Origin of the sequence: Aeromonas encheleia, from assembly GCF_900637545.1 — a bacterium.
In the GTDB taxonomy this organism is placed as follows: domain Bacteria; phylum Pseudomonadota; class Gammaproteobacteria; order Enterobacterales; family Aeromonadaceae; genus Aeromonas; species Aeromonas encheleia.
Window position 1 is genome coordinate 4,415,001 of sequence record NZ_LR134376.1, and the last position, 55,372, is coordinate 4,470,372.

At 61.6% G+C, this 55,372-nt stretch carries 54 protein-coding genes and 3 pseudogenes (1 of these 57 running past the window's edge); 28 read left to right on the top strand and 29 right to left on the bottom strand.

What is annotated here, in order from left to right; all coding sequences use genetic code 11:
• Positions 1 to 284: 284 nt before the first annotated feature.
• Genes hemG through pepQ form a run of 4 tightly spaced genes read right to left on the bottom strand, consistent with a single transcriptional unit; the run spans position 285 to position 4,250 of the window.
• Positions 285 to 809: a menaquinone-dependent protoporphyrinogen IX dehydrogenase gene (gene hemG, locus EL255_RS20635; protein ID WP_042651613.1), complete on the bottom strand. Its 525-nt coding sequence runs from the start codon at positions 807 to 809 to the stop codon at positions 285 to 287.
• Positions 810 to 816: 7 nt separating this feature from the next.
• Positions 817 to 2,274 carry a TrkH family potassium uptake protein gene (locus EL255_RS20640; RefSeq protein ID WP_042651614.1) on the bottom strand — a complete coding sequence of 486 codons (1,458 nt, stop codon included), beginning with the start codon at positions 2,272 to 2,274 and terminating at the stop codon, positions 817 to 819.
• A 36-nt stretch (positions 2,275 to 2,310) separates the two neighbouring features.
• The gene (locus EL255_RS20645; protein WP_042651615.1) at positions 2,311 to 2,928 is read right to left on the bottom strand and encodes a YigZ family protein; all 618 of its coding nucleotides are present in this window, start codon (positions 2,926 to 2,928) and stop codon (positions 2,311 to 2,313) included.
• Positions 2,928 to 4,250 carry a Xaa-Pro dipeptidase gene (gene pepQ / locus EL255_RS20650; protein WP_042651616.1) on the bottom strand — a complete coding sequence of 441 codons (1,323 nt, stop codon included), beginning with the start codon at positions 4,248 to 4,250 and terminating at the stop codon, positions 2,928 to 2,930. The genes EL255_RS20645 and pepQ overlap by 1 nt, the downstream gene beginning before the upstream one ends.
• A gap of 189 nt (positions 4,251 to 4,439) precedes the next feature.
• On the opposite strand from pepQ, the gene EL255_RS20655 reads away from it, so the two are divergent.
• The 6 genes from EL255_RS20655 (at position 4,440) to EL255_RS20680 (ending at position 13,734) form a co-directional block, all read left to right on the top strand.
• Positions 4,440 to 6,377 carry an acetoacetate--CoA ligase gene (locus tag EL255_RS20655; RefSeq protein WP_042651617.1) on the top strand — a complete coding sequence of 646 codons (1,938 nt, stop codon included), beginning with the start codon at positions 4,440 to 4,442 and terminating at the stop codon, positions 6,375 to 6,377.
• A 201-nt stretch (positions 6,378 to 6,578) separates the two neighbouring features.
• The gene (gene fadB, locus EL255_RS20660; protein WP_042651618.1) at positions 6,579 to 8,726 is read left to right on the top strand and encodes a fatty acid oxidation complex subunit alpha FadB; all 2,148 of its coding nucleotides are present in this window, start codon (positions 6,579 to 6,581) and stop codon (positions 8,724 to 8,726) included.
• A 21-nt stretch (positions 8,727 to 8,747) separates the two neighbouring features.
• Positions 8,748 to 9,911, top strand: a complete 1,164-nt coding sequence (gene fadA, locus EL255_RS20665; RefSeq protein ID WP_033132552.1) for an acetyl-CoA C-acyltransferase FadA — start codon at positions 8,748 to 8,750, stop codon at positions 9,909 to 9,911.
• A 320-nt stretch (positions 9,912 to 10,231) separates the two neighbouring features.
• Entirely contained in the window at positions 10,232 to 10,954 is a 723-nt protein-coding gene (locus tag EL255_RS20670; protein ID WP_033132551.1) for a response regulator, read from the top strand.
• 73 nt (positions 10,955 to 11,027) lie between these two features.
• On the top strand, positions 11,028 to 12,470 hold the full coding sequence (locus EL255_RS20675; RefSeq protein WP_042651619.1) for an ATP-binding protein: 1,443 nt from the start codon (positions 11,028 to 11,030) through the stop codon (positions 12,468 to 12,470).
• A 7-nt stretch (positions 12,471 to 12,477) separates the two neighbouring features.
• Positions 12,478 to 13,734, top strand: coding sequence for an ABC transporter substrate-binding protein (locus tag EL255_RS20680; protein WP_042651620.1), 1,257 nt, complete (start codon positions 12,478 to 12,480; stop codon positions 13,732 to 13,734).
• A gap of 48 nt (positions 13,735 to 13,782) precedes the next feature.
• Here EL255_RS20680 and EL255_RS20685 read toward each other — a convergent pair whose 3' ends face one another.
• Positions 13,783 to 13,974 carry a hypothetical protein gene (locus EL255_RS20685; protein WP_042651621.1) on the bottom strand — a complete coding sequence of 64 codons (192 nt, stop codon included), beginning with the start codon at positions 13,972 to 13,974 and terminating at the stop codon, positions 13,783 to 13,785.
• Positions 13,975 to 14,144: 170 nt separating this feature from the next.
• On the opposite strand from EL255_RS20685, the gene tusA reads away from it, so the two are divergent.
• Both tusA and EL255_RS20695 read left to right on the top strand, forming a co-directional pair.
• Positions 14,145 to 14,390, top strand: coding sequence for a sulfurtransferase TusA (gene tusA / locus EL255_RS20690; protein WP_042642635.1), 246 nt, complete (start codon positions 14,145 to 14,147; stop codon positions 14,388 to 14,390).
• 19 nt (positions 14,391 to 14,409) lie between these two features.
• Positions 14,410 to 14,757 carry a RidA family protein gene (locus EL255_RS20695; protein WP_042651622.1) on the top strand — a complete coding sequence of 116 codons (348 nt, stop codon included), beginning with the start codon at positions 14,410 to 14,412 and terminating at the stop codon, positions 14,755 to 14,757.
• A 111-nt stretch (positions 14,758 to 14,868) separates the two neighbouring features.
• Here the strand turns inward: EL255_RS20695 and EL255_RS20700 are convergent, their stop codons facing one another.
• From EL255_RS20700 to EL255_RS20720, 5 genes are all read right to left on the bottom strand, one after another.
• Positions 14,869 to 15,525, bottom strand: coding sequence for an OmpA family lipoprotein (locus EL255_RS20700; protein WP_042651623.1), 657 nt, complete (start codon positions 15,523 to 15,525; stop codon positions 14,869 to 14,871).
• Between the two features lie 183 nt (positions 15,526 to 15,708).
• Positions 15,709 to 15,951, bottom strand: a complete 243-nt coding sequence (locus EL255_RS20705) for a hypothetical protein (protein ID WP_042651624.1) — start codon at positions 15,949 to 15,951, stop codon at positions 15,709 to 15,711.
• A 120-nt stretch (positions 15,952 to 16,071) separates the two neighbouring features.
• On the bottom strand, positions 16,072 to 16,314 hold the full coding sequence (locus tag EL255_RS20710; protein WP_042651625.1) for a hypothetical protein: 243 nt from the start codon (positions 16,312 to 16,314) through the stop codon (positions 16,072 to 16,074).
• A 177-nt stretch (positions 16,315 to 16,491) separates the two neighbouring features.
• Positions 16,492 to 16,746, bottom strand: coding sequence for a hypothetical protein (locus tag EL255_RS20715; RefSeq protein ID WP_042651626.1), 255 nt, complete (start codon positions 16,744 to 16,746; stop codon positions 16,492 to 16,494).
• A gap of 85 nt (positions 16,747 to 16,831) precedes the next feature.
• Positions 16,832 to 17,401 (bottom strand): DNA-3-methyladenine glycosylase I, encoded by a 570-nt coding sequence (locus EL255_RS20720; protein ID WP_042651627.1) that lies wholly within the window; start codon positions 17,399 to 17,401, stop codon positions 16,832 to 16,834.
• 210 nt (positions 17,402 to 17,611) lie between these two features.
• Here EL255_RS20720 and glyQ point away from each other — a divergent pair, with 210 nt between their 5' ends.
• Entirely contained in the window at positions 17,612 to 18,541 is a 930-nt protein-coding gene (gene glyQ, locus EL255_RS20725; RefSeq protein ID WP_042651628.1) for a glycine--tRNA ligase subunit alpha, read from the top strand.
• Between the two features lie 9 nt (positions 18,542 to 18,550).
• Positions 18,551 to 20,620, top strand: a complete 2,070-nt coding sequence (glyS, locus tag EL255_RS20730) for a glycine--tRNA ligase subunit beta (RefSeq protein WP_042651629.1) — start codon at positions 18,551 to 18,553, stop codon at positions 20,618 to 20,620.
• 86 nt (positions 20,621 to 20,706) lie between these two features.
• On the opposite strand, the gene EL255_RS20735 is transcribed toward glyS, so the two are convergent.
• From EL255_RS20735 to EL255_RS20745, 3 genes and pseudogenes are all read right to left on the bottom strand, one after another.
• On the bottom strand, positions 20,707 to 21,030 hold the full coding sequence (locus EL255_RS20735) for a hypothetical protein (RefSeq protein ID WP_126623434.1): 324 nt from the start codon (positions 21,028 to 21,030) through the stop codon (positions 20,707 to 20,709).
• Between the two features lie 6 nt (positions 21,031 to 21,036).
• The gene (locus EL255_RS20740) at positions 21,037 to 22,176 is read right to left on the bottom strand and encodes a hypothetical protein (protein ID WP_126623435.1); all 1,140 of its coding nucleotides are present in this window, start codon (positions 22,174 to 22,176) and stop codon (positions 21,037 to 21,039) included.
• A gap of 242 nt (positions 22,177 to 22,418) precedes the next feature.
• Positions 22,419 to 22,604 (bottom strand): annotated as a pseudogene (locus EL255_RS20745) (adenylyl-sulfate kinase); the annotation flags it as partial.
• A 224-nt stretch (positions 22,605 to 22,828) separates the two neighbouring features.
• Between EL255_RS20745 and EL255_RS20750 the strand changes: the two are divergent.
• Positions 22,829 to 23,719: a DMT family transporter gene (locus EL255_RS20750; protein ID WP_042651631.1), complete on the top strand. Its 891-nt coding sequence runs from the start codon at positions 22,829 to 22,831 to the stop codon at positions 23,717 to 23,719.
• A 285-nt stretch (positions 23,720 to 24,004) separates the two neighbouring features.
• Complete coding sequence (locus EL255_RS20755) at positions 24,005 to 24,484, top strand: DM13 domain-containing protein (RefSeq protein ID WP_042651632.1); 480 nt, start codon at positions 24,005 to 24,007, stop codon at positions 24,482 to 24,484.
• An 86-nt stretch (positions 24,485 to 24,570) separates the two neighbouring features.
• Here EL255_RS20755 and EL255_RS20760 read toward each other — a convergent pair whose 3' ends face one another.
• Together EL255_RS20760 and EL255_RS20765 are read right to left on the bottom strand one after the other, a co-directional pair.
• Positions 24,571 to 24,870, bottom strand: coding sequence for a hypothetical protein (locus tag EL255_RS20760; RefSeq protein WP_042651633.1), 300 nt, complete (start codon positions 24,868 to 24,870; stop codon positions 24,571 to 24,573).
• A gap of 251 nt (positions 24,871 to 25,121) precedes the next feature.
• A complete protein-coding gene (locus tag EL255_RS20765) occupies positions 25,122 to 26,672 on the bottom strand; it encodes an ADP-ribosyltransferase (protein WP_042651634.1) in 1,551 nt (516 codons plus the stop codon).
• A 198-nt stretch (positions 26,673 to 26,870) separates the two neighbouring features.
• Here EL255_RS20765 and EL255_RS20775 point away from each other — a divergent pair, with 198 nt between their 5' ends.
• Both EL255_RS20775 and EL255_RS20780 read left to right on the top strand, forming a co-directional pair.
• On the top strand, positions 26,871 to 27,227 hold the full coding sequence (locus EL255_RS20775) for a CesT family type III secretion system chaperone (RefSeq protein WP_042651635.1): 357 nt from the start codon (positions 26,871 to 26,873) through the stop codon (positions 27,225 to 27,227).
• Positions 27,228 to 27,538: 311 nt separating this feature from the next.
• A protein-coding gene (locus EL255_RS20780; RefSeq protein ID WP_126623264.1) for an IS3 family transposase occupies positions 27,539 to 28,743 on the top strand; the annotation gives its coding sequence in 2 pieces (ribosomal slippage) (positions 27,539 to 27,857 and positions 27,857 to 28,743; 1,206 coding nt in all).
• Here EL255_RS20780 and EL255_RS20785 read toward each other — a convergent pair.
• Positions 28,732 to 29,288 (bottom strand): annotated as a pseudogene (locus EL255_RS20785) (aromatic amino acid transport family protein); the annotation flags it as partial. The gene EL255_RS20780 and the pseudogene EL255_RS20785 sit on opposite strands and share 12 nt — an antisense overlap.
• Positions 29,289 to 29,291: 3 nt before the next feature.
• Between EL255_RS20785 and EL255_RS20790 the strand changes: the two are divergent.
• Both EL255_RS20790 and EL255_RS20795 read left to right on the top strand, forming a co-directional pair.
• Positions 29,292 to 29,696, top strand: a complete 405-nt coding sequence (locus EL255_RS20790) for a DM13 domain-containing protein (protein ID WP_042651765.1) — start codon at positions 29,292 to 29,294, stop codon at positions 29,694 to 29,696.
• Between the two features lie 301 nt (positions 29,697 to 29,997).
• Positions 29,998 to 30,225: a lipoprotein gene (locus EL255_RS20795; RefSeq protein WP_042651766.1), complete on the top strand. Its 228-nt coding sequence runs from the start codon at positions 29,998 to 30,000 to the stop codon at positions 30,223 to 30,225.
• A 178-nt stretch (positions 30,226 to 30,403) separates the two neighbouring features.
• Here EL255_RS20795 and EL255_RS20800 read toward each other — a convergent pair whose 3' ends face one another.
• The 3 genes from EL255_RS20800 to EL255_RS20810 all read right to left on the bottom strand — a co-directional run bounded on the left by EL255_RS20800 (position 30,404) and on the right by EL255_RS20810 (position 32,871).
• Positions 30,404 to 31,084, bottom strand: a complete 681-nt coding sequence (locus EL255_RS20800) for an ArsR/SmtB family transcription factor (RefSeq protein WP_042651767.1) — start codon at positions 31,082 to 31,084, stop codon at positions 30,404 to 30,406.
• Positions 31,085 to 31,108: 24 nt separating this feature from the next.
• Positions 31,109 to 31,489, bottom strand: a complete 381-nt coding sequence (locus EL255_RS20805) for a hypothetical protein (protein WP_042651768.1) — start codon at positions 31,487 to 31,489, stop codon at positions 31,109 to 31,111.
• A 161-nt stretch (positions 31,490 to 31,650) separates the two neighbouring features.
• On the bottom strand, positions 31,651 to 32,871 hold the full coding sequence (locus tag EL255_RS20810; protein WP_042651769.1) for an aromatic amino acid transporter: 1,221 nt from the start codon (positions 32,869 to 32,871) through the stop codon (positions 31,651 to 31,653).
• 326 nt (positions 32,872 to 33,197) lie between these two features.
• Between EL255_RS20810 and EL255_RS20815 the strand changes: the two genes are divergently transcribed.
• Positions 33,198 to 33,575 carry a hypothetical protein gene (locus EL255_RS20815; RefSeq protein ID WP_042651770.1) on the top strand — a complete coding sequence of 126 codons (378 nt, stop codon included), beginning with the start codon at positions 33,198 to 33,200 and terminating at the stop codon, positions 33,573 to 33,575.
• Between the two features lie 66 nt (positions 33,576 to 33,641).
• On the opposite strand, the gene EL255_RS20820 is transcribed toward EL255_RS20815, so the two are convergent.
• The 7 genes from EL255_RS20820 to norV all read right to left on the bottom strand — a co-directional run bounded on the left by EL255_RS20820 (position 33,642) and on the right by norV (position 41,178).
• Positions 33,642 to 34,856 carry an aromatic amino acid transporter gene (locus EL255_RS20820; protein WP_042651771.1) on the bottom strand — a complete coding sequence of 405 codons (1,215 nt, stop codon included), beginning with the start codon at positions 34,854 to 34,856 and terminating at the stop codon, positions 33,642 to 33,644.
• A gap of 76 nt (positions 34,857 to 34,932) precedes the next feature.
• On the bottom strand, positions 34,933 to 36,399 hold the full coding sequence (gene tnaA, locus EL255_RS20825; protein WP_042651772.1) for a tryptophanase: 1,467 nt from the start codon (positions 36,397 to 36,399) through the stop codon (positions 34,933 to 34,935).
• A gap of 202 nt (positions 36,400 to 36,601) precedes the next feature.
• Positions 36,602 to 36,685, bottom strand: coding sequence for a tryptophanase leader peptide (gene tnaC / locus EL255_RS21810; protein WP_084228226.1), 84 nt, complete (start codon positions 36,683 to 36,685; stop codon positions 36,602 to 36,604).
• A 149-nt stretch (positions 36,686 to 36,834) separates the two neighbouring features.
• Entirely contained in the window at positions 36,835 to 38,052 is a 1,218-nt protein-coding gene (locus EL255_RS20835) for a 4Fe-4S binding protein (protein WP_042651773.1), read from the bottom strand.
• 92 nt (positions 38,053 to 38,144) lie between these two features.
• Complete coding sequence (locus EL255_RS20840) at positions 38,145 to 38,486, bottom strand: TehB family protein (protein WP_042651774.1); 342 nt, start codon at positions 38,484 to 38,486, stop codon at positions 38,145 to 38,147.
• Positions 38,487 to 38,536: 50 nt separating this feature from the next.
• Positions 38,537 to 39,703: an NADH:flavorubredoxin reductase NorW gene (norW, locus tag EL255_RS20845; protein WP_042651775.1), complete on the bottom strand. Its 1,167-nt coding sequence runs from the start codon at positions 39,701 to 39,703 to the stop codon at positions 38,537 to 38,539.
• On the bottom strand, positions 39,700 to 41,178 hold the full coding sequence (gene norV, locus EL255_RS20850; protein WP_042651776.1) for an anaerobic nitric oxide reductase flavorubredoxin: 1,479 nt from the start codon (positions 41,176 to 41,178) through the stop codon (positions 39,700 to 39,702). Before norV ends, norW begins: the two co-directional genes overlap by 4 nt.
• 171 nt (positions 41,179 to 41,349) lie before the next feature.
• Here norV and norR point away from each other — a divergent pair, with 171 nt between their 5' ends.
• Positions 41,350 to 42,879, top strand: a complete 1,530-nt coding sequence (norR, locus tag EL255_RS20855) for a nitric oxide reductase transcriptional regulator NorR (protein ID WP_042651777.1) — start codon at positions 41,350 to 41,352, stop codon at positions 42,877 to 42,879.
• A 78-nt stretch (positions 42,880 to 42,957) separates the two neighbouring features.
• Here norR and EL255_RS20860 read toward each other — a convergent pair whose 3' ends face one another.
• Positions 42,958 to 43,962, bottom strand: a complete 1,005-nt coding sequence (locus EL255_RS20860) for a substrate-binding domain-containing protein (RefSeq protein WP_042651778.1) — start codon at positions 43,960 to 43,962, stop codon at positions 42,958 to 42,960.
• Between the two features lie 435 nt (positions 43,963 to 44,397).
• Between EL255_RS20860 and EL255_RS20865 the strand changes: the two genes are divergently transcribed.
• The 6 genes from EL255_RS20865 to EL255_RS20890 all read left to right on the top strand — a co-directional run bounded on the left by EL255_RS20865 (position 44,398) and on the right by EL255_RS20890 (position 50,217).
• Entirely contained in the window at positions 44,398 to 45,519 is a 1,122-nt protein-coding gene (locus tag EL255_RS20865) for a branched-chain amino acid ABC transporter substrate-binding protein (protein ID WP_042651779.1), read from the top strand.
• A 64-nt stretch (positions 45,520 to 45,583) separates the two neighbouring features.
• Positions 45,584 to 46,510 (top strand): high-affinity branched-chain amino acid ABC transporter permease LivH, encoded by a 927-nt coding sequence (livH, locus tag EL255_RS20870; RefSeq protein ID WP_042651780.1) that lies wholly within the window; start codon positions 45,584 to 45,586, stop codon positions 46,508 to 46,510.
• Positions 46,511 to 46,604: 94 nt separating this feature from the next.
• Positions 46,605 to 47,873, top strand: a complete 1,269-nt coding sequence (locus EL255_RS20875; RefSeq protein WP_042651781.1) for a high-affinity branched-chain amino acid ABC transporter permease LivM — start codon at positions 46,605 to 46,607, stop codon at positions 47,871 to 47,873.
• Complete coding sequence (gene livG, locus EL255_RS20880; protein WP_042651782.1) at positions 47,870 to 48,655, top strand: high-affinity branched-chain amino acid ABC transporter ATP-binding protein LivG; 786 nt, start codon at positions 47,870 to 47,872, stop codon at positions 48,653 to 48,655. The genes EL255_RS20875 and livG overlap by 4 nt, the downstream gene beginning before the upstream one ends.
• Before the next feature lie 8 nt (positions 48,656 to 48,663).
• Positions 48,664 to 49,365, top strand: coding sequence for an ABC transporter ATP-binding protein (locus EL255_RS20885; protein WP_042651783.1), 702 nt, complete (start codon positions 48,664 to 48,666; stop codon positions 49,363 to 49,365).
• 6 nt (positions 49,366 to 49,371) lie between these two features.
• On the top strand, positions 49,372 to 50,217 hold the full coding sequence (locus tag EL255_RS20890) for a helix-turn-helix transcriptional regulator (RefSeq protein WP_042651784.1): 846 nt from the start codon (positions 49,372 to 49,374) through the stop codon (positions 50,215 to 50,217).
• Here the strand turns inward: EL255_RS20890 and EL255_RS20895 are convergent.
• Entirely contained in the window at positions 50,196 to 50,789 is a 594-nt protein-coding gene (locus EL255_RS20895) for a LysE family translocator (RefSeq protein WP_232018888.1), read from the bottom strand. The genes EL255_RS20890 and EL255_RS20895 overlap by 22 nt on opposite strands.
• Before the next feature lie 173 nt (positions 50,790 to 50,962).
• On the opposite strand from EL255_RS20895, the gene glpE reads away from it, so the two are divergent.
• From glpE to EL255_RS21850, 3 genes and pseudogenes are all read left to right on the top strand, one after another.
• The gene (gene glpE / locus EL255_RS20900; RefSeq protein ID WP_042651785.1) at positions 50,963 to 51,286 is read left to right on the top strand and encodes a thiosulfate sulfurtransferase GlpE; all 324 of its coding nucleotides are present in this window, start codon (positions 50,963 to 50,965) and stop codon (positions 51,284 to 51,286) included.
• Positions 51,283 to 52,116: a rhomboid family intramembrane serine protease GlpG gene (gene glpG, locus EL255_RS20905; protein ID WP_042651786.1), complete on the top strand. Its 834-nt coding sequence runs from the start codon at positions 51,283 to 51,285 to the stop codon at positions 52,114 to 52,116. Before glpE ends, glpG begins: the two co-directional genes overlap by 4 nt.
• 6 nt (positions 52,117 to 52,122) lie before the next feature.
• Positions 52,123 to 52,230, top strand: a pseudogene (locus tag EL255_RS21850) (rhomboid family intramembrane serine protease GlpG); the annotation flags it as partial.
• Between the two features lie 203 nt (positions 52,231 to 52,433).
• Here the strand turns inward: EL255_RS21850 and EL255_RS20920 are convergent.
• Positions 52,434 to 54,851: a VolA/Pla-1 family phospholipase gene (locus tag EL255_RS20920; protein ID WP_042651787.1), complete on the bottom strand. Its 2,418-nt coding sequence runs from the start codon at positions 54,849 to 54,851 to the stop codon at positions 52,434 to 52,436.
• A 301-nt stretch (positions 54,852 to 55,152) separates the two neighbouring features.
• Here EL255_RS20920 and ubiK point away from each other — a divergent pair, with 301 nt between their 5' ends.
• Positions 55,153 to 55,372, top strand: the 5' portion of a protein-coding gene (ubiK, locus tag EL255_RS20925; protein WP_042651788.1) for a ubiquinone biosynthesis accessory factor UbiK. It continues 38 nt past the right edge of the window; only the first 220 of its 258 coding nucleotides appear in the window; its start codon is at positions 55,153 to 55,155; its stop codon lies beyond the right edge, outside the window.

The following is a 55,372-nucleotide window of genomic DNA, read 5'->3' on the forward strand; positions in this document are numbered from 1 at the left end:
GCGTCACGCTTATCGCGTTGAGGAGGCGCATATTACGCTCCTCACTTCGAAAGTCAAGCGCTTGTTTTCGCTTTTCTTTCGGCGCCCACTTCACGAGGAAGCTGGCTCATCAGTCCGGCGTGTTCTGCCGTGCTGGTAGGGGCGCATTATAGGGAGCCAGGCCGCGATGACAAGGGGAAATATGCAAAAAAGCCTGCTTTTTGCGATCCATCGATTCGAATGCCTATAAATCAAACAAAAAGCCCCGCATCGGCGGGGCGTTAACGAGCAATGACGCGGGTTTGCTACCTTTTTGACCAAAACTCCCGTGCAAAACTGCGCACCTTTTCCCAATCGGTAAACTCGAGATCCTTGCTGGTGTCCGTGCTGCCCCCGGTCAACCTCATGATCAGCTGGATGATGCGGGTCTGCCACCAGTTATAGCGGGAGTATTGCAGCGCACCGGCAAACACCCCCAGCGTCTTCGGCTTCCACGGCGAGAGGCGCAGGAACTTCTTCATATAAGCATTGGTTTGCGGTGTCTGCTTCTCGGGCTTGCGCGCCGTCAGGTTGACACAGAAGAAGGCCGCATTGGCCACTTCCAGCTGTTCATGATGTGCATGGATAAAGTTGAGCAGGCTGGGATGGAAGTTGCCGTAACGAATAGAGGCGCCGATCAACACCTTCTTGAACTTGCTGAGGTTGCACATGGGCAGGGTATGCAGGTCATGCATCACCACCTCGCATCCTGGCATCTCTTCCAGCATGGCATCCACGATTTTCCGTGTTTGGCCGTCCCGAGAAGAATAAAGCACCAAAATCTTATCCATACCTACCTCAACTACGCCAGAATGCAGGAGTAAACAGTACCAGAAGTGTGAAAATTTCCAATCGGCCAAACAGCATGGCGACCACCAGGATCCACTGGGCCGTCGCCGAGATATTGCCGAAGTTGCTGGAGACCTCCCCCAAGCCAGGCCCCACGTTGGTGAAGGCGGCCGCCACGGCCGTGAACGCGGTCACCTCGTTCAACCCCGTCATCAGCAACAGCAGCATGAAGATGAAGAACAGGATGATATAGGTGGCGAAGTAGCCCCACACCGCCTCGACGATCCGCTCCGGCACCGCCCGCCGCCCCAGTTTGAGGGTATAGATGGCGCGTGGGTGCACCAGCCGCTTGAGCTCACGCATCCCCTGCAGGAACAGGATCATGAAGCGCATCACCTTGATACCGCCCCCGGTGCTGCCGGCACAACAGCCAATAAAGGCAGAGAACATCAGCAGCATGGGCAGGAAAGAGGGCCAGTCGGCATAGCTGGTCGTGCTATACCCCGTAGTCGTACCGAGGGACACCGCCTGGAACAGACCGTGGTTGAGTGCCTCCTGCCAGGTGGCGTAGTGGCCGTGGAGCAGCAGGGAGACGAAGCAGATCAGCACCAGTACCCCTTGAATGGCCAGAAACACCTTCAATTCCGAATCGCGCAGATAACTGCTCAGCCGGACCGGCTTGTGGGCGAACACCATGAAGTGCAGGGCGAAGTTGACGCTGGCCAGCAGCAGGAACAGCACCGTGATCAGGTTGATGGCCGGGCTGTTGAAGAAGCCGATGCTGGCATCGTGGGTCGAGAAGCCCCCCACCGACAGGGTGGAGAAGGAGTGACAGATGGCATCGAACAGGGTCATGCCGGCCATCCAGTAGGCCAGGGCGCAGAGCGACGTCAGCAGCAGATAGATGAACCAGAGCGCCTTGGCCGTCTCGGCGATGCGCGGGGTGACCTTGTTGTCCTTGACCGGCCCCGGGATCTCGGCACGATAGAGCTGCATGCCCCCGATGCCGAGCAGCGGCAGGATGGCGACCGCCAGCACTATGATCCCCATGCCCCCCAGCCACTGCAGCAGCTGGCGATAGAAGAGGAAGGCCTTGGGCAGGTTGTCCAGCCCGGTCAGCACGGTCGCACCCGTGGTCGTCAGGCCGGAGAAGGATTCGAAGAAGGCCTCTGAGACCGTCATGCCGGGCACCTCGCCCAGCAGGAACGGCAAGGCCCCCACGCTGCCCAACACGACCCAGAACAGCACGACGATAAGAAAACCCTCCTTGGAGCGGAGGTCTTTCTTATGATGGCGGTTCGGGAACCAGAGCAGGGCACCGAGCAGCAGGGCGATGAAGAAGGAATTGACAAACTCGGCACCGCCACCGTCACGGTACCCAAAAGCGACCATCGCGGGCAGCAGCATGGTCGAGCTGAATAGCGCGACCAGCAGGCCAACGATACGAATAATGCTCAGAATCTGCATTCTGGCTCCCTCTTCAGGCTAAAAGAGCGATGGATTCTAGCCATCTAAGGGACGAAGAGATACCCGGCCATGAGTCCTATCTGTCAGTTCCTGGGCAATCCGGGTCCAGATGGCGGCATCCCAGGACACCTGCAGACGGACCTGCTGACCATAATCGGCCGTCAGCAACTGACCCTGATGGGCGGAGATCAGCGCCTCCACCGCGCCCATGTCGGTATAGTCACAGCAGATAAGGGAGCTGGCTTGCGGGCGTTGAATCCGGGTCTCGAGCCGCTTGAGCGCCGCCCCCACCCCGCCGCCATAGGCCTTGACCAGGCCGCCGGTGCCCAGCAGTACGCCACCGTAGTAACGCACCACCACGGCCGCGATCTCGCCGACACCTGAGCCCATCAGCTGGGCCAGCATGGGCTTGCCCGCCGTGCCCGAGGGTTCACCGTCATCGCTGAAACCGTACACCTGGCTATCCTGTGGCGCCCCGGCGACAAAGGCCCAGCAGTGATGCCGGGCCGTTGGGTGTTGCCGCTTGACCTCGCCGATCCAGGACTTGGCATCCTCGACCGTGGGGGTGTGAGCCAGCAGGGTGATGAAGCGACTCTTCTTGATCTCCTCACTCAATTCCATTGGCGCCGCAGGGATGGCATAGGCTGCCGCCATCAGAGCCCCGCTTGTCTGGTGAGATTCTCCACCCCGTTGGCATGCAGCACCACGTTGTCCTCGATGCGAATACCACCGAAGGGACGCAGCGCCTCGACCTTGTTCCAGTTGACACGCTTGCCCTGATCGCCCTGACGCAGCGGCTCCAGCAGGCTGTCGATGAAGTAGAGGCCGGGCTCGATAGTAAACACCTGACCCACCTCCATCACCCGAGTGCAGCGCAGGTAGGGGAACTGCTCGGGTGCCGGCAGATGGGTGCCGCGCTCGTCCTGCATGAAGCCACCCGCATCGTGTACCTGCAGGCCGAGGAAGTGGCCAAGGCCATGGGGGAAGAACACATTGGTGACGCCGGTGTGGATCATCTCGTCCACCGACATGTCCACCAGTTCCACGGCCTGTAACAGGCGCGCCAGCCTGTGGTGCATCTGCAGGTGTAGCTCGCTGTAGCGGCGACCCGGTTTGATCTCCTTGATGATCTCCTGCTGCTGCGCATCCAGCGCCGCGATCAGATCGGCGAACTCGCCACGGCGCCAGGCCCAGGTGCGGGTGATGTCGGAGGCATAACCGTGATAATCCACCCCGGCATCGATCAGGAAGGAGTGGCGCTCCGCATCCGGCACCCGCTGGGTAGACAGGTGGGTGTAATGGAGGATGGCGGCGTTGCGGTTGATGGCGATGATGTTGCCATAGGGTGCCTCATTGGCGCCCTGCCCAACCGCCTTCATATAGGACAGGTTGATCTCGAACTCGCTCGCCCCGGCCATGAAAGAGTCCTTGGCGGCGATATGGCCACGCACGCCGATGCGGTTCGCCTCGCGCAGACACTCCAGCTCATAGGGCGTCTTGTAGGCGCGGTGATAGTGCAGGTAGTTGAGCACGGCCTCCGGGTTGGGCTGGCCCAGCCCCAGCAGCTGGCCCACCTCGAGGTGACCGCCCAGATAGGCCCACTCCTGCTTGTCGGCGGGCAGATAATCCGCCACCTGCTCCGGCTTGGTCAGGAAGCGAATGTCGAAGAAGTCGACCCAGAAGGCATTGGGCAGGTCCGCCACCTTGTGCCAGAAATCCACCGGGCGATAGAACAGCAAGACCGGCTTGCTCACCCCATCCACCAGCAGCCAGCAATGGGGATTGTCCAGCACCGGCAACCAGGCCTTGAAGTGTGGATTGACCTTGAAGGGGTAATCCTGATCGTCGAGGAAGATGCGGTGTGTCTGGCCCGAATGAATGGCCAGGCCGCCGAGCCCCTGCTGTTGCAGTATGTCGCGGGTGCGTTGCTGTAGGGTGTCGAGGTGCTGGGCAAAAAGTTGACTGTAACTGCTCATGGCGTCCTGCTCCGGGCAAATGTGGCTTCAGCATAACATCAAGCGAATTCTGGCTCGAACCGTCAAGCTGTCGCTTCGTGAGGTAACGCATAGGTTACAAGGATTTTGTTATGAAACAAAAACCAACCATTAACAAATAAAGAACAATTCAATACACTGCCAGCAGATATAAGCAGTCAGGAACAATTCATGCACAACCTTTGCCTGTGGCAACCGGATCAGGACAGGATGCAAGGCTCCAACCTCCATCAGTTTATGGCCGAGGTCAACCACTTCCACGACCTGCAGCTGCGCAGCTATGCCGACCTGTACCAATGGTCGGTGGAGAAGACCACCCGCTTCTGGCCGCTGGTGTGGCAGCACTGTGGCGTCAAGGGCGAGCTGGGCAACATAGTGGCGGAGAACCGCCAGGACATGCAGCGCTCCCGCTGGTTCCCGGACAGTCGCCTCAACTTCGCCGAGAACCTGCTGCGCCGCCAGGACGAGAGCCCGGCCATCATCTCCCGCATCGAGGGAGGGGCGAGCCAGACCCTGAGCTGGGCCGAGCTGGGGGCGCGTGTCGCCCGCCTAAGCCAGTGGTTGCGTGCGCAGGGCATAGGGCGCGGCGATGTGGTCGCCGCCTATCTGCCCAATATTCCGGAGGCCGTGATCGCCATGCTGGCCACCACCAGCCTGGGGGCGGTCTGGACCTCTACCAGCCCCGATTTCGGCGAGGCCAGCGTGGTGGAGCGCTTCGGTCAGACCCGGCCCCGGGTGCTGTTCGCGGTGGACGGTTATCGTTACAACGGTAAGGGGATCGACATTCAGGCCAAGGTGGCCAGCGTGGTCGGCCAGATCGACAGCATAGAGCAGACGGTGATGATCCCGCTGCTCGGCCATCCCCTGTTGCTCGGCCAGGATTGGCAACAGATCCTGGCCAGCCAGCCGGATGCCAGCCTCAGCTTCGAACCCATGGGCTTCAACGATCCGCTCTACATCCTCTATTCGTCAGGCACCACCGGCAAACCCAAGTGCATAGTCCACGGCATCGGCGGCACCCTGCTGCAGCACCTCAAGGAGCATCAGCTGCACTGCGACGTCAAGCCGGGGGAGCGGGTGTTCTACTTCACCACCTGCGGCTGGATGATGTGGAACTGGCTGGTGAGCGCCCTCGCCTCCGGCGCCACTCTGGTGCTCTACGATGGCTCTCCCTTCTACCCGGACGGCAACGTACTCTGGGATCTGGCCCGCGACGAACAGGTCAGCCTGTTTGGCACCTCCGCCAAGTACCTGGATGCCTTGCACAAGCAGGGTTATGCCCCGATCAAGACCCATGAGCTGCCGGCCCTGCGGCTGATCTGCAGCACCGGCTCAGTGCTCTCGCCGGAGGGGTTCGACTATGTCTATCAGGGGATCAAAAAAGATGTACAGCTCAGCTCCATCTCCGGCGGCACCGACATCTGCTCCTGCTTCGTCATCGGCAACCCCTTGAGCCCTGTCTATCGCGGCGAGAGCCAGGGCCGTGGTCTGGGGCTGGCGGTGCAGGTGTTCAACGAGGCGGGCCAGCCGGTGCAGGGCGAGAAGGGGGAGCTGGTCTGCACCAAGCCGTTCCCGGCCCAGCCCATCTACTTCTGGGGCGACGAGAACGGCGACAAGTATCACGCCGCCTACTTCGATCGCTTCGACAACATCTGGTGCCACGGCGACTGGATCGAGCTGACCGACACCGGCGGCGTCCTCTTCTATGGCCGCTCCGATGCCACCCTCAACCCGGGTGGCGTGCGCATCGGTACCAGCGAGATCTACCGCTACGTGGAGCAGTTAGGCGAGGTGGAGGAGAGCATCGTCATCGGCCAGCAGTGGCAGCAGGACGAACGGGTGGTGCTGTTCGTCAAGCTCAGGGCCGGGCTGCGGCTCGATGAGCTGTTGCGTGAGCGTATCCGCCAGCAGATCCGCCAGCACTGTACCGCCCGCCATGTGCCCGCCCGCATCCTGCAGGTGGATGCCATCCCCCGTACCAAGTCCGGCAAGATAGTGGAGCTGGCGGTGCGCGAGGTGGTGCACAACAGGCCCGTCAACAACACCCATGCCCTCGCCGATCCCGAGGTATTGAACCAGTACCGCAACCGGCCGGAGCTGGCCAGCTGAGCCGGACCAGCAGAATAAAGGCGCCTCCTGGCGCCTTTATTCTGTCTCATCACCCAGAACGAGTTTTTACTCGAGATCTGTTAAACAATTGTTTTAAATAGGTGTTGAAATTGTCTTATTTTGGATCAATAGTGAGCCTCGCCCCCTGCTGGGGAGAAAGGAGCAAAGCCCCCCACCGCGTGGGAACAAGGAGACACTCTCATGATCTACCAAGGCGAAACCCTGTCGGTCAGCTACCTCGAACACGGCATTGCCGAGCTGAGGTTTGATGCCCCGGGTTCAGTCAACAAGCTGGATCGCGCTACCCTGCTCTCGCTGAGCGAAGCGATCGCCGCATTAAAACAAGAACGTGAACTAAAAGGTCTGATCCTCACCTCTGGCAAAGACGCCTTTATCGTCGGCGCCGACATCACCGAATTCCTGGAACTGTTCGATCTGCCGCAAGAAGACTTGCTCGGCTGGCTGAAGAAAGCCAACGACATCTTCAGCGCCATCGAAGATCTGCCGGTCCCGACCCTGTCCGCCATCAAGGGCCACGCCCTGGGCGGCGGCTGCGAAACCATACTGTCCACCGATTTTCGGCTGGCCGACAGCAGCGCCAGGATTGGCCTGCCAGAGACCAAACTCGGCATCATGCCGGGCTTTGGCGGCACAGTCCGCCTGCCGCGGGTGATCGGTGCCGACAACGCACTGGAGTGGATCACCACCGGCAAGGATGTCCGTGCCGATGATGCCCTCAAGGTGGGTGCCATCGATGCCGTGGTCGCCCCGGATGCCCTGCACGGCGCCGCCCTGCAGATGATGAGAGACGCCATCGCCGGCAAGCTGGACTGGCAGGGCCGTCGCGCCGCCAAGAAGGCCCCACTGCGCCTCTCCAAGCTGGAAGCCATGATGAGCTTCAGCACCGCCGCCGGCATGGTCGCAGCGGTGGCAGGCAAGCACTACCCGGCCCCGATGATGGCCGTGAAGACGGTCGAGGCCGCCGCCGGCATGAGCCGCGACGAGGCGCTCAACGTCGAGGCGCAAGGCTTCATCAAGCTCGCCAAGACCGACGTCGCCAAGGCCCTGGTCGGCATCTTCCTCAACGATCAGCACATCAAGGCGCTGGCCAAGAAGGCCGCCAAGCAGGCCGCCAAGGCCACCAGCCACGCCGCCGTGCTCGGTGCCGGCATCATGGGGGGCGGTATCGCCTACCAGTCCGCCAGCAAGGGCATTCCGGCGGTGATGAAGGACATCAACGAGAAGGCACTGGCGCTTGGCATGGGCGAAGCCACCAAGCTGCTCAACGGCCAGCTCGAGAAGGGCCGTATCGACGGCATCAAGATGGGCCAGGTGCTCTCCGCCATCACCCCCACCCTGAGCTATGACAGCGTCAAGCAGGTGGATCTGGTGGTCGAGGCCGTGGTCGAGAATCCCAAGGTGAAGGCCGCCGTGCTGGGCGAAGTGGAAGCCATCATAGGTGATGACGCCGTGCTCGCCAGCAACACCTCCACCATCCCCATCTCCCTGCTGGCCAAGGGGCTGAAGCGCCCGCAGAATTTCTGCGGCATGCACTTCTTCAACCCGGTGCACCGCATGCCCCTGGTGGAGATCATCCGCGGCGAGCAGACCAGCGATGACACCATCAACCGCGTGGTGGCCTACGCCGCCGCCATGGGCAAGTCACCGGTGGTGGTCAACGACTGCCCTGGCTTCTTCGTCAACCGGGTGCTGTTCCCCTACTTCTTCGGCTTCAACCAGCTGGTCGCCGATGGCGCCGACTTCGCCGCCGTCGACAAGGTGATGGAGAGAGAGTTCGGCTGGCCCATGGGCCCGGCCTACCTGCTGGACGTGGTCGGCATCGACACCGGTCACCATGCCGGTGACGTCATGGCCCAGGGTTTCCCGGCGCGCATGAGCAAGACCAGCCGCACCGCCATCGATGTGATGTATGACGCCAGCCGCTTCGGTCAGAAGAATGGCAAGGGCTTCTACGCCTACGAGCAGGACAAGAAAGGCAAGCCGAAGAAGGTGGCCGATGTCGCCGCTTACGAGCTGCTGGCCCCGATTGCCAAGCCGAAACAGGATTACGACAAGGACGCCATCATCGCCCGCATGATGATCCCCATGATCAACGAAGTGGTGCTCTGCCTGGAGGAAGGCATAGTCGCCACCCCGGCGGAAGCGGACATCGCGCTGGTCTATGGGCTGGGCTTCCCTCCCTTCCGTGGTGGTGTGTTCCGCTATCTGGACACCATAGGTCTGGATCGTTACGTGGCCATGGCCGACCAGTATGCCGATCTGGGCCCGCTCTACCGCGTCAGCGACAAGCTGCGTGCGATGGCCGCCCAGGGCAAAACCTTCTACTGATTGCGGAGAGGAGATCCATTCATGAAAGACGTAGTCATTGTCGACTGTATCCGGACCCCCATGGGCCGGTCCAAGGGCGGCGCCTTCCGCAACGTGCGTGCAGAAGATCTGTCCGCGCACCTGATGAGCTCCATCCTGCTGCGCAACCCCAACCTCGATCCGAACGAGATCGAGGACATCTACTGGGGCTGCGTGCAGCAGACCCTGGAGCAGGGCTTCAACATCGCCCGCAACGCCGCCCTGCTGGCCGGCATTCCCAAGCAGGTCGGCGCCGTCACCGTCAACCGCCTGTGCGGCTCCAGCATGCAGGCGCTGCACGATGCCTCCCGCGCCATCCAGGTGGGTGACGGGGACATCTTCATCATCGGCGGCGTCGAGCACATGGGTCACGTGCCCATGAGCCACGGCGTCGACTTCCACCCCGGCATGGCCAAAACGGTGGCCAAGGCCTCCGGCATGATGGGGCTGACCGCCGAGATGCTGGGCAAGCTGCACGGCATCAGCCGTCAGCAGCAGGACGAGTTTGCCGCCCGCTCCCACCGCCGCGCCCATGCCGCCACCCTGGAAGGACGCTTCGCCAGGGAGATCGTCGGGCTGGAAGGCCATGACGCCAGCGGCGCCCGCTTCTTCTACGACTACGACGAGGTGATCCGGCCGGAGACCACAGTCGAGACCCTGGGCCAGCTGCGCCCGGTGTTCGACCCGGTCAACGGCACCGTCACCGCCGGCACCTCCTCGGCCCTGTCCGACGGCGCCGCCGCCATGCTGGTGATGAGCGCGGATCGTGCCAAGGCGCTGGGGCTGACTCCCCGTGCCAGGGTACGAGCCATGGCCATCGCCGGCTGCGACGCCGCCATCATGGGTTACGGCCCGGTGCCCGCCACCCAGAAGGCGCTCAAGCGTGCCGGTCTGACCGTCGGCGACATCGACCTGTTCGAGTTGAACGAGGCCTTCGCCGCCCAGTCCCTGCCCTGCGTCAAGGATCTGGGGCTGCAGGATCTGGTGGACGAGAAGGTGAACCTGAACGGCGGTGCCATCGCCCTGGGCCACCCGCTCGGCTGCTCCGGTGCCCGTATCTCCACCACCCTGATCAACCTGATGGAAGAGAAGGATGCCACCCTGGGGGTCGCGACCATGTGTATCGGTCTGGGCCAGGGCATCGCCACCGTGTTCGAGCGGGTGTGATGAACTGAAAGTCGCTGATCCGGCCATCTCGGCTCGATCAGGGTATCGCCCGCACTCGTGGGTGAGGGCGATACCGAATTGTCTGCTGTGGGGTCGGTCTGACCGACCCGTCATCGAGTCTGTGGAGATCGCCACACGAGGTGATCTCTTGCCGTCGGAATCTGCGTGTTGGCCGCCCCGTTTGGGTCGGCCTTTTTTCTTCTCAACCCCGGATCTGGGGCTATATTGCCCATAACCTCACATTAGGAGGGGGGCTTGCTTGCTTTTTGCCCCCTCGACAGGTTCAATCTGCACAAAAAAATGGGTGGATGCACATACATATGTCAACGAGCAAACAATTGCTGATCGTCGACGACGACCAAGAGATCCGCGAGCTGCTCAACGAATACCTGAGCCGGGCCGGCTTTCAGGTATTGACGGCGGCAGGGGGCGACGAGATGCGTCAGCAACTCGCCCAGCACAGCCCGGACCTGATCATTCTGGACATCATGATGCCCGGCGACGACGGCTTTACCCTCTGCCAGCAGATCCGTCGCGACTCTCAGGTGCCCATCATCATGCTGACCGCCGCCTCCGATGAGGCGGATCGGGTGATCGGCCTCGAACTCGGCGCCGATGACTACATCGCCAAGCCGTTCAGCCCGCGCGAGCTGCAGGCCCGCATCAAGGCGCTGCTGCGCCGGGCCGAGTTCCGCCAGCCGGAAAAAGAGAAGGAGCCGAGTCGTCGCCTGCGCTTCGCCGACTGGACCCTGGACACCCTGAGCCATCAGCTGACCCACGACGACGGCAGCCTGCTGGATCTCTCCGGCAGCGATGCCCTGCTGCTCGGCATGTTCCTGCAGCAGCCCGGCGTGGTGCTGGACAGAGACACCATCTCGGATGCCACCCGGGGCCGCGAGAGCCTGCCGATGGAGCGCGGCATCGACGTGCAGATCAGCCGCCTGCGCCAGAAGCTCGGTGACAACGGCAAGAGCCCGCGCATCATCAAGACCATACGGGGCAGCGGCTACATGCTGATCGCCGAAGTCCACGAGATCCCATGAAAGACCAGACGTTCTGGCAGGCGCAGCGCCATAGCAGCGGCTACCCGCTGATCGACAAGAGGCACGAGATCCCATGAAAAGCCGGCGGTTCTGGCAGGCGCTGGTGCCCCGCTCCCTGCTGTCGCGGATGCTGTTGCTGTTGCTGCTCGCCATCCTGCTCTCCCAGACCATACTCACCGGCATCTGGATGCAGCAGATCCAGAAGCGGGAGCTGGAAGGCATGCTCAGCACCACCCGCAACCTGGCGCTGTCGGCCGCCTCCACCGTCAACTTCTTCAAGTCCCTGCCGCTGCAGTACCGCCATATCGCGCTGGACCAGCTGCGCAACATGGGGGGCAGCCGCTTCTTCGTGTCGCTGAACGAGGAGGAGATCCACATCAGCGCCATCCCGGACAGCGAGCGCAAGACGCTGGTGCTGAAGGAGGTGGAGGAGGTGCTCGCCCGCAAGCTCTCCGACGCCATGGCCATCAAGGTGGACTTCTCCCGTCCGGAAGAGCTGCACGTCTTCAACAACGACACCCTGCTGGCGGATCTGCCCTCCTCCTGGGCCCGCTACACCCTCTCCCTCGAACCCATCAACCCCCCGGTGCTGGTGACCCAGATCGAGATAGAGCCGGGGGAGTGGCTCTACCTGGCGGCCCTGTTGCCCGCCCCCTACATGACGCTCGACGATACGGTGATGCCGAGCAACCAGGTGCGCTTCATCGCCCTGATGACGGTGTTCCTCTGCTTCTTCACCTTCCTGCTGGTGCGCTGGCAGACCCGGCCGCTGCGCCGGCTCGCCAAGGCGGCGGTCAATCTCGGCAAGGACATCGATCAGCCTCCCCTCAAGGAGGAAGGGGCCTCCGAGATAGTGGCGGCGACCCGCGCCTTCAACATCATGCAGCAGCGTATCCGCCGCTTCATCGATGACAGGGAGCGGCTGTTCAGCTCCATCTCCCACGATCTCAAGACCCCCATCACCCGGCTGCGACTGCGGGTCGAGCTGCTCGACAACGAGACCCAGATCGCCAAGTTCAGCAAGGATCTCGACGAGCTGGAGCTGATGGTGAAGGGGGCGCTGCAGACGGTGAAGGAGACCGACATCCACGAGAACATCGAGCTTATCGACGTCAATCTCCTGCTGGAGCAGATGGCCGAGGCCATGAACCTGCACGAGGACCGGCTCACCATCGAGGGGCACTGCAAGTGGCCCTATCGCGGCAAGCTGCTGGCGCTCAAGCGCTGCATCGGCAATCTGGTGGACAATGGCATCAAATATGGCCAGAAGGTGCGCATCATCATCATGGATGACGAGGAGATGCTGATCCTGTTCATCATGGACGAAGGCCAGGGCCTGCCGGAAGATCAGCTGGAGCGTATCTTCGAACCCTACTACCGGTTGAGCTCGGATCCCTCGGGGACCGGTCTCGGCCTCGGCATCGCCCGCAACATCGCTCACGCCCACGGCGGCGATCTGGTGCTGGAAAATCGCCCGCAGGGTGGCCTGCAGGCCACCCTCTCCCTACCAAGGTAGTAACCTTATGAAGTGGTTGTCTTTTTCTGTCATAGCCCTGTTGTCCCTGCCGGTCGGCGCCGCCCAGGTGGAGGTGCTGCACTGGTGGACGTCCGGCGGCGAAGCCAGGGCGGTGGAGGTGCTCAAGTCGGAATGGGCGGAGCGCGGCAACCAGTGGAACGACTTCGCGGTGCAGGGCGGCGGCGGCAAGAGCGCCATGACGGTGCTCAAGAGCCGGGCGCTGGCGGCCAACCCGCCGGAGGCGGCGCACCTCAAGGGCTATGAATTGCACGAGTGGGCCGGGCTCGGCTTCCTGCGCGACCTCAGCCCCATGGCCGAACACCTCGGCTGGTACCCGCAGCTCTCCCCCATGGTGCGCGAAACCCTCAGCCAGAACGGCGCCCTGATGGCGGTGCCGACCGGCATCCACAGAGTCAACTGGCTGTGGCTCAACCGCAAGGTGTTCGAGCGGCTGGGGCTGACCCCGCCCACCGACTGGAACCAATTCGTAGCGGTGGCGGAGCAGCTCAAGGCGCAGGGAGTGGCGCCGCTCGCCATCGGCAACGAGCCCTGGCAGCTGGCGGTGCTGTTCGAAACGGTGGCGCTGGGGGAAGGCGGCAAGGCGTTCTACCGCAAGGCCTTCCTGGAGCAGGACGAGGCGACCCTGACCGGGCCCGACATGGTGCGGGTGCTGACCCGCTTCCAGCAGTTGCGCGGCTACGTGCCGGAGAAGTATGCCGGGCTGAAGTGGCACCAGGCCACCAACCTGCTGGAGAGTGGCGGCGCCGCCATGCAGATCATGGGGGACTGGGTGAAGGGGGAGCTGAGCGCCGGCAACTATCGGCCAGGGGAGGATATCGAATGCCTGCCCAGCCCGGGTAGCCAGGGGCTGTTCAGCTACAACCTGGACTCCATCGCCATGTTCAAACAGCGGGATCCCGCCCAGATACAGGCCCAGGGCGAGCTGGCCCAGTTGCTGATGACGCCGAAATTTCAGGAGGAGTTCAACCGGGTGAAGGGCTCCATCCCCGCCCTCAACCAGCCGGACATGAGCAGGTTCGATCGCTGCGCCATCCGCTCCTACGAGGACTTCCGGCTGGCGGAGCGCGATGGCAACCTGCTGCCCAGCATGGCGGAGGGGATGGCCACGCCGACCAACATGCGCCAGGCGATCATGGATGTGCTGAGCAACTTCTTCAACGATACCAAGGCCAATCCCGAGCAGACGGCGCTGCAGCTGGAGCGCGCCATGCGCTCGACCCGCTCCGGTGCCGAGCAGAAATGACAAAGGCGGATCCTGTCCGCCTTTGAGTACCGGGAGAGCCTGAGTGGCTCAGGAGCGATCATTCTCGTCTTCGTCCTCGTCGTAGTAGTCGCTGAGCTCGATCCAGAGCCCCAGACCGATCATCACCATGGCACCAAACCAGGTACCAGTGTTTCCAATCGGGCTGCCCAACACTATCATGGCGAAAGACAGGAACCCCATGCCTGCGTAGGCTTGTAATCTGCCGTAGGAGACCTGCATATTCACACCTCCTTGTTGAATATGGTTCAATTTTTATATTACTCATCGAGCCGGGAGTGGATAGGGCCTGATCACATTTTGGTTACATATGCTGCATATCGCCCTGTAATTTGATTATTTTTTCGCCTTGAGTATTATTGGCAGCTGAATTGGTTGAAGGTTGATTATTGATGAGTGCTTTATTCTGCGATGCAACCCATGAATTGGACGCAATTGGGCTTCGTTGCCCCGAACCCGTGATGATGGTGCGCAAGAAAGTGCGGCTGATGGCCGAGGGGGAGACCCTGCTGGTCAGTGCCGACGATCCCTCGACGACCCGCGACATCCCCAGTTTCTGCCGTTTCATGGATCACACCCTGATCGCCAGCGAAACCGAGCAGGCCCCTTATCGCTATCTGATCCGCAAGGGTCAATGAGCCCAGTTCCGGAGCAAACATGACAGCCATTACCCGAATCGGCACCACGGCCCGCTGGTCAGATGTGGTCATCCACAACGGCACCCTCTATGTGGTGGAAGTCCCCGCCACCGAGAGCGCCGACATTCACCAGCAGACCCGCGAGGTGCTGGACAGCCTGCAGCGTCTGCTGGAGGCCAACGGCTCCGGTGTCGACAAGATCCTGATGGCCAACATCTACCTCAAGGACATAGCCGACATCGCCGCCTTCAACGCGCTGTGGGATGCCTGGCTCCCGGCCGGTACCGCGCCGGTGCGTGCCTGCGTGCAGGCCCGTCTCGCCCACGAAGGCTACAAGGTAGAGGTCCAGCTGACCGCCGCGGTCTGAATCGAAGCGGATGACTCCCTCCGGCAGGAGGCGTGACGCCAAACCTCCAGATAGCAAAAGCCCCGCCAGCGAACTGGCGGGGCTTTTTCGTTGCACGAGTCTAATTGATTATCAGGCGGTCGGCGTCAGGGTGATGGTCACCCGACGGTTCTGGGCCTTGCCGGCGGCGGTGCTGTTGGTGGCAACCGGCTGATCCGGACCCACTCCGCTGGTGGCGATGCGGCTACCGGCCACACCCTGACCGATCAGCTGGGCGGCGACGGCATCGGCGCGCTGGGCGGAGAGCTTCATGTTCAGCTCGCGGGAGCCGGTGCTGTCGGTGTGACCAACCACGTTCAGACGGGTCTTGTCGAACTCGGCCACTACCATGGCCACCCCGGACAGGGTGTTGGCACCGGCCGCCTTCAGCTGGGCGCTGGAGCTGTCGAAGGTGACGTTGTTCGGCATGTTCAGGATCAGCTGATCGCCGCTACGGGTCACGCTGACACCTGTGCCTTGCAGCTTCTCACGCAGCTTGGCTTCCTGCACATCCATGTAATAACCGATGCCGCCACCCAGGGCGGCGCCAGCGGCCACACCGGTCAGGATCCCCTTCTTGCGATCCCCCTTGCTGGAGGAAAGCGCACCCACGGCGGCGCCCGTCGCGGCACCGGCCAGCGCCCCCCAGGCCCCCTTGGAGGTCTGGGATTCACCGGTATAGGGATTGGTGGTACAGCCGGACATGGCGATGGTCAGAGCAAGCGCTGGAACTAGTTTCTTGAAATGCATGGGAAAAACCTCTGAAAAAACCGACTCGAGCCGGACGAGTCGCGCATTCTACCTCAGAGGGGCGCCAGAGTGTGACGCGCACGCATCACGGAAATGAACAAGGGGGCCTAAGCCCCCTTGTATCTTGATCACGACGGCATGGTTGCCATCACGCTCGCATCGCCTGCCCATGCAGGTCGCTCATCAGTATTTGATGTCGCGAGCCTCGTCACGGCCTTCCTGCTTGTTCTGGCGATGTTCCTGACGGCAATCGGCATTGCCGAACACACCACTGCGGCAATCTTGCTTGGCTTGGCGGGATTCCTGACGCGTGTCCTGGCGCACATCGCGGGCATCACGGCGTTGTTCCGCCTGTTCGGTTGCCAGTACCGGCGCGGCGGCCAGCAAGGCGGTAGCTGCAAGCAGCACAAATACGGACTTTTTCATGGTGACTCCTTGGCTAGGCGAAATACACCGGCTTGGCGTTACTGAAATTATACACTGAGGCCAACATGGCCGCGGCAAGGGGCCTGGTTATGGTGCCCACTTGCAAGCGGCCGCTCGGGATCAGTATTTGATGTCGCGGGCCTCGTCGCGGCCTTCCTGCTTGCTGTCACGGTGCTCTTGACGGCAATCGGCATTGCCGACCAGGCCTTCGCGGCACTCTTGCTTGGCGTCGCGGGACTCCTGACGGGTGTCCTGACGCACATCACGGGCATCGCGGCGCTCCCCGGCCTGTTCGGTGGCCTGTGCAGGCAGAACAGCCAACAGGGAACTGGCGGCCAACAGCGCGAATACGAACTTCTTCATGATTAACTCCACAGGGTAGACGGGATACATGGATATCACGTCACTAGATTATATACGGAACCACGACTAGCAACGTCCGGCAGGGCGATCCCCTGCAGACTTGTCTGGGTCATTCACGCCGATGAGCCGAGCCTGGGAGGGTCCAGTCAGACCCGCCAGCAGGGTGGACGCTTGAGATCAGTATTTGACGTCGCGGGCCTTCTCCCGAACATCCTGCTTCACTTCACGCTTGTCCTGGCGGCACTCGTAGTTGTCCTTGTTGTTGGCCTGACGACAATCTACCTTGGCCTCCCGAACCTCGGGGCGCACTTCCTGGCGCACATCGCGGGAATCCTGGCGATCGGTCGCCTGGGCAGGCATCACGGCCAGCAAAGAGCTGCAAGCCAGGATCAGGCCGCCAAGGGCACGTACACGGGATGGGATCAATAACATGGGGATTTCCTCAAAATGGTTAGGCGGATTTTGAGCAGCGATCACTGTATGCCAACTGAACCGGTGAGCTAATAATGGAGCCACCCTACCCCCGTTGGCACTCGGCATGGCAGGGGCAGGTCACCAGATGATCGTTCACCATCCCCACAGCCTGCATGAAAGCGTAGCAAATCGTACTGCCGACGAAGGTGAAACCGAGTTTCTTGAGCGCCTTTGCCATAGCGTCAGATTCTGACGAGGTAGCCGGGATGTCACCATTATCCTGGCGCCGATTGACGATGGGGGCGCCGCCGACGAAGCCCCAGAGGAAGTCGGCGAAGTCGATCCCCTGCGCCTCCAGCGCCAGATAGGCCCTGGCATTTTTGATGATCGACTGGACCTTAAGGCGATTGCGGATGATGCCGGTGTCTTGCATCAGCCGCGCCACATCCTGCTCGTCGAAGGCGACGATGAGCCCGGGGTCGAACCCGGCATAGGCGCGGTAATAACTGTCGGTGCGCTTGAGGATGGTGATCCAGGAGAGACCCGCCTGCTGACCATCCAGGCAAAGTTTGGCAAACAGCTCGCGCGAGTCGTGCACCGGCCGCCCCCACTGTCTGTCATGGTATTCGATATATTCCGGGTCCTTGGTCACCCAGGCGCAGCGTAGTTCCATTCCTTATCCCCTGTCATTTTTCCGATGCCCGACATGCCGACTGCTGCGGTGACTTCCTGTGGTAAACATCCCGGCCCAACCAGGCCCGGCACGGCGCCACCCCATGAATCCCCTGCAATTTCGCCTATTATCCGACCATGCCAGACGGTATACTCCTTCGGTTCACATTCAGCAAATCTTGCTCTGATCTCATTTCGCGCGAAAAACACTATGCAAAAATTCGATGTCAAAACCTTTCAGGGCCTGATCCTGCAGCTGCAGGACTATTGGTCCCGCCAGGGCTGTACCATCATTCAGCCGCTGGATATGGAAGTGGGTGCCGGTACCTCACACCCCATGACCTGCCTGCGCGCCCTGGGCCCCGAGCCCATCGCCTGCGCCTACGTGCAACCGTCCCGCCGTCCGACCGACGGCCGCTACGGTGAAAACCCGAACCGCCTGCAGCACTATTACCAGTTCCAGGTGATCATCAAGCCTTCCCCCGACAACATTCAGGAACTCTACCTCGGCTCGCTGAAAGAGCTGGGCATGGACCCTGAGATCCACGACATCCGCTTCGTGGAAGACAACTGGGAAAACCCGACTCTGGGTGCCTGGGGTCTGGGCTGGGAAGTCTGGCTGAACGGCATGGAAGTGACTCAGTTCACCTACTTCCAGCAAGTGGGCGGCCTGGAGTGCAAGCCGGTGACCGGCGAGATCACCTATGGTCTCGAGCGTCTGGCCATGTACATCCAGGGCGTCGACAGCGTCTATGACCTGGTGTGGTCCGATGGCCCGCTGGGCAAGACCACCTATGGCGATGTGTTCCACCAGAACGAGGTGGAGCAGTCCACTTACAACTTCGAACACGCCGACGTGGACTTCCTGTTCCACTGCTTCGAGCAGTACGAGAAAGAGGCCCAGCACCTGCTGGCTCTGGAAACGCCGCTGCCGCTGCCCGCCTACGAGCGGATCCTGAAAGCCGCCCACTCCTTCAACCTGCTGGATGCCCGCAAGGCCATCTCGGTCACCGAGCGTCAGCGCTACATACTGCGCATTCGCACCCTGACCAAGGCCGTGGCCGAGGCGTACTACGCCTCCCGCGAAGCGCTGGGCTTCCCCATGTGCAAGCGCAGCGACGAAGAGAACAAGCAAGGTTAAGGAACGGACATGGCACAACATACATTTCTGGTAGAGATCGGCACCGCTGAGCTGCCGCCCAAGGCGCTGCGCACCCTGGCCGAAGCCTTTGCCGACAACCTCAAGGGCGAGCTGACCAAGGCCGATCTGGCCTTCGGCGACGTCGAGTGGTTTGCCTCACCGCGCCGTCTGGCGCTGAAAGTGCACGCGCTGGCCGGCGAGCAGCCGAGCAAGAGCGTCGAGAAGCGCGGCCCGGCCGTCTCCCAGGCGTTCGATGCCGACGGCAAGCCGACCAAGGCCGCCGAAGGCTGGGCCCGTGGCAACGGCATCACAGTCGAACAAGCCGAGCGTCTGGTCACCGACAAGGGGGAGTGGCTGGTCCACACCGCCAAGGTCGAAGGCCGTCCGGCCAAGGATCTGCTGGGTGAGCTGGTCGCTGCTGCGCTGGCCAAGCTGCCCATCCCCAAGATGATGCGCTGGGGCGACAAGACCATCCAGTTTGTGCGTCCGGTGTTCACCGTGACCCTGCTGCTGGACGGCGATCTGGTGCCCGCCACCATCCTGGGGATCGACTCCGCCCGCACCATTCGCGGTCACCGCTTCATGGGCGAGCCCGAGTTCCAAATCGACAACGCCAGCCAGTACCCGCAGATCCTGCTGGAAAAAGGCAAAGTGGTTGCCGACTTCATGGCCCGCAAGGCCAAGATCAAGGCTGACGCCGAAGCGGCCGCTGCCGCCTTCGGTGGCGTCGCCGATCTGGACGACGCCCTGCTGGAAGAAGTCACCGCCCTGGTCGAATGGCCGGTGGTGCTGACCGCCAACTTCGAAGAGAAGTTCCTGGCGGTGCCGGCCGAGGCGCTGGTGCACACCATGAAGGGTGACCAGAAGTACTTCCCGGTCTACGACAAGAGCGGCAAGCTGCTGCCGAAGTTCATCTTCGTCACCAACATCGAGTCCAAGGACCCGAGCCAGATCATCAGCGGCAACGAGAAGGTGGTGCGCCCCCGTCTGTCTGACGCCGAGTTCTTCTTCAAGACCGACCTCAAGCAAACCCTGGCCTCCCGCCTGCCGCGCCTCGAGACCGTGCTGTTCCAGCAACAGCTCGGCACCGTCAAGGCCAAGGTCGAGCGCATCGAAACCGTCGCCGGCTTTATCGCCGAGCGCATCGGTGCCAATGTGGCTCAGGCCAAACGTGCCGGTCTGCTCTCCAAGTGCGATCTCATGACCAACATGGTCGGCGAGTTCGCCAGCACCCAGGGTGTCATGGGGATGCACTACGCCCGTCACGACGGCGAAGACGAAGTGGTGGCCGTGGCCCTCAACGAGCAGTACATGCCGCGCTTCGCCGGTGATGCCCTGCCGTCCGCGCTGGAAGCCTGCGCCGTCGCGCTGGCCGACAAGCTCGACACCCTGGCCGGTATCTTCGGCATCGGCATGCTGCCGAAGGGTGACAAGGACCCGTTCGCCCTGCGCCGCGCCGCCATCGGTGCCCTGCGCATCATGACCGAGAAGCAGCTGGATCTGGATCTGGTCGAACTGGTGGAAGAAGCCGTGCGCGTCTACGGCGACAAGCTGACCAACAAGACCGTCGTCACCGACGTGGTCGACTTTATGCTGGGCCGCTTCCGCGCAGCCTATCAGGACGAAGGCATTGGTGCCGACGTGGTGCTGGCCGTACTGGCCCGCCGCCCGACCCGCCCGCTGGACTTCGATCGCCGGGTCAAGGCCGTCAGCCACTTCCGCAGCCTGGATGCCGCCCTGGCCCTGGCCGCCGCCAACAAGCGCGTCAGCAACATCCTGGCCAAGGTGGAAGGCGAGCTGCCGACCGCCGTCAAGCCGGAACTGCTGGTCGATGCCGCCGAGAAGGCGCTGGCCACCCAGGTTGCTGAACTGCAAAGCGAGCTGGCACCGCTGTTTGCCGCCGGTGACTACCAGGCCGCCCTCACCCGTCTGGCCGCCCTGCGCGAGCCGGTCGACACCTTCTTCAACGAGGTGATGGTGATGGCAGAAGACGAGGCCCTCAAGGCCAACCGTCTGGCACTGCTCAACAACCTGCGCAACCTGTTCCTGCAAGTAGCGGATATCTCCCTGCTGCAGTGATCTTGTTAGTCTGGATGAAAACGGCCCCTAGTGGGGTCGTTTTTTACTAACAAGTAAATAAATATCTATATAATCCAATCTGTATCTTAATTTTTTAACTTCTTCTTTATCTCATCCAAACCATCCACAACATCCTTATCAGGGTTTGATATACAATATTGTGCGATATACTCGGCTAAAATACTAATATTCACCCCCCGGAAATTATCTCTACCTGTAGAGTAATTATAAGCACTAATAAATCCAGCAAGCCAACTCCCAGTGTAGACGTTAAAATCTTGGACATCTTTATCACTATATGACTCAACCCATGATTTACAGTTATAATAGCCATATACACTAAATTCGCTGTCAGCAGAAATAGCCATGGTTGATAGCAAACAGCATAATCCAACGAAAATCATCTTCATATATATTCAAACCTCTCCAGATTTATGAATAAAAATACTTTTATAAAAACTAAACTCATTATAAACAAAAAGCATGGCTTGTATTAAGTTAATGGCAAAGCACATAAGCAAAAATATTTGAATAAAAGCCGGTGATGACATTACAAAAAGGAGCGCTCCGTAATAAAATGGGGTCATCATAAATAAAAATATAGCTAATGACATAAGCACTCTCATGATAGAAATAATTATTGCAGAGCTCTCGATGCTGTTAACTTCCTTTTCACTACCAAGTAGTACCATGTCGATCAATTTCCTATTTTTCTTATCTATCGACATCATGTCCACAAAGCAGAACAAGTTGAGAATATGAGGATATGTTGACATAAGTGACTTGGTTTTTCTCAAAAAGAATAGTTCTCTAGTGCGAGTCATACTCAATGAGCCAAACCATATAAGCAGGAAGATTGGCATAGAAATCATCATGATGTTATGGATGCTATATAAAGACACTTTCGATTTAACATCACCAACTGAAAAAGGTAGTTGTAATGGTGTATCAACACCAACTATTTTCAAGCTTCTATTGTCATAGGATAACAAGTCTTTGTTTATAGTCTTTAGGATTTCCTCAACTTCTTTGGCCCTGAACAAATCCATATATTTATCACTTAATGCACTATCAACGTAAAATAAATCAATGATAACACCTATATACATAGACCTGTATATACCCTCAGCTGCAGAGTCTAGATCCCCTTTTTGAGGTAAAGCTAGCTTGCCGCGAACATGGTTTACATAACTAAGTTCAAGGCCAGGTGCTTCTGGCTGAGGGGATTTTTTTACCAATGGTTTTAGACCTAGTTTTTTTCTCAACTCTATTTCTTTTTTATCTTCTTTGGATTTATTAAAATCAGTATTTTTATTACTATCCTTTCTTATCAGGTAATCAGAGTAGGTAGACTGAATTTCTTTCGCTAATTGTATGTATTCTTTGTTCTCTATAATAAAGTCATTCAATGATATCAATGCTTTGTAATCTTGCTGATTTTTATCCGTATTAATAGCGAGACAGAGATAGTAAAAAAATATACATACAACAATAACAAAAACACTTGAATATAACTGACGTTCAAATCGCTTCCCTAAATAAAACAGCTGTTCCATATATAATTTCCCAAAAAATAAAATTTTACGTTTTTATCTTACATATGTTATACCGTTGAACCTATCATATAATACCAACTTCAACTCAGCTCGTAGGTTCGATTAGCCGTCAGGCGTAATCGGAAATTCGCGTAAATCGCACCTCCCGCCATAACAGCCAGCCGTATTTCCCCCTCCGGCTGGCCGCCGCTGACTCGCGGCAACAGCCTCTCGATCGTCCGATTACGCTTCGCTAATCGAACCTACGGATCCTTTGCCAACGCGGCGACAATCTTCTCCACGCTCTGGGTCACCGACAGGGTGGCGCGATCCAGTATCAGGCGCTCCCTGTCCCAGGGTTCATAATCGCGGTCGAGCACCGCCTGCCAGTCCGGCAGCGCAAACCCCGCAATATCGGCCGTCCGGCTCTCTACCCGTTCGCGATGCAGGGCCGTAGGTTCGATTAGCGAAGCGTAATCGAACAATCGCGAGGCACTTCTCTGCAGGATCGGGGTATCGCCCACTCTCCTACTCGGGTATTTGCCAAAGTATCGAAAAAATGGTCGCTCCCGGAGGGTGGATGACCCCTGTCGGTCAGGTCTGCACGCCCGCCGTTTCCGTGTACAATCCCGTATTCTTTCCAGCCTATTTTACCCGACCCGACGGCGACTCTATGAACCGCACGCCCCTACTGTTGATGATCTGCACCACCCTGTTGGCGGCCGCTGGCTGGTTCTTCTCCAAGGAGGCGATACGTGAGCTGCCGCCCGCAGCCTTTATCGGCAGTCGCTTCCTGCTGGCGGCCCTGATCCTGCTGCCCCTGGCCTGGCTGTACGAGCCCAGGCTCACCCGTAGCCAGCTGCTGCGCGCCCTGGGTTGCGGCTCTCTGCTCGGCCTCAACCTGCTGCTCTGGGTGACCGCCATCAGTCAGAGCGATGCCCTCGGCAGCGGCGCCTTTATCATGAGCATCGCCACCCTGATGGCCCCGCTGGCCGCCTGGGCCGGTTTCAAGACCCGCCCAGGACGCCACTACTGGACCACATTGCCCCTGGCCGTGGCTGGCCTGCTGCTGCTCTCAAGCGGCACCGACTGGGGCGTCTCCCGCTCCCTGCTCTGGTTCCTGGCCGCCGCCATGGCCCTGGGGACCCAGCTCGCAGTCCATCGTCACTTCGCCCAGTCGATACCGGCTCGCTGGCTCACCTGCATCCAGCTGGCCATGACCGGCCTCATCGGCACCACGCTCTCCCTGCTGACCGAAAGCTGGCCGGCCTCCGTCAGCACCACCACCTGGGGCTGGTTTGCCGCCAGCGTGCTGCTCGCCACCACCTTGCGCTATCTGCTGCTGACCCTGGCCCTGAGCAAGATGACCACCACTCACGCGGCGCTGCTGATGCTGCTCGAACCCGTCTGGACCCTGCTGCTCAGCACCCTCTGCTATGGCGAGGCGCTCGGGGGAGCCAAGCTGGCCGGCGCCGGACTGGTGCTCGGGGCCCTGGTGCTCTATCAGTTGCCTCTGCTGCGCAGCGGCGTACGCCTGCCCGTGAAGGACCGCAGCCCCGATTAGCGATGCGTCATCGGACCATCGCGAGACTCTTCTCTGCGGGATCGGGGTATCCCAAAGAGTCAAAAGAATGGTCGCTATCAGATGGGGCTGTCTCCCGCTTAAACCCGCTGGTGAAGTGACGAGTTAGCTTCCCGTGCGTTCGATTACGCTGCGCTAATCGAACCTACGGGCACCTGCCATCTCTACGCCCCTGCCTATTATCCTCCCACCCGGCCACTGCAAGGTGGGCATGGCACTCTCAGACTGGTATGGTTTTACCATCAATTAATCGACGACCGAGGCATTATGCAACGCAAGACCCTGGCCCTGCTGCTGGCCACCCATCTGCTGATCGGAGGCGTGGGCTTTGCCGCCGGCATCTATCTGCTGCCAATCCTGATAGCGCCGCCCGCGCCCGCCGATGAACAGGTCGCGGCCAGCCAGCAACAGGCGAGCTTCAGCGGCACCTTTCGCCGGGATCTGAAAGACAGCGACCGGCTGCACTGGGGGGAAGGCAAGGTGAGCATTGGGCCGCACGCCATCAGCCTGATGGGCAAGCTGGCGCCTGGTCCCGATTACCGGCTCTACCTGTCGCCGGAATTTGTCGAGACAGAGGCGGACTTTGCCCGCCTGAAGGGGCAGATGGTGCAGGTGGGATCGGTGAAGACCTTCGACAACTTTATCGTGCCGCTCCCCGCCAATATCGATCCGGCCCGCTACAGCAGCGTCATCGTCTGGTGCAAGACTTTCGGCCAATTTATCACCGCCGCCCGCTATCGGCAGTAGCCCTGCCGGTCGCCGTAGGGCCGGAGACGACGCAGCATCATAAAAAACGGCGCCCCAAGGCGCCGTTTTGCTGTCTGCCCGACCACTCAACTCGGGGGAAAGTGGCCACCAATGCTGATCACCTTGACCTGCTGCAGGGTGCCATTGATGGTAAAGGCGACCCTGTGCTCCTGACTGAGCCGGATCGTGTATATCCCCTTGTTGTTGCCGCTCAGCTGCTCGTAGTGCATATCGCCGACCTTGCCGGCGGCACTCTTGGGATCCGAGCCGCGCTCGATCTCCCGCCGCCACTCATGGTATTTGCCCATGGCCGAGGGCGTCACGGCGACGTGCTTGTCCTTGTTGTAGAGGATCCGGGGTTGGGAATCATCGATAGTCCATGCCATAGCCAGCTCCTAGTTGGGCTCCAAAGAGAGCCGAACTATAGCCCAAACGAGCGGAATGACAGATCATCAGAGCGAGATCCCTAACTGTCATTGCTGCAACCATTGCCCACAGAGGACCAGCAAGCGCGAAGTAATACACACCGGGCGCATAATCTGGCCAAGGCGAATACTCCAAGGAAAACGGGCACCCTTTGGGGGTGCCCGTGATGGACAAGTGGTTTATTCATTCATATCCGACAACATGAGCACGCTTACAGATAGTGCTCATCAACACCGATATGGCTTAACGCAGCCAGCTCCAGCGGCGTCAACTGTGCCGCATCGTCGATCATGGTCGGCTCGCCGCGGGCGGACTCGGGCAGCTGGAGGCGCACCTTGAGCGTGTCGATCAGGCTGCCAACCAGATTGCCCATGCGGGTCAGGCGGGAGACCAGCACGGCCTCCGGGCTGCTTTCGCTGTCGGCAAAGGTGGAGACCTGCGCCACCGCGAAGTCGCAGATGGCCTTGGCCCGATCACCAAAAGCCCCTTCCAGCTGTTGCAGCACTTGCCGTGCCTCGCTGTCGCCGAGACGATCCAGCTCCGCCTTCATATGACCGGTGTCAAAGCGCAGTCGCGCCCCGGCATCGAGCCGATCCTCCGGCTTGCCAGCGGTCTGGTCAGCCCACGCCTGATCAGTCTGACCGGCAAACTGCATCAGGCCGCCCAGCACCAGTCGCTGGTTGGGGCGCGCCGAGGCGAGGCTGTCGAGAGCATGACCAAGGGAGGCCCTCTTGGCATCGCTGCCACTGGCCAGTGAGAGCGCCAGTGTGCGCAGGGTTTGCAGATCACCACGGGTCTGCAATTTGGCCATGTGGGAGCCATTGATGGAGCCATCGGCAATGTGCTGATGCAGGGCGTTGAGATCGCTGCTGCTCAGGGTCACCTCGGTCGAGGTTTGATCCCGCAGCAGGTAGCTGGCCTGATAGCTGATAAGATCCAGCGCCAGCTTGTAGCCAGGGGCCGGGGTCTGACGCGCCATGGCGACCTGCTCGCGGGCAACGCCTTTGGTCTCACCGCTTTGGACGGGCGCCGCGTCGGCAGCAGTGGTCGCGCTTTGCGCCGGTTCGCCAGCAACTTCGGCCTGTACGGCACGCTGCAGGTCGGCAACTTCGCCCATCGCGGTGTGCAGCTGGCTCATCGCCTCCTGCAACAATTCGGGGGTGGCGCTGGCGAGCAGCTCGGTCACCTTGCCCCCCACCGTGCCCCACTGCTGGAGTGGGATACCGGCGATGGGGCGTTCGAGCAACCCGGCGGCGGCTGTCTGACTCTCTTGCCGCATGGAACCATCCCGGATCCCGATCAGGGAGGTCGCCAGTGAGCGCAAGGCGCCGTTGCCGGTCGCCAGGCGGGCGTGATCCTGTCCCAGTTGCTCGGCATTGATGCTGTTCAGCTTGCTTGCCTTGTCGAGACCGCTTAGGGTAAAAGGCAACGCCTGTTGCAACAGCAGCCGTTTCTGTTCAGCCAGCGAGAGGTTGTCTGCTACTGGAGTCTGCTGCGCCTTCGGCGCAGAGGTACTCTTATCCGTCCCCAGCAAGTTGCCAATCCACTCTTTCAAAGCCACGAATGGGCGGGCCAGCTGGGCCCCCAGTCGCGAGAGCAGCCCTTGGCCTTTTTGCGGTTCATTGCGGCCGCCCAGCAGGATCGCATCCTGCCCGGTGGCAACCTGACGCGCCTCCAGCTGGCCCATCCGGCCAACCCCTGTGGTTGCATCACTGTGGTGAGCGACGGCCTGCATGCCGCCAGTGTGTGCTTGAATCTGCATAATGATTGTCTTCTTGTGATGTTTCGCCGCCAGTCTAGGAGAGGCGATCAACACGGACTATCGGGATTGGTCGCGATTTTTGTACTGAGCGCGGCACGCTATCTCGCTGACCGAAAAGCTAAAAAAAGAGAGCCACCATTAACAGTGCCGCTAACGGCGACCTGTTCTAATGGCACCACTACCAATCTGGAGCCATAGATGAACTCTCTTTATCACGCCGCCATCCGCCAGCTGTTTCTCTCCCTCTCGCTCTCTGAACCGCAGCAGGAGGAGAGCGTCACCAGCCTGCAGATCGGCGAGCTTACCTACCATCTGACCGAGCACCCGGCCAACTATCTGCTGATGTTTACGCGCCTTGAGGCTGCCACCAGCGTCCAAGCCGCGGCGCAGAACCTGTTCAGCCAGGACCCCTGCAAACCGGTACTTGGCTTCGATTCACAGACCCTGAACCCGGTGTTATGGAACCGTCAGCCACTGCAACAGCTAGAACGTGCCCAGATCCACCACCAACTGGAACAACTGGTCTCTGCCGCTGATGAGCTAAGCAGGCAGTAACAGGTACGCCCCCAAACCGGACCGTATGGAATCCAGGGCACTCTCCAGACTAAAATACGGGTCTGGCGTCGGCAGTCCCACAGCAAAACGGCGCCCCAAGGCGCCGTTTTGCTGCATGCCACCGGTGACGGTGGCTGGCTGTTTATATGGCTCAGCCGGTATAGACGGGCAGCAGACCCGCCATGTTGAGCAGATGGAAGAGGGCGGTCAGCACACCGAATAGATTGGCCCCTGGAGGATCCTGACACTTCGCCCCTCTTAACTTAAGAGGTAGTCTTGGAACTATGTTCAGTACTAGTCGCAACGAGAAGATGGTCGAAGTGTTAACAGGAGCCGAGCGCCGTCGACGCCGGACTCCGCAAGAAAAAATCACCATTGTGCAGCAGACCTTTGAGCCCGGGATGACCGTCTCTCATGTTGCTCGCTTGCACGACGTCAACGCCAACCAGCTTTTCAAATGGCGCAAACAATTCCAGGAAGGCTCTCTCACGGCGATCACCGCCGGTGAGGATGTTGTTCCAGCCTCAGAGTTGGCTGCTGCCATCAAGCAGATCCGAGAGCTCCAGCGTCTGCTCGGGAAGAAGACCATGGAGAACGAGATCCTCAAAGAAGCCGTGGAGTATGGCCGAGCAAAAAAATGGATTGCGCATGCGCCCTTGTTGCCGGGGGACGACGATTAAGTGCTGTGAGCCAGGCCCTTAATGTATCGCGTGCGCAGCTATCCGTTCGTGTTCATCGAAAACCGGGTTGGCAAGATGGTCGTCATCATCGCCAGCGTGATGATGCTGCCTTACTTGGCCGGATCATGGAGGCGATGGCAGAGCTTCCCTCCTATGGCTATCGCCGAGTCTGGGCGCTGTTACGGCGTCAGTCAGAGGCAACACGACAGCCTGTGGTAAACGCCAAGCGGGTATATCGCGTCATGCGCGATCATGGCCTGCTGCTCGAAAGAAAACCGGCAGCATCATTGACCCAGCAGGCACATAAGGGGCGTGTTGCCGTCAAAGAGAGCAATCGACGTTGGTGCTCAGATGGCTTCGAGTTTCGCTGCGATAACGGTGAGAAACTACGTGTCACGTTCGCCATGGACTGCTGTGACAGGGAAACCTTGGACTGGGCTGCCAGTACTGGGGGTTACGACAGTGACACGGTGCAAGATGTCATGCTGAGGTCTGTCGAACGTCGCTTCGGGGATGTGTTGCCGGCATCACCGGTGGAGTGGCTGACTGATAATGGTTCGGCGTATCGAGCCCATGAGACTCGCGCGTTTGCACGAGAAATCGGCTTGGAGCCCAGAACGACTGCGGTGAGAAGCCCACAGAGCAACGGTATAGCGGAGAGTTTCGTGAAGACGATGAAGCGAGACTATATCGAGATGATGCCGAAACCAGATAGCCGAACAGCGGTAGGCAATTTGGCCATCGCGTTTGAGCATTATAACGAGCACCACCCGCACAGCGCCTTGGGATACCGTTCACCCCGGGAATTTCTGCGCAGTCGGGTATCACAACCCTAAGCGGGAAAAAGTGTCTGGATCTATGGGGTCAAATCCACCGAACAGCAAGACGCCCACTATCATCGGCAGGCCGCCCGGCGCGCGGAAGCCGTCGCCTTTGCCGCCTTGCTCACCCTTGCCGGCGCGCACCTTCCAGGCCAGCAGGGCCGGTATGATGCAGGTCCAGAGCGTCGCCACGGCGCCGGCGTAGCCGATGGCCATCAGGAAGCCGAACGGGAACAGCAATGAGAGCAGCAGTGGCGGCAGGAAGGTGGCGGCCCACGACTTGGCGCGGCCACCGCGGCCGTTGTCGAACTTGAACAGATCCGCCAGATAGTCGACCCCCCCAGACCCACACCGATGAAGGAGGAGAGGATGGCGGCCATGGAGAAGAGGTTGAGGGCGCTGGCGACGGCCTCCGACTCGATCACCGAGGCCAGCGCCTTGAGCAGCACGTCAACGTTGCCACCCTGGGCCACCACGGGCCCGAACTCGCTGCGCGGCAGGTTGCCGAACACGCTCACCAGCCAGATGAGGTAGAACAGCAGCGCTATGGCTTTGCCGCCGGCATCTATCTGCTGCCGATCCTGATAGCGCCACCCGCCCCCGCCGATGAACAGGTCGCAGCCAGCCAGCAACAGGCGAGCTTCAGCGGCACCTTTCGCCGGGATCTGAAAGACAGCGACCGGCTGCACTGGGGAGAAGGCCGGGTGAGCATAGGGCCGCACGCCATCAGCCTGATGGGCAAGCTGGCGCCGGGGCCCGATTACCGGCTCTACCTGTCGCCGGAATTTGTCGAGACAGAGGCGGACTTTGCCCGCCTGAAGGGGCAGATGGTGCAGGTGGGATCGGTGAAGACCTTCGACAACTTTATCGTGCCGCTGCCCGCCGGGATCGATCCGGCTCGCTACAGCAGCGTCATCGTCTGGTGCGAGACCTTCGGCCAATTTATCACCACCGCCCGTTACCGCTGATACCGGACTCTGGCAGACCCTCTAGGCACAATTAGCACGGCTTAATCGGATTTTCACAACATTCGCTCTGGTGCTTATTTCAGGGGAGGATGTCAATATGCTGTCCCGGCAGATATTGATCCGATGGCAGGGTAATAATGTTTTCTACGCCTTCATTCAGCCCCAGTTAATATCTGCAACTCATGGGTCGATATAATGGTGCCATATCTGTCATTGAATTAATTGGGATGGCTGCCGAGCCAAGCTATAAATCAACATATTGGCAGCATCTACAATATGTATCACTTTAAAGGGCATCTGCATGAAACGTCACCTCATCCTTCTTGGCGCCATTTTCGCACTGAGCGCCTGCTCTTCCACTCCCAACAGTGAATATATGAAAGATGGTGCATCCGAATCCCAACGTGTCGATGCATTATCCGAATGCCAATATCAGGTGAAGCTCAACAAGATCGAGGATGAAGAGCAGGAAGAGCTGATCAACCTGTGCATGCAAGGCAAGGGCTTCCGTCTGACCCCTGTGGAATAACCCTGCATTCCCGTCTGAATAAATCTCCGCTCAAAATACAAAGCCCCAAATGATGACTCTATTTGGGGCTTTTCAGCCATTGGGTCGCAATGGCAAGGCCCTAATCAATGAACCTGAGGCCGATATTCCGGCTTTCACTTTACTGTTGCCGCAATCCCCTCGCCAAGGCCATGGCTCATCAAAGCGCAACCCCGAGCTGCTGTTGCAGCAGCCGCTGCCCCTTGGCGGTAAGGGTCAGCTCGCGGCTGTCCAGCCCACGCACCAGCCACCCCTTGGCCAGCATATGGTCGAGCAGACGGGCACCGAGCTGGCCACCAAGATGCATGCGCCGCTCGCTCCAGTCGAGACAGTGGCAGGCGAAGGGGCGCTTGCCACTCGCCACGCAGTCGATGCCAAGCTGACCGAAATGCTGCTCCCCCTGCGGGGTCAGTCCATAGCCCTCCGCCAGCAGCCAGCCTTGGGCCATCAGGCCGTCATGGAGCCGCACCCCCAGCTCGCCCGCCAGGTGGTCATAACAGCTACGGGCGAAGCGCAGCCGATCCGGAGTCTTGCTCCTGAGTGCACCGGCGCCCATGTCGACTAACCCCATCAGCTGCTCCACCACCAGCGCCACCTCATGGCTCGCGATGCGGTAGTAGCGATGCTTGCCCTGCCGGACGCAGGCTGTCAGCCCCTGCTGCTGGAGCCGGGCCAGGTGACTGCTGGCGGTTGAGGCCGACACCTCGGCCACCAGGCTCAGCTCGGTCGCCGTCCAGGCGCGTCCATCCATCAGGGCGCACAACATGCGGGCGCGACTGCCATCGGCAATGGCGGCCGCCACCTGCGCCAATCCTTGTTCCAGGCTCTCCTGCTTGCTCATCTCGCTCCTCTCTGCTTGCCGCAGTCACTGCCACTCGGCCGTGACCCTGCGGGCCTTGTCGATGTCATCGGTGACCAGGATCAGCTGGTTGGCATGGTCGCTGTACAGGGTGATGATGTTGACCGAGGCCTCCCCCAAGGCGCTGCAGATGGCCCCCAACTGGCCCGGCAGCTCCTGCTTCAGGCGGCGCACCAGCACCTTGTGCACCGCCACCACCTGCAGACCCGCCAGCTCGGCGGCCCGGGCCGCGCCGACGCCGTCCTCCACCAGAAAGTGGGCATGGCCGGCGCCGCCCGTGGTGAACATGCCACCCCCTTCCAGGCTGACACCGGCCCGCCCCATCAAGATCCCGAACTGCCCCAGTGTGCCCGGGTTATCGGGCAGCATCACGTGAATATCGTACATCCCTGACTCTCCTTGGCGATAAGAGTCTGCAGAGTAATGGTGCTGCCAGGGCAACGCTTCGATGGCGGGCGAAGCGTCCTCACTCGCCCATGCTGGCCATAGCAAAACGGCGCCCCAGGGCGCCGTTTCTCTATCTCCGCTCGACTCGCGAGGGCGGTCGATCAGCCGGTATAGACCGGCAGCAGGCCCGCCATGTTGAGCAGGTGGAACAGGGCGGTCAGCACCCCGAACAGGAAGACGGCCACTATCATCGGCAGGCCACCCGGCGCCCGGAAGCCAGCACCGCCTTTCTTCCCCTTGCCGGCGCGCACCTTCCAGGCCAGCAGGGCCGGGATGATGCAGGTCCAGAGCGTCGCCACGGCGCCGGCGTAGCCGATGGCCATCAGGAAGCCGAACGGGAACAGCAGGGAGAGCAGCAGCGGCGGCAGGAAGGTGGCGGCCCAGGACTTGGCGCGACCCTGACGGTTGTTGTCGAACTTGAACAGATCAGCCAGATAGTCGAACACCCCGAGCCCGACCCCGATGAAGGAGGAGAGGATGGCCGCCATGGAGAAGAGGTTGAGGGCGTTGGCGACGGCCTCGGATTCGATCACCGAGGCCAGCGCCTTGAGCAACACGTCGACGTTGCCGCCCTGGGCCACCACGGGCCCGAACTCGCTGCGCGGCAGGTTGCCGAACACGCTCACCAGCCAGATGAGGTAGAACAGCAGCGCGATGGCGGTGCCGCCGAGGATGGCGTAACGGGCGCGGCGCTCCTCACCGTAGTAGGCGCGCATGGACGACACCGAGTGGTGGTAGCCGAACGAGGTGAGCGCCACCGGCAGCATGGCCAGCGCGTAGGGGGCATAGCTGGCGTGCTGGCTCAGGGTATCGAACAGCAGGGTCGGCTTGATGTTGAGGGAGAGGCCCGAGATGCCGAACACGAAGCTCAGCCCCATGGCGATGACCAGCACCACAGAGATGCGATCCACCGCCCGGGTCGAATGCCACACCAGCCCGGAGAAGCCCAGGGTGAACAGGATGGAGCCCCAGTGGCTGCCGATGCCGGTCATGCCATCTATGATGAGGCCGGCGGAGGTGATGTAGGCGTAGAGCAGGATGCCGCCGACGAAGTAGACGGTGAGGTTGTTGAGGGCGTTGACCTTGTCCCCCAGCAGCTCCCGGGTCACGGTATCGAAGGAGACGCGCAGCGGATAGCCCTGATAGGATTCGAGCAGCATCCAGCCGGAGATGGTCATCACCACCATGGTCAGGGTGATGGCCAGGATGGACCAGATGGTCCAGGCGCCCGCCCCGGCACTCGGCAAGCCCAGCATGCCGGCCCCCACACAGACGCCGGCAATGATACATGCCCCGCCCACCAACGATGGTTTATGTTCCATTTACTTCCCCAAAGACGATTGTTGATCTGGTCGCGACCGCGGACCGTTGCATCTGCTACGCCGGTTGTCATCGTAAGATCGCGCTCATCTGTGCTATCGGCGCCCTAGCCGCTTGCTTCTGCGTCAGCGAGGCAAGACGTGGTTGAGGCTAGCTACCGATCCCAAAATGGCAGCAGGGCCGCCATTTTGGGGGTGTGACTTTACCCTGCTCACCCCTGGGTATCAAATTTTGGCGTCATCCCTGTGGGGTTATTCCCCCGGTGAGCCCCCGTCTGCGGGAGGCGTGGCACTATACTGAACCCAGTTTTCACGGCAAGGAGCCCCCCATGGACAGGAAGTTCGTACTCAGCGCCCTCTGCTATGCCCTGCTCGGCATGCTGCTCGGCATCTATATGGCCGCCAGCAAGGATCACGGGCAGTTCGTCACCCACGCCCACATCATGCTGGTCGGTTTTCTGGTCTCGTTCGTCTATGCCCTGTGCCACAAGCTGTGGCTCGGCAACCCCGACGGGCGACTGGTGCGGATCCAGTTCTACCTGCACCAGCTGGGGGCGGCGGTGATGACGGCGGGGCTCTACCTGCTCTATGGCCGGCTGCTGCCACCGGAGCAGATCGACCCCTTCCTCGCCGCCTCCTCCCTGGCGGTGCTGATCGCCATGGGGATCATGCTGGCGCTGTTGATGCGCCGCCCGGCCACCGCCTGAGCGAAGAGGCCACAGACAGAAACGGCGCCCTTGGGCGCCGTTGCTGTTATCGGGCTGAGATCCTCCCTACCCCGTGTAGGTGGGCAACATGCCCGCCATCGCCAGCAGGTGGAAGATGGCGGTGAGCACCCCGAACAGGATGACGGCCACCACCATGGGCTGGCCCCCCGGCGCCCTGAAGCCCGGCTCGTCCTGGGCAATCTCCCGTGATTTTTTCGCCAGCAGGGCCGGGATGATGCAGGCCCACACGGTCGCCGCCGCGCCGGCATAGCCGATGGCGACGACGAAGCCGAACGGGAACAGCAACGACATGATCAAGGGTGGCAGGAAGGTCACCAGCCAGGACTGGGTGCGGCCCCGGCGGCTGTTGTCGAACTTGAACAGATCCGCCAGATAGTCGAACACCCCGAGGCCGACCCCGATAAAGGAGGAGAGGATGGCCGCCATGGAGAACAGGCTGATGGCGTTCGCCACCTGTTTGGACTCGATCACCGAGGCCAGCGCCTTGAGCAGCACGTCGACATCCCCACCCTGGGCGATGACGGGACCGAACTCGCTGCGCGGCAGATTGCCGAAGATGCTCAGCAGCCACAGCAGGTAGAGCACCAGCGCGATGACGGTGCCGCCGAGGATCGCGTATTTCGCCTTGCGCTCCTCACCGTAATAGGCCCGCATCGAGGCCACCGAGTGGTGATAACCGAAGGAGGTGAGGGCGACCGGCAGCATGGCCAGGGCATAGGGGGCCTGCTTGACCTCGTCGGCGAGGGAGTTGAACAGCAGGGAGGCATCGATGTGGAAGGCCAGGCCGGAGACCCCGAAACAGAAGCTCAGCACCATGAAGACGATCAGCACCACCGAGATGCGATCCACCGCCCGGGTCGAATGCCAGACAAACAGGGAGAACACCAGCACGAACAGCACGGATGCCAGCTGGCTGTCGATGCCCAGCAATCCCTTCAGGATGAGACCGGAAGAGGTGATATAGGCATAGAGCAGCACGCCGCCGACGAAATAGACGGTCATGTTGTTGAAGATATTGATCCGGCTACCGAGCAGATCCTTGGTAACCGTATTGAAGGAGACGGTTAATTCATACCGCTTGAATGCTTCCAATAGCATCCAGCCGGAGACCGTCATTATTATCATGGTGAGGATGATTGCCAAGGATGACCAGGTTGTCCAGGCGCCGGCGCCCGCACTTGGCAAGCCAAGCATGCCGGCACCGACACAAACGCTGGCAATGATACAGGCCCCTCCAATCACGGATGGTTGATGTGTCATATGCTGTCACTCCCAAATATCTATTTCACAGAGCAGTGAAAAAAAAGGGCACAGATTAAGCTGTGCCCTTGACTCGTTATGCTTCTATTAATTTTTGATTCTTTTTATTCGCTGTTTTTTCGACGCTCTCGACCTCTTTCAGTCTGGCGGTGAAATGACGCAACACCGCCGGCTCATAAATAAAGTCGAGCCCCTTCACGTTCCTGGCGTTCTTCTTCACCTCGCCGAAAGCCTCGATGACGAAGTCCATGTGGGTTTGGGTATAAGTGGCGCGCGGTATGGTCAGGCGCAGCAGCTCGGCCGGGCAGGGATGCTGCTTGCCGGTGGCCGGATCGCGCCCCAGCAGCAGGGAGCCTATCTCCACCGCCCGGATGCCCGCCACCTTGTACAGCTCGCACGCCAGCGCATGGGCCGGGAACTGATCCGCCGGGATATGGGGCAGCAGCTTGCCGGCGTCCACGAAGGCCGCGTGGCCCCCCGCCTGCTGGCACACCACGCCGATCGCCTCGAGGCCATTCACCAGGTACTGCACCTGACCGATGCGGTAGGCCAGCCAGTCCTGGCGCATGCCATCGCGCAGGCCGACCGCGAGTCGCTCCATGGCGCCCCCTTCCAGACCGCCGTAGGTCGGGAAGCCCTCCTGCACCACGCAGAGGGTGCGGCACTCGGTGTAGACGTCCAGCATGCCGTCGTCCTTGAAGCAGAGCAGGCCGCCCATCTGCACCATGGCATCCTTCTTCGCGGACATGGCGAGACCATCCGCGTACTTGTAGGACTCCATGGTGATGGCCTCTATGCTCCAATCGGCGTAGCCGGGCTCGCGCTGCTGGATGAAGTAGGCGTTCTCCGCGAAGCGGGCCGAGTCCATGATGACCGGAATGTCATATTGTTGGGCGATGGCATAGACCGCCTTCAGGTTGGCGATGGAGACCGGCTGGCCACCGGCGGAGTTGCAGGTGATGGTGCTGACGATATAGGGCACGTTGGCCGGGCCCGCCTCCAGGATGGCCTCCTCCAGCTTGACCAGATCGAAGTTGCCCTTGAAGTCGGCGGTGACCGAGGTATCGAACGCCTCCTTGGTGTAGACGTTCTTGGCCACGCAGCAGTTGATCTGGGTATGGCCCTGGGTGGTGTCGAAGAAGTAGTTGGAGAGCGCCACCATCTTCTTGCGATCCAGCCCCTTCTCCTGCTCCCGTTTCTTGATCAGCACCGGGATGTAGATCTGCTCGGCGCCGCGTCCCTGGTGGGTGGGGATGGTGAGGGAGTAGCCGAAGATCTCCTGCACCGCCTTCTGCAGGGCGTAGTAGCTGCGGCTGCCGCTGTAGGCCTCGTCGCCGCGCAGCATGGCGGCCTGCATGTCCTGGGTGATGGCGCCGGTGCCGCTGTCGGTCAGCAGATCGATGAAGACATCCTCGCTGTCCAGCAGGAAGGGGTTCATGCCTGCCCTGACGATCGCCTCGTCCCGGTAGGCACGGGTGGTACGCTTGACCGGCTCGATGACACGAATGCGGAACGGTTCGGGAAGATGCTTGAAGTTTTCCATAATATAAACACCCATATTTAAATATTCAGGATGAGTCTCATCAGCCGCCCAAAATAGAACATTGGCAGCGCGCAAATAATGAGATCGGGTGCACGACATCGCCTCGCCAATAAACAAGACGAGAACAGGTGCAGACTATTTCAGATTAGGTATGCAGACGGGCCGGTCACATCTCGATAAATGCGCAAGCACCGCGGGGATATTACAGCGGGAAGAAGAAAGCGATCTTGTGATCCAGGGTAAACCACTTGGGCGAAGCGATCATGGTAGCCATGTTGTTGCTCATCTGGTTGGAATTAACAACGTCAATTAACCCGATCCATTATGGAGAGCCCCCGCCCATGATCAATTGCCACTTCCACGATTTGGGATGGCGCTAACAGTTTGGCGGGGAATATTTATACAGCCCTGGTCAGGACTCCCGTCAGCGGCGGCTCAGTGGTTCAACCAGGGCAGCCGTTGCAACAGCCAGTATCGATCCGCCAGGCTGGTCTGGCTGACCCAGAGATCCAGCAGGCCGTGGGCCAGCAGCGGCAGCATCAGCAACAGCAGGCAGAGCAACCCCAGCAGCCGCTGGGGGCCGAGCCGGCGACGGGGCGTGCCGAGGTGCAGCGCATCGGCACGTTTGGGGCAGGCGGCCACGCAGCTCAGGCAGCTGCTGCACTCCAGGCTGCGCAGCGCGATGAGTTGGTGCACCTGAATGCGGGAGGGACAGGCGCGGGAGCACTTGTCACAGTCATGACCCGCGCTGCGCAGGCAGCGGGCCGGATCCCGGCGGATGCGCAGCGGGGTCAGCAGGCCGAGCAGGGCCAGCCAGGCGCCATAGGGGCAGAGATAGCGGCAGAACCCCTGCCGGAAGGCGGCGGTCAGCAGCAGTACCCAGCCCAGGCAGAGTCCGGAGAGCAGGTTCAGGTTGAAGAAGAAGGCCCCCATCTTCATGTCCGCCGCCTGATGGTAGGGGCTGGCGAGATAGCCGGGCAGAGCGGCGCCGGGCACCGCGATCAGCACGATAAACAGCAGGAAACCGAGCACCAGGAACTTCTGGGTCCGCAGCAGCCCATCGAGCCAGGCTGGCGGCGTCCACTCCCCCGGCAGCAGGCGGCTGCGCAGACGATGCAGCCACTCCCCCACCAGCCCGAGCGGGCAGAACCAGGCGCAGAACGCCCGCCCCAGCAGCAGGGCCGACAGGCTGAGCACCAGCACTGTCACCGTCGCCGCCGGATGGTGGGGGTCCGCAATGCCCTGGCCGAGCCAGGCCCGTAACCCGAGCCCACCGGCGATGGGCAGGAAGCCGTCGACCACGTCGGGGCGCACCAGCCAGGGGGTCTCCCCCTGCCCCAACTGCCAGAGATGCAGCCCATACTGCAGCGCCACCAGCCCCCAGCAGAGCAGCAGCAGGTGGCGGGTCCAGGCCCGCAACGACTGACTGTCGATATCATTCAGTGCCGGCAGCGGTCGGTATCTGTGCCACAGGGCGAGGGGGACGACCACCAGCCCCAGCGCGAGCCAGAGGAGGGGATCCGCCGCCATCAGCCAGGCGGCCACCAGCAGGCCGAGGGAGAGGCGCCACGACCAGCCGGGCCCGGCCCGCCACTGCAACAGGGCCAGATAGACCAGGCCAGCGGCCAGGGTCAGGGCTTCAATCAGGCTCATGCTTCTCCCTCATAGCACTCATTCGGATAAGGGGCTCAGAATAACCAACATCTGAGTTGATTATTTTGATCTGCATGGGCAGAGCGCGGTATTCACTCCTTGCGGCTATGGAACAGCGGCCGATCCGACTCGGCCTGCTCGGCCCAGAAGTGGATGTTGAAGCGGGCATCCTCGGACAGCTCGACCCTGTGCCAGTACTGGGGCGGGCTGGTGGCGAACTGGCCGGCCCGGATCACCAGGCTGACCTCAGGCTGTTCGGCCCGCTCGTCGGCGAAGCCGTGATAGGTGACTGTGCCCTCCATCACGCAGAGCTGGCCGAACACCCCAGCCGCGGTGTTGTGATGGCTGAGCAGGGCCGGCGGCACGTTGGCGCGGGTGAAGAAGGGGGTGGAGCGACGAACGACCCAGTGGGTAGGAATAAGCTGCATGGACATGGTAATTCTCCTCGAATGGCCGGTCTGCCCGGCCTTGAATAGTTGACGGATCAGCGGTGCAGCTGGCGCAGCAGCGGGAAGGCGGCGCTCATCTTGTCGCCTCCCACCACGAAGCCGCACAGTTCGCCATCTGCACCGCGCGCCTCGGCCACCATGCCGTGCTGATTCCAGTGGCACTGCCAGGCCAGATCCTCACCCTGGGTGCGGCCAGCCAGTTGCAGCGGATAGCGCGGCGTCTTCACCTTTATCAGCATGGGCGGCAGGGTCAGCGGGGTCGGGGTGCCGAGCAGGGTCCTGGCCAGGGCACTGGCCCCCAGCACTATGGGCTGCAGGAAGGGAAGCAGCTGCCCCTGCCACTCGGCGCAATCCCCCAGCGCGAAGATATGGGGATCGCTGGTGCGCAGCAGATCGTCGATCAGTATGCCGCGCCCCACCGCCAGCCCGGCCCCCTGGGCCAGGGTCAGATTCGGCCGCAGGCCGATCGCGGCGATCACCAGATCCTGCTCGCAGGTGCGGCCGTCGCTCAGGGTCACTCGCCAGCCATCGCCGGGCTGCGCGTCTATCCCGGCGATGCCCAGCCCCAGTTGCAGCCTCACCCCCTGCGCGCGCAGCGCCTGCTGCAGTGGCTGCGTCAGGGCGGCGGGCAACAGGGTGCCGAGGGGGCTGTCGGCCAGATCCAGCAAGGTGACCTCGCGACCATCGCCCGCCATGTCCATCGCCAGCTCGCAACCAATCAGCCCCGCCCCCAGCACCAGGATGCGGCGAGCCTGACGGATCGATGCCTCGGCGGCGGCATACTCCTGCTGGCTGTTGAGGGTGACAAGGAATTCGCTCCCCACCATATCGGGCCGCGCCGCGCTGGCGCCGGTGGCCAGCACCAGCTGGCTGTAGGGAAAACTTCCCTGTGCGGTCAACAGGGTGCGGCGGGCGGGATCTATGCCGAGCACCGGGCAGTGGGGCAGCAGCGTGATGCGCTGCTGCTCGGCGAAGGCGGCGCCGCTCAGCCGGGTCATGGCCGCGGCGCTGCAGCCCCGGCTCACCACGTGGCTCAGGTCCGGCTTGTTGTACTCGTCGCCGCTGTCGGCGGTGATGAGGCGGATGGGCCACTCGCCGTCCAGCTTGCGCAGGCTCTTGACCAGCTGCTGGGCGGCGAAGCCGCTACCGATCACCACAATCTCCCGGCTGGTGCCAGCGTCATTCAGGGTTGCTGCATTCATACGCAGGCCTCCAGCGCGCAGGGTTCGAACACCTCCTTGCCGATGCCGCAACCGGGGCAGAGGAAGCTGTCCGGCACCTGGGCCCAGGGGGTGCCCGGCGCCACCAGCTGATCCGGCTCGCCCAGGGCCGGGTCATAGACCCACTGGCAGACCACGCAGAGCATGCTCTGGTCATCGTCCAGCGTGCTGGCGGCCGGAGCGACGGCTTGAGGGGCCTGAGCCACCACCGGGGCCGCGGGCACGGCGGTTGTGGTGATCGGACGGGGCGCCTCCAGCGGGTGCAGCGCCCACTGACGGGCGAGCTGGCGGCCATGTTCGCGGCACTCGGCCAGCGCCGAGCCATCCGGCCGCCACTTGGCCTTGAGGGAGATGCTGATGTCGAAGCCCGCGTCCATCAGCCGGGTCTGGATCCTGTCCACGGCGCCACCGGTCCAGCCGTAGCTGCCAAAAGCCGAGGCGCGCTTGTTTCTAAAGCGCAGGCCGGTGATCTCCTCCAGCATGCCCGCCACCTTGGGCATCATGACGTTGTTCATGGTGGAGGAGCCCACCAGTATCCCCTTGGAGCGGAACACCTGGGTCAGGATCTCGTTCTTGTCGTGGCGCGCCACGTTGTAGATCTTCACCGCCACGCCGGGGTCCACCTCGTGGATGCCCTGGGCGATGGCGTCGGCCATCATGCGGGTATTGTTGGACATGGAGTCGTAGAACAGGGTGATGCGATCCTCCTGGTAGTGATCGGCCCACTCCAGATATTTGAGGATGATCTGGGTGGGATCCTCGCGCCAGACGATGCCGTGGGAGGTGGCCACCATGCTCACCGGCAGGTTGAAGCCCAGCACCTCCTTGATCTTGGCGGTCACCAGCGGGCTGAAGGGGGTCAGGATGTTGGCGTAGTAGCGCTGGCACTGCTCCATCAGCTCGGTCTGATCCACCTCGTCGTTGAACAGGTGCTCATCGCAGTAGTGCTGGCCGAAGGCGTCGTTGGAGAAGAGCACGGCATCTTCTGTCATGTAGGTCATCATGCTGTCGGGCCAGTGCAGCATGGGGGTCTCGATGAAGACCAATTGCTTGCCGTTGCCTATGTCCAGGCTGTCGCCGGTCTTGACCGGCTGGAAGTTCCACTCCGGGTGGTGATGGTGGCCGGTGATGGAGTCGATGGCGTTGTGGGTGCAGTAGATGGGGGTACCCGGGATGCGGGCCATCAACTCGGTCAGGGCGCCGGCGTGATCCTCCTCGGCGTGGTTGATCACCACGAAGTCGATGGAAGCGAGATCGATCTCCGCCGCCAGGTTCTGCACGAACTCGCGGCTGAACTTGTGATCCACGGTGTCGATCAGCACGTTCTTCCCTTCGCGGATGAGGTAGCTGTTGTAGCTGGTGCCCTTGTGGGTCTTGTACTCGGTGCCGTGAAAGTCGCGCACCTCCCAGTCCCGTTGGCCGACCCAGTGGATGTTGTTTTTGACGTGAATGCTCATGCGGTGGTTCCTCAGAATGCCATAGCGAATGTTCGACTGAACTCGCTATTGCAGTTGACGTGCCAACTCATAACTCATTGTTTTAAATGCACCTGCATAACAGTCATTGTCATTAAGACAGTCACCGAATATAGTCATAATCACAACAACACTGTCATTTGGACAATTCTCGTGATCTCGACCGACAGCCTGGCGCGCATCGCCCTCGATCTGCAACTCGGCATCTCCCATCAGGACCGCTTTCACCGCCTGATCCAGAGCGTGCGCAGCCTGCTGCACTCCGATGCCTCGGCCCTGCTGCGCTACGAGGGGGGCCAGTTCATCCCGCTGGCCATCGATGGCCTGATGCAGGACGTGCTGGGCCGCCGCTTCGCGCTCAAGGATCACCCGCGCATGGAGGCCATAGCCCGAGCCGGCGACGTGGTGCGCTTCCCCGCCGACAGCCAGCTGCCCGACCCCTATGACGGCCTGATCCCGGAACACGACGACTTCAGGGTGCACGCCTGCGTCGGCCTGCCGCTGTTTTCAGATCAGGCGCTGATCGGCGCCCTGACCATAGACGGCATGAACCCGGCCCAGTTCGACGGCATCAACGACGAGGAGTTGCGGCTGGTGGGGGCCCTGGCCGCCGCCGCCCTCAGCAATGCCCTGCTGCTGGAGCGGCTCGCCCGCCAGAGCAGCGAGCCGCTCAGCCCCTCCCCCCATACCAGCCAGGGGCAGCCGGAGATGATAGGTCACTCCCCCGCCATGGCCCGGCTGCGCCACGAGATCGATGTGGTGGCGAACTCGGAGCTGAACGTGCTGATCCTGGGGGAGACGGGGGTCGGCAAGGAGCTGATCGCCAAGGCGGTGCATCAGGGCTCCCTGCGCGCCAAGGCGCCGCTGGTCTACCTCAACTGCGCCGCCCTGCCGGAATCGGTGGCGGAGAGCGAGCTGTTCGGCCACGTGAAGGGGGCCTTCACCGGCGCCATTCACAACCGGGCGGGCAAGTTCGAACTGGCCGATCGGGGCACCCTGTTTCTCGACGAGATTGGCGAGCTCTCCCTGCCGCTGCAAGCCAAGCTGCTGCGGGTGCTGCAATACGGCGATCTGCAGCGGATCGGCGACGACACCCCGCTCAAGGTCAATGTGCGCATCCTGGCCGCCACCAATAGGGATCTGAAGCAGGCGGTGGTGGAGGGGCAATTTCGGGCCGATCTCTATCACCGGCTGAGCGTGTTCCCGATCCACGCCCCGGCGCTGCGGGAGCGGCCGGGGGACATTCCGCTGCTGGCCGGTTATTTTTGCGAACGCTGCCGGGTCAGCCTGGGGCTGGAGCGGCTGCGCATCCAGCCCCAGACGCTGCAACTGCTCGATCGCCACGACTGGCCGGGCAACGTGCGGGAGCTGGAGCACGCCATCCACCGCGCCGCCGTGCTGGCCCGCGCCGAACAGGGCAGCCAGACGCCGACCCTCGCCAACCACCACTTCAACCTGACGACCGCCGGCGCCTCCCCGGCCCAGATCGAGATGGCCGAGGCGCCGGCCCTGCCGCAACCGGCCGGCCTGGGGCTGCGCGCCGCCACCGACGCCTTCCAGCTCAGGCTGCTCGAGCAGACCCTGGCGGCCCAGGACGGCAACTGGGCCGCCACCGCCCGCGCGCTGGAGATGGACGGCGGCAACCTGCACCGGCTCGCCAGGCGGCTCGGCCTCAAGCCCTGAAGGACCGCGCCGCGCCCAAAAACAAAAACCCCCTCCTGACGGAGGGGGTTTTTCGTTGCATCGGATGCCGCTGGAGGGTCAGCGCAGGGACTTGACCGAGCGACGGACGATCAACTCGGGCTGTACCGTCATGGACTCGACTTCCAGCTCCTTGTTGCGGATCCGGCTCACCAGCTGCTGCACCGCCAACAGGCCGAGCTCGGCCTTGGGGTGGCGAATGGTGGTGAGCGGCGGGCTGGAGAAGCGCGCCATCTCCACGTCGTCATAGCCGATCATGGAGATGTCGTCCGGCACCTTGACCCCCGCCTCCCAGGCGGCGCAAATGGCACCTATCGCCATGGGATCGTCGAAGGCAAACACCGCCGTCGGGCGGGGCTTGAGCGCCAGGATGCGCTGCATGGCATCGAAGCCGCTCTGGCTCTCGTAGTCCCCTTCGAAGATCTGAGCGTCCGACAGGGTCAGGCCCTGCTCGGCCAGGGCATCGCGCACCCCGTCCAGTCGCTGCTGGGTGGTCGGCTTGTCGATCTGACCCGTGATGCAGACGATCTCGGTGTGACCCTGCTCCAGCAGATGACGCACGGCCATGCGCGCGCCGATGCGAGCGTTGTCGTTGATCACGTTGGCAAAATCACACTCGGTGCCCCAATCCAGTACCACCTGCGGCACATTCTTGTGGATGCGCAGCATGTCGCGCAGCGGGGTATCGATATCGGTCCCCAGCACCAGCAGGCCATCGACCCGCTTCTCCATCAGCATCCTCAGGTAATGCTGCTGACGGGGCGGCTGGTTCTCCGTATTGCACAGGATCAGGCTGTAGCCCTGCTCGAAGCAATAAGCCTCCACCCCGCGCACCACTTCCGCGAAGAAGGGGTTGGCGCTGGTCGTCACCAACATACCTATGGTCTTGGTTGAATTGATCTTGAGGCTGCGCGCCACCGAATTGGGCGCGTAGTTGAGCTCTGCCACCGCCTCAAGCACTTTTTGGGTCGCATCTTCGCTGACCCGACGGGTGTGATTGAGTACATGTGAGACGGTGGAGATGGATACGCCTGCGCGCGAGGCGACATCTTTAATAGTTGCCATCTCGGTCTCCTGAATAACAAAGGCGGAACAGTAGCAGATTTCCCGAATAAAGGCTTGGTTTTAACGAGAGCTGCCAGCGAATTGTCAATGTTGGCTAATCTAGGCGGTCGTTTCTATTTGCGCAAACGAAATTTGGTCAAAATGAGAGCAGACGCAGAATGAAATATCGTCAGTTTTTTCATCTGGCATTTATCGGAACAACCTCTTGTTGTTAAGATGTTAATCGACCATTTTGGAATTAAATTCCGATATAAAACCAAAAATCAGTTATTTAGTTCACAAAACCACTAGCCACCCCTCCATGGTTAGTATCTTTAACATCTTGTTATTGCCCAGCGAGGAATGATAGAACCTTATCTATTGCCGGGCTGGCGGGATACAGGTCCGGAATGGCACACGGAAAATGAAACAATCCACTGATTAAGGGACGAATCAATGAATAACTTGAGCAAAATGGCAGTCAGGGCAGCGGTTTCTTTGGCTCTGTTTGGATCGGTCTCCATGGCCAATGCGGCCGATACCATCAAGATCGGTATCGCCGGTCCGGTCACAGGTCCGGTCGCCCAGTACGGTGACATGCAGTTCACCGGCGGCAAGATGGCGGTCGAGCAGATCAACAAGGCCGGCGGCATCAAGGGCAAGCAGATCGAAGCCATCGTCTATGACGACGCCTGCGATCCCAAACAGGCCGTGGCGGTCGCCAACAAGGTGATCAACGACGGCGTCAAGTTCGTAGTCGGCCACCTCTGCTCCGACAACACCCTGCCCGCCTCCGACATCTATGAAGACGAAGGCGTGCTGATGATCACCCCCGCCTCCACCAACCCCAAGATCACCGAGCGTGGCTACCAGCTGACCATGCGCACCATTGGTCTGGACAGCGACCAGGGTCCGACCGCCGCCAAGTACATCATCGAGCAGGTAAAACCCCAGCGCGTGGCCGTCATCCACGACAAGAAACAGTACGGTGAAGGCATCGCCTCCAGCGTGAAGGCCTCCCTGGACAAGGCGGGCGTCAAGGTGGTGGCATTCGAAGGCATCACCGCCGGCGACAAGGACTTCTCCGCCCTGATCGCCAAGCTGCAGAAAGAGAACGTCGATTTCGTCTACTACGGCGGCTATCACCCGGAGCTGGGCCTGATCCTGCGCCAGGCGCACGAGAAGGGCCTGAAGGCCAAGTTCATGGGTCCGGAAGGGGTGGGTAACAAGGACATCTCCGCCATCGGTGGTCAGGGTTCCGAAGGCCTGCTGGTCACCCTGCCGAACAAATATGACCTGGTCCCCGCCAACGCCTCCATCGTAGAAGCCTTCAAGGCCAAGGGTCAGGACTCTTCCGGTCCCTTCGTCTGGACCACCTACGCCGCGGTGCAGACCCTGGCTGCCGGTATTGCCAAGGCGGGTGAGGATGACCCTGCCGCCGTGGCCGCCGCCATCAAAGCCATGCCGGTCGACACCGTCATGGGCCCCCTGACCTGGGCACCGAACGGTGACCTGAAAGGCTTCGAATTCGGTGTGTTCCAGTGGCACGCCGACGGCACCTCCACTCAACTCAAGTAATCTGCCGGTTGGGGCGACGTGAGTCGCCCCTCCTTTCTTTGCGGGCAAGTACAGGGAACGCAGTATGTCCGAACACCTTCTCTACCTGGTTCAGCAGTTGCTGAACGGATTAACCATAGGCAGCACCTATGCGTTGATCGCCATCGGCTACACCATGGTCTACGGCATCATCGGCATGATCAACTTCGCCCACGGCGAGGTTTACATGATCGGCTCCTATGTCGCGTTTATGGTGATGGCCGGGCTCTCGATGATGGGCATCGACAGCACCTTTTTGCTGCTGGGAGGCGCCTTCCTGGTCAGCATCATCATCACCGGCAGCTATGGCTGGACCATAGAGCGGGTCGCCTATCGCCCGCTGCGGGGCGGCAACCGCCTCATCCCCCTCATCTCAGCCATCGGCATGTCGATCTTCTTGCAAAACATGATGCGGATGGCCCAGGGCTCGCGCGATATCGCCATGCCCACCCTGATCTCCGGGGGCTGGACCCTGGGTGGCGAGGAAGGCTTCCAGGCCAGCCTCTCCTACATGCAGCTCATCATCTTCGTGGTGACCTTCGTGACCATGCTGGCGCTGACCCAGTTCATCGGCCGCTCCCGCATGGGTCGGGCCTGCCGCGCCTGCTCGGAAGACATCAAGATGGCGAACCTGCTGGGCATAGACACCCACGTTGTCATCTCCATCACCTTCGTGTTGGGGGCCACCCTGGCCGCCGTGGCCGGGGTACTGCTCGGCATGTATTACGGCGTCATCAACCCCTACCTCGGCTTCATGGCCGGTCTCAAGGCCTTCACGGCGGCGGTACTGGGCGGCATCGGCAGCATCCCGGGCGCGGTGATCGGCGGCCTGCTGCTGGGGGTGGTGGAAGCGCTCACCGCCGGCTACCTCAGCACCGAGTACAAGGATGTCATGGCCTTCGCCCTGCTCATCTTCGTGCTGTTGTTCATGCCTACCGGCATCCTGGGTCGCCCGGAGGTCGAGAAGGTATGAAACGTCAATTTATTCAAGTGCCTATCACCTATCTGATGCCGCTGTTCATGTCTATCGGCTGCATCCTGGGTCGCCCGGAAGTGGAGAAAGTCTGATGAAACGTCAATTCATCCATGCCTGCGTCGCCAGCCTGATGCTGCTGGTGCTCTCCTTCTGGCTGCTCGGCTTCAAGCTCGAGACCGATGGCTCCCGCCTGCTGGTGGTGAGCCGGCTCGACGTGTCGCTGGCCTGGCTGCTGGGGGGCGCCGCCCTGGTGTTCTGGTTCCAGCTGATGCGCGGCCAGATCAGCCGACTGTTCCAGGCCTCCATCAGTGGCTTCTCCGTCGGCTTCACCAAGCTGGTGCTGCCGAGCCCTGAGGAAGCGCCACGCCTCTACAACATCACCGCCATCCTGGTGCTGCTGTTCGCGGTGAGCTGGCCCTTCATGGCGTCGCGCGGCGCCGTCGATCTGGCCACCCTCACCATGATTTACATCATGCTGGGGCTCGGCCTGAACGTGGTGGTGGGCCTCGCCGGCCTGCTGGATCTCGGTTACGTCGGCTTCTACGCGGTCGGCGCCTACACCTATGCCCTGCTCAACACCTACTTCGGGCTGAGCTTCTGGGAGTGCCTGCCCATCGCCGGCCTGATGGCGGCCACCTTCGGCTTCCTGCTCGGCTTCCCGGTGCTGCGGCTGCGCGGTGACTATCTGGCCATCGTCACCCTGGGCTTTGGCGAGATCATCCGCATCCTGCTCAACAACCTGACCAGTCTAACTGGTGGCCCGAACGGCATCTCCGGCATTCCCAAGCCCACCCTGGCCGGGCTGGAGTTCAACCGCACCGTCAAGGATGGGGGCTTTGGCACCTTCCACGACTTCTTCGGCATCACCTACAACGCGAACCACAAGGTCATCTTCGTCTACCTGATGGCGCTGCTGCTGGTGGTCGCCACCCTGTTCGTCATCAACCGTCTGCTGCGCATGCCGTTGGGACGTGCCTGGGAAGCCTTGCGGGAAGACGAGATCGCCTGCAAATCCCTTGGCCTCAATCCCACCATCATCAAGCTGACCGCCTTCACCATAGGCGCCTGCTTCGCGGGCTTCGCCGGCAGCTTCTTCGCCTCCCGCCAGGGCTTCATCAGCCCGGAGTCCTTCGTCTTCATCGAGTCGGCCATAGTCCTTGCGATCGTGGTGCTGGGCGGCATGGGCTCCCAGATCGGGGTGGTGCTGGCCGCCATAGTGATGACGGTGTTGCCGGAGCTGGCCCGTGAATTCAACGAGTACCGCATGCTGATGTTCGGTCTGCTGATGGTGTTCATGATGATCTGGCGGCCGCAGGGACTGCTGCCGATGAGTCGTCCTCACCTGGAGCTACGAAAATGAGCAACCTGAACAATACAAACAACAAGTTGCTCGACGTCTCTGATCTGTCGATGCGCTTCGGCGGCTTGCTGGCGGTCAACGGCGTCAAGCTGGATGTGGACAGGGGCGAGGTGATCTCCATCATTGGCCCCAACGGCGCGGGCAAGACCACCATCTTCAACTGCCTGACCGGTTTCTACCGCCCGAGCGGCGGCACCATCCGCTACAAGGGCGAGGAGATCCAGGGGTTGCCCGGCCACCTCATCGCCCGCAAAGGGGTGGTGCGGACCTTCCAGCACGTCCGCCTGTTCAAGGAGATGACGGCGGTGGAGAACCTGCTGGTGGCCCAGCACAGGCACCTCAACACCGGCTTCATCGCCGGCCTGTTCAAGACCCCGGCCTTCCGCCGCGCCGAGCAGGAGGGGCTGGAGCAGTCGGCCTTCTGGCTGGAGAAAGTCGGCCTCAAGGAGCTCGCCAATCGCGCCGCCGGCAACCTGGCCTATGGCCAGCAGCGCCGGCTCGAGATCGCCCGCTGCATGGCGACCAGGCCCGATCTGCTGATGCTGGATGAACCGGCCGCCGGCCTCAACCCGCACGAGACGGATGAGCTCAACGAACTCATCTCCAACCTGAGGGACGAGTTTGGCGTCTCGGTATTGCTGATCGAGCACGACATGAAGCTGGTGATGGAGATCTCCAACCGCATCTTCGTGGTCAACCAGGGCACCCCGCTGGCCCATGGCAAGCCGGACGAGATCCGCAACAACCCGGCCGTGATCAAGGCCTATCTGGGCGAATCCTAGGAGTCATGATGTTAGAACTTCGCAACGTATCGACCCACTACGGCAAGATCCAGGCGCTGCACGACGTCAGCGTCGAGGTGAAGGAGGGAGAGATAGTCACCCTGATCGGCGCCAACGGCGCCGGCAAGACCACACTGCTGATGACGCTGTGCGGTGAACCCAAGCCCAGCAGCGGCAGCATCTGGTTCGAGGGGGAGCAGATAAATTCCCTCACCACGGCCCGCATCATGCGCAAGGACATCGCCGTGGTGCCGGAGGGGCGCCGCATCTTCGCCCGCCTGACGGTGGAGGAGAACCTGCTGATGGGTGCCTTCTTCGTCGACAAGGCCGAGCAACCGGCCCTGCTGGATCAGGTATTCACCATGTTCCCGCGGCTGCACGAGCGGCTGGAGCAACGGGCCGGCACCATGTCCGGCGGCGAGCAGCAGATGCTGGCCATAGGCCGCGCCCTGATGAGCAAGCCGCGTCTGCTGCTGCTGGACGAGCCCTCGTTGGGGCTGGCCCCCATCATCATCCAGCAGATCTTCGACACCATAGAGCAGCTGCGCCAGAAGGGCATGACCATCTTCCTGGTGGAGCAGAACGCCAACCAGGCGCTCAAGCTGGCGGACAGAGGCTATGTGCTGGAGAACGGCCGGGTGGTGCTGCAAGACACAGGCGCCGCCCTGCTCGCGAACCCGGCGGTACGGCAGGCCTATCTCGGCGGCTAACCCGACATGAACGGGGCCGCAGTCGTACCGGATCGTCACCACTTCTGGTGCGACCCGGCCCTGCCGTTTATCGAGGCGCGAGCGGTGCAGGATGGCCGCCGCGTCTGCTACGACAAGCACAGCCACGCCCACTTCTCCATCGGCGCCATCACCGGTGGCCACAGCTACTACCTCAACCAACGCAGCAGGCAGGAGGTAAGCCGCGGCAGCCTGGTGCTGATGAACCCGGAAGAGGTGCATGCCTGCAACGCCATCGCGGATCAGCCCTGGTCCTATCTGATGTTCTACCTCGATCTCGACTGGCTGCGTGGCCAGCAGGAAGAGGCGGGCCTGGGCTCCGAGTTTCGCCCCTTCGACATGACGGCAAGCCGGGACCCCCTGCTGTACCAAGCATTGCAACTGCTGCACCACCAGCTGGTACAAGATGCGGATCCCCTTGCCAAGGAGGTGGCCTGCCAGCGGTTCAGCCACCAGCTGCTGGCCAGGCTGACGCCTGCCAGCTGGGATGATCGCCCGCCGCTGCACCTGCAACGGGCCGCCGAGCTGATCCGTGACGACTGCACCCGCCCCCTCACCCTGGCCGAGCTGAGCGCCGTGGCCGGCATCACCCCCTCCCACCTGGTGCGCAGCTTCGCCCGCCACTATGGCATGACCCCTCACGCCTACCTGATCGATCACCGTATTCGCCACGCCCGCCCCCTGCTCAGACAGGGCCAGTCCCTGGCCGAGGTGGCGCTGGCCAGCGGCTTTGCCGATCAGGCGCACTTCCAGCGCCAGTTCAAGCGCCGGGTCGCCGCCACCCCGGGCCAATACCAGCTGCAGCTCAGCCGTCAGGCAGCCAGCCCCAGGTAACCGGCACTGAGTAAGAGCAGCAGAGCCATGGTCCGGTTGAACCAGCGCAGCCGGCTGGGCGACAGCAGCGCCTCCTGCAGCCGGCTGCCGACATAGGCCCAGCAGGCGATGGAGCCGAGGCAGATCACCAGATAGAGGGTGGTGAACAGGACTATCTGCCCCACCCCGCCGACGGCCCCATAGGCCCCCATCCCCATGCTGGCCGCCAGCCAGGCCTTGGGGTTGAGCCATTGCATCAGGGCGCCGTACAGGAAGGAGGGTGGCACCCCGCCGCCGTGCCCCAGGCTCCCCTCATCCACCATCAGCTGCCAGGCCATGTAGCAGAGGAAGAGGATCCCGCCCCAGCGCAGGGCACCGGCCGCCATGGGCCATTGCACCAGGGCCCCGCTCAGCCCGAGCCCCATCAGCAGAAGCAGCAGGATGAAGCCCAGCGTCGCCCCCACCACGTGACGCAGGCTGGCGTGGAAGCCGTACCTGGCCCCCGCGCCAAGGGCGACCAGATTGACCGGGCCGGGAGAGATGGACATGGCCAGCGCAAACCCGGTCATCGACAGTAACAGACTCATTTCCATGAAGAGGACTCCTTGAGGTGACACAGCGCCACCCTACCGAGCCACCGCCTGGGGGTATTGAAGAAAATTGCGCAGCCCCTGCCGATGAGGGGCGACGGAGCGCATTGCGGGCTTAGCGCGGGCCGCGGCTTGCGGTAAACTGGGCATCAATCATCTATTCACAGGACAGGTTAATGGACCAGTTTGCCCATATCAGTGCCCAGGATGCCCACCAGAAGCTCAGTGCCGGTGACGCCCGTCTGGTGGATATTCGCGATCCCCAGTCATTCGAGACCGCTCATGCGGTCGGCGCCTTCCACCTCACCAATGGCAGCCTGGTGCGCTTCATGAACGAGGTGGACTTCGACACCCCAGTGATAGTGATGTGCTACCACGGCAACAGCAGCCAGGGGGCGGCCCAGTATCTGCTGCAACAGGGCTATGATCAGGTCTACAGCCTGGATGGCGGCTTCGAGGCCTGGCGCAAGGAGTTCCCCATCCAGGCGGGCGACGCATGATCCAGCTGCTGGTGCTCGACGACGCCCGCATGGCCCAGGCGCTGGTGGACTATCTCGCCACCCTCGGCATGTCGTGCGAGCTGACCCAGTCCGAGCTCGGCGTCTCGGTCTGGCTGGCGGATGAGCAGCGCCTCGCCCAGGCCCAGCAAGAGGTGAAGCGCTTCCTGAGCGATCCCAACCATCCCCGCTACATGGAGGCCTCCTGGCAATCAGGTCGGGCGGATGCCCGCATCGACTACAGCAAGGGGATGACGGATCCCGTCACCGACTTCCTGCATCAGGCGGGGCCGCTGACCCTGATCGTCATAGTCGCCTGTCTGGCCATCTACGCCCTCGATGCCATAGGCCTGCCCATCTTCGATCAGCTGGCGTTCCACCCGACCCTGGCCCAGTTCACCGACTGGCAGGCGTGGCGCTACATCACCCCGGCCTTCATCCATTTCTCGGTGCTGCACCTGGTGTTCAACCTGCTGTGGTGGTGGTATCTGGGGGGGCAGATCGAGCAGCGCCTCGGCAGCGGCAAACTGTTCATCCTACTCGTGGTGGGAGCGGCCCTGCCCAACGTGGCCGAGTTCTTCATGAGCGGCCCGCTGTTTGGCGGCCTCTCCGGGGTGGTCTATGCCCTGCTCGGTTACTGCTGGCTGCGCAGCAAGCTGCAGCCGGCCTGCGGCCTCAGCCTGCCGCCGGCGCTGATGGGCTTCATGCTGTTCTGGATGGTACTCGGCTTCTTCGACTTGCTCGGCACCCGCACCGCCAACATCGCCCATCTGACGGGTCTGCTGGTGGGCCTGCTGCAAGGCTGGCTGGATCGGCACCACAGACCGGCCTGAGTCGTTTTCTTCGACCTGCTCGGCAGCCACACCGCCGCCAACATCGTCCACCTGACGGGCCTGCTGGTGGGCCTGCTGCAAGGCTGGCTGGATCGGCACCACAGACCGGCCTGAGTCGTTTTCTTCGACCTGCTCGGCAGCTACACCGCCGCCAACATCGCCCATCTGACGGGTCTGCTGGTGGGCCTGCTGCAAGGCTGGCTGGATCGGCACCACAGACCGGCCTGAGCCGTTTGCGGACAGCCTTCCGCCGTTGTCTCCGCGTTACAAAACAAAACGCCGCCCCGAGGGGCGGCGTTTTTTATTGGCCGACTGGCTTACTGCTTGAGCAGGGTGGCGTCGGTCACCATGACCCCGGTGCCGCCGCTCATGAAGAAGCTGCCGAACTGGGTCTGCATCTCCGTGGTCACAGCACCGGTCGGATCGAAGTTCTCATCCGGTGCCAGCAGCGAGCTGTGGCCCCCCGCCACGAAGCGAGCCGCGTGGTGGTTGGCCGCGCCGCTGGCAGTCAGCGGTTGCAGCGCCAGCACCTTGAACAGCGCCTCGGTACCACCCAGCGGGGCGGTCGCTATGCTGTTCGGGATCACCTGATCCGGCAGGCTCAGGGCGCCATCTCCGACGATCTCGGTGGCAAACAGCGGGAAGTCCGCCTTGATGCCCCGCGCCAGGTTGATCGGGTCAGCCGAATCCAGCACCGACTGGGCCGCGAAGTTGTAGCTCTGCACAGTGCCGGCCGCGGTGGCCTGAGTGGCGGCGTCCAGGCTCGGCAGGAACTCGTTGACGAAGCAGCTGGCGACCGCCGTCTTGCAGCTCGGCGCATAGGCGGTGAAGGCCGACTTCAGCTCAGGGCTGCCGCTGGTCAGCACGCTCATCTGGATCGTCGGACCGAAGGTCGGCGAGTTGAGCAGCAGCGGGGCTATGCCGCCACCCGGCATGGCCAGGCCGCCGGTGTCGAACTTGAACAGGGCATCCGCCTGAGGACTGCCGATGGACTGGTTGGCCACCGCCAGCAGGCTGGCACCGGCAATGGCCCCCAGAGAGTGACCCAGGAAGTGCACCTTGACGCCGGCGCCGCCCAGCGCGCCCTTGGCGTTGGCCAGACCGACCGCCAGGCGCAGGCCCAGCAGATCCGCCACGCTCTGTTTCAGGTTGTCCCGCGCCACCGTCAGGTAGCTCAGGTTCAGATAGGGGGTCGGGTTGTCCGGGGTGGTCACGGTCGCCATGCTGCCGCTCAGGGCATAGCCGCGCTCACCGTGCAGCGGGTGATCGATCACCACCAGCGCCACCTTCTTGCCCGCCTTGGCGCCAGCCGCAATCTGGCCCAGCGCCAGGGCGTAGGCGTTCTCCTTCACCGAGGTGACGCCGTGCTGATAGATGATCACGTCGGTGATGGTGTTGAGCGCGTCCTTGGCGAAGATGCGCATCGGCACGGACTGCACCTCTTCCAGCGCCGGCAGCGGGTTGAAGCGGCCTATGTTCATCTCGGCGTCCAGCGCCTTGCCACCGGAGGTGAGGGTCACCCCGATCAGCTTGCTCGCCTCGACCAGCAGCTCGGCCTGACGGCTCGGATCGGCGATCAGCTCACCCAGCAGGGCCGGATCCACCCCGGCGCCCACCAGACCGGCGATCACCTCGCTGTCACCGGCCTTCAGCGCGTTGGCGATGGCGTACAGGCTGGGGATGGCACCGTGCCAGGACTGGGTCCTGGCCTTGTCCCAGGAACCGGCGGTGGCCGGTGAGGAGAGGAAGTAGGGCAGTTTGACCGCTCCTGTGTAGACCTGGGTGATCTGGGCCAGGCCGTTGAGCGGGGTGCCGGTGCCGAAGGCGGCGGCCAGCGCATCCTTCTGCTCCTGCGGCAGGAATTGTTCGGCCTCCAGCTTGGTCAGGAAGCTGTCGTGGCTGGCCACGCCCAGGGTGTAGGTGCCGGGCAGACTGGTATTGCCCTTGGCATCCTCTTTCCACAGCACGGCCGCATCCAGGGTCGGGCTGCTCTTCAGCACAGAGGCCGCAGCCCCCTTCACCGCCACCAGCACATCGGCGCCGGACTGGGTACCGAACCAGTCGGAGAAGATCACGTGGTCGCTGGTGATGCCGGTGGCGGCCTTGAACAGCCCTTCCTGCAGGGTGATCAGACCGTTGATGGACTGCTCCTGGGCGGTGCTGCCGGCATTGCTCTTGTAGTTGCTGTAATCACTGCCGGCCTTGAGCGGGGTGCCGCTGCTGTCGTTGAGCGTATCCGTGGCCACTATCATGTAATAGGAGGAGGGGCTGAGGGGCTTGAGCGGCACCAGGTTCAGCTTGCCGGCTGACTCGGCCACCACGAAGTCCACGCCGTAGGTCAGCACCTTCTTCACGCCACTCGGGCGCAGTGCCGCGCTGTCGAAGGTCAGCTCCAGCAGATAGAGCGGTGCGACGGCGGCACCGAATTCGGCGGCCGTCGGCGCCTTGACCGTGATGCCGGATGCCGTCACGGGCACGATCTGGATCGCCTGGGTCGTGGACCAGCCATCCAGGGTAGAGAGTGCGGAGACCGGGTTGGAGAGATCGGCGGTCTCGGTGGAGAATTTCAGGGTACCGTCGGAGGCACGGGCGGCCAGGGCGCTGGGGCGCACCGCATTGGAGCCACTCAGCAGGTAATCGAGATAGCTCGAGGTATCGCCTTCTTTATCGTCGCTGCCACCACAACCGCTCAGCAGTGCACTGACGACAGCTGCATAAATTAGCTTTTTTTTCATATCCTTATCTCTTTTATGTTGTTATCCATGATGAGCCTGACGGGGTAGGGTCCAAACCCGACCGAAACATCTTAACAGCAACGCAACAATTAATAAGCCTCTGGTCGGTCATCTGATCTGATTTTTTTGTGTACAACATCAAGGAAATGGAATTGGACCCTGGCGCCAGAGGGTAGCAGCATCCCTGGCATCACCAGACCCGACCAGAGCCTGTTAAGTCCTGGGACGCAAAAAGCCGCCCCGATCTCGGCAAAGAGGCAGATTTGTCGGTAGAATGGCGTCATTGCTTAAGGAGAACCCCATGATCGACCCGAAGAAACTGGAAGAGATCGCCAAACAGGTACAGAACGCCCTGCCGCCCGGCATTCGCAGCATGGGTGAAGAGGTGGAAAAGAAGACCCGTCAGGTGCTGCAGGCCCAGCTGAACAAGCTGGATCTGGTCAGCCGCGAGGAGTTTGACGTACAGACCAAGGTGCTGCTGCGCACCCGGGAGAAGCTGACCGCCCTCGAGGCCAAGCTGG

Excerpts from the sequence above, each read along its gene's own strand:
- hemG (WP_042651613.1), bottom strand. The coding sequence starts at position 809 with ATGGATAAGATTTTGGTGCTTTATTCTTCTCGGGACGGCCAAACACGG.
- EL255_RS20640 (WP_042651614.1), bottom strand. The coding sequence starts at position 2,274 with ATGCAGATTCTGAGCATTATTCGTATCGTTGGCCTGCTGGTCGCGCTA.
- EL255_RS20645 (WP_042651615.1), bottom strand. The coding sequence starts at position 2,928 with ATGGCGGCAGCCTATGCCATCCCTGCGGCGCCAATGGAATTGAGTGAG.
- pepQ (WP_042651616.1), bottom strand. The coding sequence starts at position 4,250 with ATGAGCAGTTACAGTCAACTTTTTGCCCAGCACCTCGACACCCTACAG.
- EL255_RS20655 (WP_042651617.1), top strand. The coding sequence starts at position 4,440 with ATGCACAACCTTTGCCTGTGGCAACCGGATCAGGACAGGATGCAAGGC.
- fadB (WP_042651618.1), top strand. The coding sequence starts at position 6,579 with ATGATCTACCAAGGCGAAACCCTGTCGGTCAGCTACCTCGAACACGGC.
- fadA (WP_033132552.1), top strand. The coding sequence starts at position 8,748 with ATGAAAGACGTAGTCATTGTCGACTGTATCCGGACCCCCATGGGCCGG.
- EL255_RS20670 (WP_033132551.1), top strand. The coding sequence starts at position 10,232 with ATGTCAACGAGCAAACAATTGCTGATCGTCGACGACGACCAAGAGATC.
- EL255_RS20675 (WP_042651619.1), top strand. The coding sequence starts at position 11,028 with ATGAAAAGCCGGCGGTTCTGGCAGGCGCTGGTGCCCCGCTCCCTGCTG.
- EL255_RS20680 (WP_042651620.1), top strand. The coding sequence starts at position 12,478 with ATGAAGTGGTTGTCTTTTTCTGTCATAGCCCTGTTGTCCCTGCCGGTC.
- EL255_RS20685 (WP_042651621.1), bottom strand. The coding sequence starts at position 13,974 with ATGCAGGTCTCCTACGGCAGATTACAAGCCTACGCAGGCATGGGGTTC.
- tusA (WP_042642635.1), top strand. The coding sequence starts at position 14,145 with ATGAGTGCTTTATTCTGCGATGCAACCCATGAATTGGACGCAATTGGG.
- EL255_RS20695 (WP_042651622.1), top strand. The coding sequence starts at position 14,410 with ATGACAGCCATTACCCGAATCGGCACCACGGCCCGCTGGTCAGATGTG.
- EL255_RS20700 (WP_042651623.1), bottom strand. The coding sequence starts at position 15,525 with ATGCATTTCAAGAAACTAGTTCCAGCGCTTGCTCTGACCATCGCCATG.
- EL255_RS20705 (WP_042651624.1), bottom strand. The coding sequence starts at position 15,951 with ATGAAAAAGTCCGTATTTGTGCTGCTTGCAGCTACCGCCTTGCTGGCC.
- EL255_RS20710 (WP_042651625.1), bottom strand. The coding sequence starts at position 16,314 with ATGAAGAAGTTCGTATTCGCGCTGTTGGCCGCCAGTTCCCTGTTGGCT.
- EL255_RS20715 (WP_042651626.1), bottom strand. The coding sequence starts at position 16,746 with ATGTTATTGATCCCATCCCGTGTACGTGCCCTTGGCGGCCTGATCCTG.
- EL255_RS20720 (WP_042651627.1), bottom strand. The coding sequence starts at position 17,401 with ATGGAACTACGCTGCGCCTGGGTGACCAAGGACCCGGAATATATCGAA.
- glyQ (WP_042651628.1), top strand. The coding sequence starts at position 17,612 with ATGCAAAAATTCGATGTCAAAACCTTTCAGGGCCTGATCCTGCAGCTG.
- glyS (WP_042651629.1), top strand. The coding sequence starts at position 18,551 with ATGGCACAACATACATTTCTGGTAGAGATCGGCACCGCTGAGCTGCCG.
- EL255_RS20735 (WP_126623434.1), bottom strand. The coding sequence starts at position 21,030 with ATGAAGATGATTTTCGTTGGATTATGCTGTTTGCTATCAACCATGGCT.
- EL255_RS20740 (WP_126623435.1), bottom strand. The coding sequence starts at position 22,176 with ATGGAACAGCTGTTTTATTTAGGGAAGCGATTTGAACGTCAGTTATAT.
- EL255_RS20750 (WP_042651631.1), top strand. The coding sequence starts at position 22,829 with ATGAACCGCACGCCCCTACTGTTGATGATCTGCACCACCCTGTTGGCG.
- EL255_RS20755 (WP_042651632.1), top strand. The coding sequence starts at position 24,005 with ATGCAACGCAAGACCCTGGCCCTGCTGCTGGCCACCCATCTGCTGATC.
- EL255_RS20760 (WP_042651633.1), bottom strand. The coding sequence starts at position 24,870 with ATGGCATGGACTATCGATGATTCCCAACCCCGGATCCTCTACAACAAG.
- EL255_RS20765 (WP_042651634.1), bottom strand. The coding sequence starts at position 26,672 with ATGCAGATTCAAGCACACACTGGCGGCATGCAGGCCGTCGCTCACCAC.
- EL255_RS20775 (WP_042651635.1), top strand. The coding sequence starts at position 26,871 with ATGAACTCTCTTTATCACGCCGCCATCCGCCAGCTGTTTCTCTCCCTC.
- EL255_RS20795 (WP_042651766.1), top strand. The coding sequence starts at position 29,998 with ATGAAACGTCACCTCATCCTTCTTGGCGCCATTTTCGCACTGAGCGCC.
- EL255_RS20800 (WP_042651767.1), bottom strand. The coding sequence starts at position 31,084 with ATGAGCAAGCAGGAGAGCCTGGAACAAGGATTGGCGCAGGTGGCGGCC.
- EL255_RS20805 (WP_042651768.1), bottom strand. The coding sequence starts at position 31,489 with ATGTACGATATTCACGTGATGCTGCCCGATAACCCGGGCACACTGGGG.
- EL255_RS20810 (WP_042651769.1), bottom strand. The coding sequence starts at position 32,871 with ATGGAACATAAACCATCGTTGGTGGGCGGGGCATGTATCATTGCCGGC.
- EL255_RS20815 (WP_042651770.1), top strand. The coding sequence starts at position 33,198 with ATGGACAGGAAGTTCGTACTCAGCGCCCTCTGCTATGCCCTGCTCGGC.
- EL255_RS20820 (WP_042651771.1), bottom strand. The coding sequence starts at position 34,856 with ATGACACATCAACCATCCGTGATTGGAGGGGCCTGTATCATTGCCAGC.
- tnaA (WP_042651772.1), bottom strand. The coding sequence starts at position 36,399 with ATGGAAAACTTCAAGCATCTTCCCGAACCGTTCCGCATTCGTGTCATC.
- tnaC (WP_084228226.1), bottom strand. The coding sequence starts at position 36,685 with ATGAGCAACAACATGGCTACCATGATCGCTTCGCCCAAGTGGTTTACC.
- EL255_RS20835 (WP_042651773.1), bottom strand. The coding sequence starts at position 38,052 with ATGAGCCTGATTGAAGCCCTGACCCTGGCCGCTGGCCTGGTCTATCTG.
- EL255_RS20840 (WP_042651774.1), bottom strand. The coding sequence starts at position 38,486 with ATGTCCATGCAGCTTATTCCTACCCACTGGGTCGTTCGTCGCTCCACC.
- norW (WP_042651775.1), bottom strand. The coding sequence starts at position 39,703 with ATGAATGCAGCAACCCTGAATGACGCTGGCACCAGCCGGGAGATTGTG.
- norV (WP_042651776.1), bottom strand. The coding sequence starts at position 41,178 with ATGAGCATTCACGTCAAAAACAACATCCACTGGGTCGGCCAACGGGAC.
- EL255_RS20860 (WP_042651778.1), bottom strand. The coding sequence starts at position 43,962 with ATGGCAACTATTAAAGATGTCGCCTCGCGCGCAGGCGTATCCATCTCC.
- EL255_RS20865 (WP_042651779.1), top strand. The coding sequence starts at position 44,398 with ATGAATAACTTGAGCAAAATGGCAGTCAGGGCAGCGGTTTCTTTGGCT.
- livH (WP_042651780.1), top strand. The coding sequence starts at position 45,584 with ATGTCCGAACACCTTCTCTACCTGGTTCAGCAGTTGCTGAACGGATTA.
- EL255_RS20875 (WP_042651781.1), top strand. The coding sequence starts at position 46,605 with ATGAAACGTCAATTCATCCATGCCTGCGTCGCCAGCCTGATGCTGCTG.
- livG (WP_042651782.1), top strand. The coding sequence starts at position 47,870 with ATGAGCAACCTGAACAATACAAACAACAAGTTGCTCGACGTCTCTGAT.
- EL255_RS20885 (WP_042651783.1), top strand. The coding sequence starts at position 48,664 with ATGTTAGAACTTCGCAACGTATCGACCCACTACGGCAAGATCCAGGCG.
- EL255_RS20890 (WP_042651784.1), top strand. The coding sequence starts at position 49,372 with ATGAACGGGGCCGCAGTCGTACCGGATCGTCACCACTTCTGGTGCGAC.
- EL255_RS20895 (WP_232018888.1), bottom strand. The coding sequence starts at position 50,789 with ATGGAAATGAGTCTGTTACTGTCGATGACCGGGTTTGCGCTGGCCATG.
- glpE (WP_042651785.1), top strand. The coding sequence starts at position 50,963 with ATGGACCAGTTTGCCCATATCAGTGCCCAGGATGCCCACCAGAAGCTC.
- glpG (WP_042651786.1), top strand. The coding sequence starts at position 51,283 with ATGATCCAGCTGCTGGTGCTCGACGACGCCCGCATGGCCCAGGCGCTG.
- EL255_RS20920 (WP_042651787.1), bottom strand. The coding sequence starts at position 54,851 with ATGAAAAAAAAGCTAATTTATGCAGCTGTCGTCAGTGCACTGCTGAGC.